This window comes from Acidimicrobiales bacterium (assembly GCA_022452035.1).
Classification (GTDB): domain Bacteria; phylum Actinomycetota; class Acidimicrobiia; order Acidimicrobiales; family MedAcidi-G1; genus UBA9410.
The window spans coordinates 57,672-102,839 of the sequence record JAKURV010000005.1; the positions used below are offsets into that span (position 1 = coordinate 57,672).

Genomic DNA, 45,168 nt, shown 5'->3' on the forward strand with positions numbered 1-45,168 from the left:
CCCGTGACGGTGGCCGGCGTTGCGGCACAGACCCTGGCCGAGGCCCTGGCGGGCATGACGTTCGTCCAGTTGGTGAACCCCGGGGCGCCGATGGTGTTCGGTTCGTTCGCAAGCTCGATGTCGATGCAGACCGGTGCCCCTACGTTCGGAACGCCGGAACCGGCCCTGGTCCTGTACACGGTCGCAGCCCTGGCCCGGCGCCTCGGTGTGCCGTTCCGTTCGGGGGGCAACCTCTGCGCCTCCAAGATCCCCGACGCCCAGGCCGCCGCGGAGTCCATGGCCACCTTCCTCCCCTCCCTGCTTGCCGGGGTGAACTTCATGCTCCACTCAGCGGGCTGGCTGGAGGGCGGCTTGGCCATGGGCTACGAGAAGTTCATCATTGACGCAGACCAGTGCAACCTGGCCGCCACCTTCGTCAACGGTGTTGACCTCTCGGAGAACGGGCAGGCCATGAGTGCCATCGGCGAGGTGAGCCCCGGGGGGCACTTCCTGGGCACGGCCCACACGCTGGCCAACTTCGAGACGGCCTTCGCCCGATCCGAGGTGGCCAACAACGACTCCTTCGAACAGTGGGAGGAAGACGGGAGCCTCGACGCCGCCCAACGGGCCAACGGCATCTGGAAGAAGATGCTGGACGACTATGAGGCTCCGCCACTTGACGAGTCGGCCGACGAGGCGATGCTGGACTTCATCGCCCGCCGCAAGGAGGTCATCCCCGACGAGTTCGGGTGAGCCCGTAAGTCCCGATACCTCAGCGGATGAGGTTTCCTACCATTGGTGGTTCTTTCCACTCAGTAGAACCCGACGCCTCACCTGAGTACACTCACGCCGTCCCGGGCACATCAGCCTGCCCGCGTCGCGCTCTCCGGTCCGCACCCGCGGGTACCGGACCGGAACCCGGAAGATATAGAGACAGAGAAGAGAACAATGTCGTTCCCCTCCGACCTAGAAATTGCCCGAGGCGCCGAACTGCGCCCCCTCACCGACATCGCGTCGGAAGCCGGAATCCCAACCGACTGCCTAGAGCCCTACGGCGAGGGCGCGGCCAAGATCAAGTTGGACGCCATCGGACGGATGGCCGACCGCCCGAAGGCCCGGTACGTGGTCGTCTCAGCCATCACCCCCACACCCCTGGGCGAGGGCAAGACCACGACGACCGTCGGCCTCGGCCAAGGCTTCAGTCACATCGGGAAAAAGGCCACCATCGCCATCCGCCAGCCCTCGATGGGCCCGACCTTTGGGATCAAGGGTGGGGCGGCCGGCGGCGGCTACAGCCAGGTCGTACCCATGGAGCTGTTCAACCTCCACCTAACCGGAGACATGCACGCCGTCACGGCGGCCCACAACATGTGCTCGGCCATGCTCGACGCCCACCTGTTCCACGGCAACGAGCTGGGACTGGACCTCCACAACATCACGTGGCGGCGGGTCATGGACATCAACGAGCGGGCGCTGCGCAACATCGTCGTCGGCCTGGGCGGCCGGCTAGATGGCGTGCCCCGCGAAACCGGCTTTGACATCACCGCCGCCTCCGAGGTCATGGCGGCCCTCGCCCTGTGCACCTCGCTGGCCGACCTGCGCCAACGAATGGGCCGAATCGTCGTCGGCTACGACAAGGCGGGCACTCCGGTCACCGCCGAGGACCTCGGCGTAGCCGGCTCGATGACGGTCATCCTCAAGGAAGCCATCAAGCCCAACCTGATGCAGACCCTGGAGGGCACTCCCGCCCTGGTCCACTGCGGCCCGTTCGGCAACATCGCCACCGGCAACTCGTCGATCGTGGCCGACCAGATCGGCATCCACACCGGTGACTTCCTGCTCACCGAGGCGGGTTTCGGCGCCGACATGGGCGCCGAGCGGTTCTTCAACATCAAGTGCCGCTATTCGGGCATCGCCCCCGACGCCGCTGTTCTGGTAGCCACCGTCCGCGGCCTGAAAGCCCACTCCGGCAACCACAAGATCGTGGCCGGTAAGCCGCTTCCCGAGGCCCTCCTGGCCGAAAATCCCGACGAGGTGCACCAGGGAGGCGACAACCTCCGCAAGCAGCTGGAGAACATGCAGGTCCATGGGGTGTCTCCGGTAGTGGCCATCAACGTGTTCCCTGGCGACCACGACGTCGACATCAACGCCATCAAGGAGATCGCCGACGAGTTCAACGCCCGGTCGGCGATCACCACCCACTTCGCCGACGGCGGGTCGGGAGCCGCCGAGCTGGCCGAGGCGGTCGCCGAGGCGGCCGACGAGCCCAGCGACTTCCAGGTCCTGTATCCGGACGAGATGTCGCTCCGGGACAAGATCCGCACCGTGGCCGAGAAGGTCTACGGTGCCGACGGCGTAGATTTCTCGCCGCAGGCCAACAAGCAGATCGACACGTACGAGGCCAACGGCTTCGGCAACCTACCGGTGTGCATCGCCAAGACGCACTTATCGATCAGTTCGAACGCCGCCCTCAAGGGCGCCCCAACTGGGTGGACGCTCCCCGTCCGCGAAGTCCGGGCCTCAGTGGGCGCCGGCTTCGTGTACCCGATCTGCGGTGACATGCGTACGATGCCCGGGCTGGGCGCCCGGCCGGGCGCCATGGGTATTGACATCGACGAGAACGGTGAGATTGTCGGCCTGAGTTGACCCTCCGCCGTCAACCGGGTCGCCGGTAACCGCCGGAGACCAACCCCACGGACCCACCGGTCGGCCCACGCCGAGCCGGCTCACATGCGAAAGGGGGGCTCTGCGTGGTCAACCGGAACCAGGCCGACAAGGCCGTCCAGAAGCGTCTGCTCGAGGGCATGACCTACGAGCTGATCCCACTCAAGAACCTGGCCGACCAGTCACAGCACTTGCCGGCAGGCGCCACCGTCTCGGTGACCTGCTCTCCGGCTAAAACGGTCGACGACACCCTGGATCTGTGCGCCGGCTACGCCGAAAGGGGTTTCACGGTGATCCCCCACATCGCGGCCCGCATGGTGGAGGACGAGGGACACGTGGACCGAATCGTCCAACGGGTGAACGTCCTTGGTATCCGGACTGTGTTCTGCATCGGTGGCGACGCCGACCCCCTGGGCCCGTTCACTGACGCCGCTGGCTTCCTGCGTTCCTTCCTGGACCGCCGTCCCAACGTTGACGTAGTGGGTATCGGTTCCTATCCCGACGGCCACGCCACCATCCCCGACCGGGCTCTGGTGGACGCCCTGGTCGAGAAGCAGGAGCTGATCCGGGAGGCCGGTCTCGAGGGCTACATGGCCACCCAGATGTGCTTCGACGCCGACACCATCGGTGACTGGCTGGAAGGTCGTCGGGCCGCCGGTTTGGACCTGCCATGTCACCTCGGGGTGCCGGGGGCCGTCGACCGGGCGAGGTTGCTGGCCATCTCAATCCGGCTGGGCATAGGCCACTCGGTCCGCTACCTCAAAAAGAACAGGGCATCAGTGATCCGCCTACTGTCGCCCGGCGGCTATGACCCGAACAAGCTCATCGCCCCGCTCTCCTGTCGGGCTGACGAGTTGGGAATCTCCGGGATCCACTGCTTCACGTTCAACGCCGTGGACACCACCGAGAGCTGGCGCCAGAAGTCCCTGAGGAAGCTCGGGTCCTGACCCTCACGGGGCCACGTAGCCCCGGTGGCCCGTCGTCAGGCAGGATTCCCGACATGCCATCTGGCTCCTCTCATCCGCTCCTGCTCTCCCCCGTCCGGGTGGGCCCCCTGGAGTTACGGAACCGGATCGTCCTACCGGCCATGGACCAGAACGTCTGTAACGACGGGCTGGTCACTGATCGCCTGGTGGTCCACTACGAGGAACGGTCCCGGGGAGGAGCCGGCCTGCTTGTGCTGGAGACCTCAGCCGTTTCCTACCCCCACGGAGCCACAGCCCGTCACCAGCCCGCCCTGTCTCATGACGGTGTGATCCCCGGGCTGCGGCGCCTAGGCGAGGCCGTCCACGCCCACGGTTCGAAGCTCGTCGTCCAGGCCAACCACCACGGCCGCATCTCTGGGGTGGACACGGCCGAGGACCGGCCCTGCCTGGTGCCCAGCCTCCCGCTTCCTGACACCGACCCGATGTCGATCATGGCCGATACGACCATGGACGAGCTGGTGGCCATGTCAACCCTCACCGGCGGCAAGATGCCCACCTACGCCGAGGCCACGGTTGAGGACCTGTCTGACGTGGTGGAAAAGTTCGCCGACGCTGCGGTCCGCGTCCAAGCTGCTGGCCTCGACGGCCTGGAAATCCACGCCGGCCACGGCTACCTCCTGGACACCTTCCTCTCACCGGCCTGGAATAAACGGACCGACCGGTACGGCGGCTCCGAGGAGAACCGGGCCCGCCTACTGGTCGAGGTCGTGGAGGCCGTCCGCGCGCGTTGTGGTCCCGGCTTCGCCATCCTGGTCCGCCTCAACGGTCGGGATGACGCCCTCGAGGGCGGGATCACGCCCGACCTCGCTGCCCGGTACGCCGCTGTGGCCGCCAACGCCGGTGCCGACGCCATCCACGTCACCGCCTACTCGTCGGTCACTGGCGGCCCCGGATTTACCGAAGGGCCACTGCCGTGGCGTCCGTGCCAGTACGAGGAGTTGGCCCGGACGGTGAAAGCCGCCGTGGACGTCCCGGTCATCGCCGTCGGGCGCATCCGGCCCGACGACGGCGAGCGGATCCTGGCCGACGGGGGCGCCGATCTGATCGCCATGGGCCGCCAGTTGTTGGCCGACCCGCACCTACCGAACCGGCTGGCCGAGGGTCGCCCCGACCTGGTCCGCCCGTGCATCAACTGCTTTGTTTGCGTAGCCCAGAACTTCTGGTCGGCGGCTCCGGTGTGCGCGGTGAACGCCCAGTTGGGCCACCAGGATTGGCCCAAGCCGACGCCCGCTGCCCCACCCCGCCACGTAGTGGTAGTGGGGGGCGGACCAGGGGGCATGGAGGCGGCCCGGGTGGCCGCCGAACGGGGCCACAGAGTGACCCTGCTGGAGAGGGCCAACCACCTCGGCGGCACGGCCCGCTTCTCGTCACTGACCACACCACTGAACGGCGACCTGGTCCGGTGGATGGCAGCCGCCCTGGCCGAGGCCGACGTAGAGGTACGCACCGCCACAACGGCCACGCCGACAATGGTCGCCGCGTTGCGCCCGGATGCCGTGGTGGTGGCCACCGGTGCCGTCCGGGACCGCCCAAACGTGCCCGGAGTTGACCTGCCGCATGTGCTTTCCGGCGACGACCTGCGCAGCCTTCTGACCGGTGAGGGAGGGGCCACCGACCAGCGGTCAGGGCCGCTTGTGCGCCTCGCGCTGACCGTCGCGCGGGCCCTGGGCATGACCACCGACATGGACCGGGTCCGCGCCCTGTCCCGCCGGTGGATGCCCATCGGGCGACGCGTCGTAGTAGTGGGTGGCGGGCTTGTGGGTACCGAGCTGGCCGAGTTCCTAGTCGAGCGAGGACGATCGGTGACCGTCCTAGAGGAGGGCGACGACCTGGCCACCGAGATGGCACACCCCCGACGCTGGCGGGCCCTCCACGAAGCCCGAGCCCACGGCGTGGACTTCCGCACTGGGACCCGCCTGGTGGCCGTCACCGCCGATGAGGTAATCGCCCACACCGCGGCAACCGACGAAAAGGATGGCGACGAGGTGCGCTTCGGCGCCGACAGCGTGCTGCTGGCCGGCAGCGTTCAGCCGGACTCTTCGCTGGCTGGGGCCATCCGGACCGGCATCGGCGGCGACGTCGAGGTCCACGTGGTGGGTGATGCCGGAACGGTCGGCTACATCGAGGGGGCCATCCGCTCCGGATACGAGGTGGGTGTCGGCCTGTAGACCGGAGACGGGACCGACGCCCGCTTAGAGCCGGCCAGACGGCCATCGGTAGCGTCCGTCATGTGACCAATTCCATCGACGCCCCGTCCTGGAACCCATTCGATCCAGACTTCCTGCTCGACCCGTACCCGCATTACGCCCGCCTGCGGGACGAAGACCCCGTGCACCGGACCCCGCTCGGCGTCTTGGTCGTATCGCGCTACGACGATGCCCACCAGGTGCTCCGCGACCCCCAGACGTCGGTCCGGCGGTTCGAGACGAGTGAGACAACCCCGGAACACATGCTGCCCCTCCGGGACCGCCAGGACGAGCGGGTGCCGTCCATCCTCGGACTGGACCCCCCGGACCACACCAGGCTCCGGAAACTGGTGCAGCGCACCTTCACTCCGCGGGCCATCGGCCGTATGCGCGACCAGACCACCGCCATCGTGGACGACCTGCTGGACGAGCTCTCCGACCGGGACGAGATCGACCTCATTGCCGACTACGCCTTCGTTATCCCGTTTGCGGTGATCCACGCCATGCTCGGCCTCCCCGAGGCAGACGTGGCCCAGGTCCGCGCCTGGTCCCACGCCCTCACCCAGACCCTTGAGCCGTTTCTAACCCCCGAACAGGTTGACGCGGCCATGGACGCCGCAGTGCACATGGACCGGTACCTCACTGAGGCCATCGCCGCGAAGCGCCAAAATCCAGCCGCCGACCTCCTGACCGACCTGGTGCAGGTCGAGGAGGAGGGTGACCGAATGACCGAGGCGGAGTTGCTCTCCATGACTTCGCTCCTGTTCGTGGCCGGGCACGAGACCACGGTCAACCTGATCGGCAACGGCACCCACGCTCTGTTGCAGCACCCTGACCAGATGGACCTAGTGCGAACTGACGAGTCGGTGGACGCCACGGTGGCCGACGAACTGCTGCGCTACGACAGCCCAGTTCAGACCTCGGGGCGCCGGGTCATGCACGACGTGGAGGTGTCGGGTATCAAGGTGGCAGCCGGAGAAATGGTGCTGACTGCCCTGGGCAGCGCCAACCGTGATCCGCGCTTCTGGGGAGCGACGGCCGACGACCTGGACGTAACTCGGCCAGAAGCCAACCGCCACCTGTCCTTCGGCAGCGGGGTCCACCACTGCTTAGGCGCCGCGCTGGCCCGCATGGAGGGCGAGATCGCCATCACCCGACTGGTCCGGCGGTTCCCCGACCTAGCCCTGGCCGGCCAGCCCACCTATAACGCCCGGATCATCCTCCGGGGTCGAGATGTGCTCCCGGTCCGGTTGGGACGGGCTGCCTGACCCGTAGTGCCGGTGGTGCCCCGGCCGGCTTGCCCGGACAGGCCACGGCGCAAAAAACAGCGCCAACCATGAAGGTGCACGTCAACATCGCCCAGACGCGGCCGAATGCCGCTAGGCGCCCGAGGTGGAGCGAGGCGGTGAGCACTGCCACGGCAACCGCAACACCGACAGCGAATCCCAACGTGCTGAGGGTCCGCAGCATGGCGCTGGCCACCCCAAAGCGGGCCGGCGGCACATCCCGGAGGCCGAGGGAGGCGAAGGTGGCAAAGGAACACGACACCCCGATCCCTAGGCAGAGTTGGGCCGGCAGCATCGTGGTCGTCCACGACGACTCCACGGTGACACCCCACCACAGCCACGCGGGACAACAGGCAGCGGCTACCGAACCGATGACCAGGAGGGTCCGGTGCCCAACCCGGTCGGCAACCGAACCCACCGGCCCTCCCAGCAGGGCGGCGAAGGCCGGGCCGGGAACAACACCGAAGCCGGCGGCCAGCACCGACCATCCCCAGAGTTCCTGGAGCAACAACGTGTTGAACAAGATGGTGGCGATGAATGCGCTAGTGAAGAACACCTGGCCCAGGCCGGCCGACCAAAACGACCGAATCCGGACCAGGGAGAGGTCGATCAGCGGACTGGGATGGCGGGACGAGCGGACGAATAGAACCACGACCAGCATCAGGCCGACCCCCACCGTCGCCAGGGTTCGACCCGAGCCGTAGCCCCACCGTTCACCTTCCACCACACCGAGAAGCAGCAGGGCTATGCCGAGGGTCCCTGCTGGCACTCCCATCAGGTCGTAGCCACCCCGGGCATCGGGATCCCTGGTCTCTCGTACGAACCTCGGGGTGATGGCCAACAGCACCAGCCCAATGGGCACGTTGACCAGAAATATCCACCGCCAGGACGCCAGGTCGATGAGGATCGCCCCGAGCGATGGACCCACCGCCGCCCCAAGGGCCGCCGAGGCTCCCCAGATGCCGATCACCATGGAGCGTCGCTCCGGGGGGAACTCGGGCAGCACCATTGACATGGACGAGGGCCCCAGGATGGAACCCCCCACCCCCTGTAGAACCCGGGCCGAGACCAGCCACGTCACGCTCTCGGCCATCCCCGACAGGAAGGACCCGACAACGAACACCCCCACACCAATCATGAATAGGAGGCGACGGCCCTTCTGGTCGGCCAGGCGTCCAGCCAGCAGAAGGAAAGCCCCCACCGAGATGGAGTAGCCGGATAGCACCCAGGAAAGGCCGGCCTCCGAGGCCCCGAGGTCCCGCCGGATCGACGGGAAGGCCACGTTGACGATCGAGACGTCGATGACGGTCAGCAGAGCGGCCAGGGTGGAGACCCCTAGGGCAATCCACGCCCGCCGCTCCACCGGCGGCAACCCCTGGCTGGACGGCACCCGGACCTCCCATCGGGACCCGCCCCAGTGGCCGGCCCGGTGACCCCGCCGGACGCTAGGTCGTGTCACTATCCCCCAACGATGCGGGACCACAACCCCGGACCTGATCCAGACGCACCTCAATGAGTGCGTTGGTCACCTCCCGTAGGCGGTCGTCGACCGTCTCAAGGTGACCAACAACGTCAGCCAGCGAAATCCGGGTGACTACCCCGACCCTGACCATGGCATCACGTTGGCCTCGCGGACGGAACTGACGACCCGGAGACCCATCATCTTCGGCGGCGACGGTAGACCCAACCTGCTGGCTCGGGGTACCCGGCCCAGACACGGTGCCGGAATACCTGGAGCAGGGGACCGACCAGCAGGGCGAAGGCCAGCGTGCCGACCCCGTAGGACCCTCCGAGCGCTCCACCGACCACCAGGACAGTGATCTCGAGGGAAGTACGGGCGGCCCGGATGCTGAGGCCGGTGTCGACAAGTGCCGTCATCAGGCCGTCTCGTACACCAGTTCCCAGGCCTGCCCCCAGGTAGAGCATGGAACCAAACGCAACGGCCAGCGGGGCCAAGACGACCAAAGCCCCCCTGACCGGCCACGCGCTCGGCGGTTCGACGACAGCCAACACAATGTTGACAGTGACCCCGATGATCACCACATTGGCCACCGTTGCCGGCCCGATGGGTTGGCGGAGCATGGCCACCAGACCCAGCAGAACAATCCCAAGGGTGATGATCACCGTCCCCGGCTGCCGACTAGCCAGGCCGGCCAGGGCGTCGTGTAGGACGTCCCATGGACCGACACCTAGGTCGGCCAGGAACAGGGCGCCAATCCCAGCGCCAAACAGGACCAGGCCCACGAGGATTACCGCAGCCCGGATGGCCATCTCTCTCATCAGGTCATTCTGATGTCCGCGTCACGAGACGAGCCTGATGGGGTGGGGTATGACGTCCGGAGCCGGGCGACCAGACCGAATGATGTCGGTCCGGCCGCCCAGAGCACCCGGAAGTTGGGGCAAGCGGAACAGAGGCACCGCCGCCCCTCTGAACAGTTACTCGCCGCCCGCGTTGAGGGTCACTTCCACTCGACGCCAGTTCTTACCGGTGGTGTCCACGCCGCGGTTCTTCAACATCTCCACGGCCGCCTCGGCGTACTCCGTTGTGTACGCACCGGAGTCGGGCGCTGCGGCGAGGATGCCCTGGCTAGTCGCCACGTTGATGGTCTGGGCCCACAGGTCCTCGTCCATCACGCCGGCCCCGTCGGGCGACGGCCAGATCAGGCCGTTGATTTCGTTCATCTGCCACGCCTGATGTGATGCACCAAGCGACGAGCCGTTGTTGAGCACGATTTCAACACACTCCGCTGAGTTGTCGCGGCAGTGCATCCAACCCTCAAGAGAGGCAGCCACAAAGCGAGTGGTGATGTCGGCGTAGTCCGCGTTACCGAGTCGGGCGCCGTCGGCCCAGAGGGCGTCCTGGAGCATGGCCGTCCCTTCGTCGTTCCAGTCGATGACCGACAGGTCGTCCGCGGTGACACGCAGACCGGTGGCCGGGTTGGTTGACTCAAGCATCTGGGCGTACTCGTTGTAGATCATTGCCTGGGCGGCGTCGATCTCCCCGTTGAGCAGGGCCAGCATGTCAAAGCTCTGCTGGACCAGTTCGTAGTCGCTGGACGGATCCAGACCCGCTTTGCGCGAGCCGGCTAGGAGCTCGAACTCGTTGCCCCAGCCCCAGTTGCCTACGACCTTGCCAGCCAGGTCCGCGGGACTGTTGATGCCGGCGTCGGCCCACGAGACCTGCAGGGTTCCCGAGCGCTGGAATACCTGGGCCACGTTTACGATGTCCATGCCCTCCTCGCGCGGCACTAGAGCCTTGGGCACCCACGACACGGCGAAATCCACAGCTCCTGAAGCCAACTGCTGATGGGGAGCGATGTCGACACCGCCTTCGCGGATCTCCACGTCGAGGCAGTACTTCTCGTATATCCCCTCGTCGGCCGCGGCGTAATAACCAGCGAACTGGGCCTGGGTAAGCCACTGCAGCTGCAGCGAAACAGAGTCAACTGAGTCGCAGTCGCCAACGCCGACCGCAGCTTCGTCATCGCCACAAGCAGTAGCAAACAACGTAAGGACTGCTAGCACCGCCAGCAGTCTCGTCGTCAATCGCTTCTTCATCATTCCCTCCCGGGTGTAGTTGTGTACTCGCCGTCCCCCATCGCCGCTCGCCAAGGCATGCTTGCGCGCTCAACTAGTAGGGCTATAGCGAACAAAGTTAGGCCAAGAGCCGACGCGACTGCGATGGCGGCCCAAGCGACGTCGTATCTCACGAATGCGACGTTGGACGTGATCACGTTGCCGATGCGGTCCTGGGGGCCGCCGAAGTACTCGGCCACGATCGCGGCGATTACCGACAGGGGCGCCACTAACCGGAGGGAGTTGGCGAAAAACGGAAGAGCGTTGGGAATTCGAACCTCCCGAAGGATCGTCCACTCGCTAGCCGCGTAGGAATGCATGAGCTCAATCTCATCGGGATGTACTTCGGTGAGGCCTCGAGACGTGTTGATGAAAACCGGAAAGAAGACCACGGCAATTACTACGGCCTGGTTACTGAGCGTTCCGGTGATCCCGAACCAGGCATTGAAGATGGGAGCAAGGGCCACTATGGGCGTGGCGTTGACGACCACGGCAAGTGGTGTAAGCCCCTCTTCGAGGGTACGAAAGCGTGTGGTCACGAAAGCCAGCGCTACGCCGGTCATGATGCCGATCAGCAGGCCACTTACCGCGATCCATCCTGTCTCCCATATGGCATGTCGCAGAACGGGCCAATTGTCGACAAGCTCTTCCATGATCGACGTGGGCCTTGGCAGCAGGAACTCCCGAATTCCGAATCCCCTTACGAACGCTTCCCAGAGCAGGAGACCGACAACACCCACCGTGATCGGCGGCCCTAGGACAGAAATCCGGCCGCGAAGTTGCCGAACCATCATCCACCGCCCTCCACAGCCCGGAGCGCTTCGCGGATTTCAGTGGCCTTCGCGAAGAAGGCTGGATCTTGCCGCGTATCGTCGCTGCGCTCACCTAGGTCAACGTCAACTACAGAGTGGATACGGCCGGGCCGTGGTGACAAGACCACTACTCGGTTGGAGAGAAAAGCCGATTCGGGTACCGAGTGGGTGACGAATACCACGGTGGTGTGGGTTTCTCGCCATATCCGAAGTAGTTCAAGTTGCATGTGCTCACGGGTCATCTCATCGAGCGCCCCGAAAGGCTCGTCCATCAGTAACAACTTCGGCTGGAACGAGAGAGCCCTGGCGATAGACACCCGTTGTTGCATGCCGCCGCTGAGTTGGCGGGGGTAGTGCCCACCGAAGTCTTCAAGCCTGACCAACTCGAGCATTTCTGCCGATCGGGCTGACCTGTCAGCCTTCGACCAGCCACGAAGTTCGAGTGGCAGCTCGATGTTGGCCAGCACCCGACGCCAATCGAATAGACCGGAATGCTGGAACACCATGCCGTAGTCCTGATCCAGGCGAGCCTCGTGGGCTGATTTGCCGAATACCGTCAACGCTCCCGTGGTTGGGGCGAGCAAGTCGCCAATCAGGCGCAAGAGAGTCGACTTGCCGCAACCCGAGGGGCCAATCAGCGATATGAACTCTCCGGCCTCAACGGTCAGGTTGATGTCAGACAACGCTGCTACCTCGGAATCGCTCCCGACGTTAAAGACCTTGTCGACCCCATCTACGACAACCGCTTTTTCTGCCAGAACTGGATTACTCATGACGTGACCTCACCTGTGCGCCGAACCACGATCCATTCGGCCAGGGAGATCAGTCCAAAAACCAAGAGGCCAAGCACCGCTGCACCAATCACGGACGCGTAGAGCCGCTCAGGCGAGACGGCGTAGCGCTGCGCGTATTCAAGGATCGCCCGTCCCAGGCCGGTCTTTGTGCCGATGGAGATCTCACCAACGATTGCCCCAACAACGCTGAGTGTTGCTGCAATTTTCAATGCAGGGAATAGGTAGGCACGTGCGGCAGGAAGCCTCAGCTTGACCAGGGTGGTCCGCCAGGGAGCTGCGTAGGAACGCATGAGCTCCACGTGGGCAGAATCGGGGGACTGCAAGCCCCGAAGCGCGCTGACGGCGACTGGGAAGAAAGTTAGGTAGGCAGCGATCAGTGAGATTGAAAGCATGTCGGGTAGGTCCTGCTGGCGCCCCCAGGTCACGATGATCGGTGCTAGAGCGATCAGTGGAATCGTCTGGGACACGTTGATCCACGGCAGCAGCCCGCGTTCGGCAACCCGCCAACGGAGCATAAGGATGGCCAGACTGAGGCCGACTGTGAGACCGAGGGTGAACCCGATGGCCGCCTCCTGAAGGGTGAACCAACCCTTCTTCAGCAGGAATAGGAACAGCGGTAAACGGGCCCGGCCATCTCGGACCTCTTCGAACAGTTCGTCGGCGATGTCCATTGCGTGGGGCATGGTGAGGTCATCGGTTGACGCTGGGAGCTCGATTGAAGTTCCGGGCCAGTAGTCACCGGTCTGTTGACCAATCCACTTGTAGCCCTCCCACATGCCGAAGAGGAGGACGACCGCGGCAAGCACGGTCATGGCTACACGAAGCCACTTTCCGCCGTGCGCCATTAGGCACCGGGGCCAGGGCTCAGGGGACTCTCATTTCGAAAGGCCCTGTAGTCACTGCGCCCACGATGTTCTTGGACGTCTTGACGCATCGTTCAACGGCCATCTGCGTTGTTCGGTGGCAGATTCGCGGGGGCGAATCGCCGTTGTCTCTCCATCAAACTGCACCAGTCCCAAGTGGTTCCCCCCATGGCGTCGACATCTGCCAGGAACTGGCCCACCAATGCCGTGACCGGAAGTGAAACACCCATGGAAGAGGCCTCCTCGAGAACAAGCCCTATGTCCTTTCGCATCAGCGCGGTGGAGAAGCCGAAGTCGTATTCACCGGCCAGCATCTTGTCGGCCCGATTTTCCATCTGCCAGGAAGTTGAGGAACCTTGCAACATCGCATCGACCACATTCTCGACCTCAAGTCCAGCCCGAGAGGCAAAGTCCAGACCTTCGGCAAGTGCCTGACATAGCCCGACCACACAGATCTGATTGGTCATCTTGGTCAGTTGGCCTGCGCCCACCGGACCCATGTGTCGCACTCGTGAGGCGTAGATCTCTACTAAGGGCGTAACTCTGGCAAATGCGCTTTCATCACCGCCAACCATTACCGAGAGCTCACCCCGGCGCGCTCCATCGACACCGCCGGAGACAGGCCCGTCAAGAAAGTGGCCACCAACCGCGGATATGCCGCTTCCTAACTCGCAAGCGATCCGCGCAGAGGTTGTGGAGTGGTCAATCCAGATTGCCTCTTCAGCGATGGCGGGCAGAACGTGTTTCGCGACTTCTGCCAACTCCTGATCTGAGGGCAGCGAGGTGATGATGAACTGCGCGTCAGTGACCGCCGACTCCACTGAGGCGGCCTCCGTGCCGTTGTGCTCTTCGACCCACCGACCTGTGAGGCCATCGACGACATCGAAAACCGCTAAATCATGGGCATCACTGTGGTCGGCCAAATGTCCAGCGATGTGCCAGCCCATGCGCCCAAGGCCAAGGCACGCGACCCTCATGCCGGCACGCCGGGTTGACCCCGATCATCCAGGGTGAAACCTCCGGCAAGGCGCGCATTTATCCGTCCGCCAATTGCCATGGCAAGGATCAGTACCAACTCATCCGGTCGTGGTGCGTCTGGAACTCCTACCTCGATTGCGTCGTAATGGCTTCCGACGTAAGACCACTCGAGGTGGGTAAGGGGGATGTCTAGCCTTGCTCCGAGCGGTCCTACTTTCTTGGTGGACGGGACGATGGCCTCTCCCTTTCCGAGGGCAGCCCTCATCCCGCCGCCACCAGGGATGTGCCACATGGCGCCGTGTTCGATCTCTCCCTCTGCCCCGACGATCGCTCCTTTGCCATAGCTGTCAATAGCGTGAGGATCGCCACCTAGGTGCCCAACAAGCAACTCACCCAGTTGATGGCCCAGGTCGCGTAGTTCCTCCGCAGCAGGGCTCAGATCGGCCACGTAGTCACCAACGAATGGATTGCTCACAACAGCCGCGACGGCCCCTTTCAATGGGGGCCGACTTGGCAACGGGCCGAAGTCGTGGTGGGTTTCTTCGACCACGACGTAGGTCTTTCTTTGCCTAAATAACAAGGTGGTCACGCTCTCTCAGTTGTTGCGTCCAGGTCAGGTCGGAAGTGATTCGACCTAGAGGTGGTGCTGAATCTGTTAACGGGCTAGAGCCGGGATAATTTTCCGGCCGTATGCGTCAAGGGTCTCGTCCTTCTGGTCGTGCATTAGGTAGATGGCGAACTGGTCCACACCGAGGCTCTCGAGTTCGCGGAGCCGAGCGATGTGGGCATCCTCTTCGCCGAGGATGCAGAACCGGTCGATGACCTCGTCGGGTACGAAGTCGGTGTGCTCGTTGCCGGCCCGACCGTGTTCCGTGTAGTCGTAGCCCTTCCGACCCTCGATGTATTCGGTTAGGGCTTGGGGCACCGCCGACCCGTCGGCGCCATACCGGCCGACGAGGTCGGCCACGTGGTTGCCGACCATCCCGCCGAACCAACGCACCTGGTCGCGCTGGTGGGCGAGGTCATCGCCGACGTAGGCCGGAGCCACCACGGTGATAGTCAGAGACTCGGGGTCTCGCCCGGCGTCAGCCGCAGCCCGCTTCACCGCGGCAATGGTCCACTCGGCGATCTGCGGGTCGGCCAACTGGAGTACAAACCCGTCGGCCTTGCGCCCGCACAGGTCCAGGGCCTTCGGCCCGTAGGCGGCCATCCACACGGGCAATGACCCATCGTGGCGCCATGGAAGGGTCTGGGTGGTGCCGTTGTACTCGACGACGTCACCCTCAGCTAGGCCCTTGATGACCCCCATCGACTCCTCGAGGGTGGCCAGGTTGCATGGCTTGTGGCCGATGACGCGCATGGCCGAGTCGCCGCGGCCAATGGCACATACCGTGCGCTCGCCGTACATGTCGTTGAGGGTGGCGAACAGCGATCCGATGACCGTCCAGTCCCGAGTTCCGGGGTTGGTCACCATCGGACCGACAACCATCTCCGAGGTCGCGGCCAGCATGGCGCTGTAGATCACGAAGGGTTCCTGCCAAAGCACATGGCTGTCGAACGTGTAGCCGTGAGTAAACCCGAGGGCCTCGGCCTGACGGGCCAGGTCAACCACGCGCCAAGCTGGGGGGTCGGTCTGTAGCACCACCCCAAAGTCCATCCGACTTTCCCCTTTCGTGTCTTTCCTCGCCGAACAGGCCGCCCAGCTCTCCGGTCAGTCGTTGCGTGGGAACCCCAAATCGACGCTGCTGGTCGACGGATCGGGCCACCGGCTGGTCAGCACCTTGGGCCGTGTGTAGAACCTGAGGCCCTCCGGTCCGTACATGGTCGTGTCGCCGAATGCCGAGTCGTTCCACCCACCGAACGAGTGGTAGCCGACCGGTACCGGAATGGGCACGTTGATGCCGACCATGCCGGCGTCGGCGTCCCGCTGGAACTGCCGGGCCGCTCCGCCGTCACGGGTAAATATGGCCGCCCCGTTTCCGAACGGGTTGTCGCGGATCATCTGCACGCCATCGGCGTAGCTGTCGGCGCGAACCACGGAGAGGACCGGTCCGAAGATCTCGTCGGTGTAGACGCTCATGTCGGTAGTCACGTGGTCAAGCAATGTCACGCCGAGGAAGAAGCCGTCGCTGTCGAAGGCCTGGTCTCGACCGTCGACGACCACCTCGCATCCGGCATCGGCACCGGCCTGAACATAGCCAGCAACCCGGTCTCGGGCCTCCCTGGTGATCAGCGGCCCCATCTCGGACCCAGGGTCGGTGCCCGGACCGACGACCAGTTTCTCCATACGGACCTTGATGGCGTTCACCAGTTGGTCGCCAACGTCGCCGACGGCCACGACGACCGAGATGGCCATGCACCGTTCTCCCGCTGATCCGTAGGCGGCCGAGACGGCAGCGTCGGCCGCCATCTCCACGTCGGCATCGGGCAGGACAACCATGTGGTTCTTGGCTCCGCCGAGGGCCTGGGCCCGCTTGCCATGGGCTGTGGCCGAGGCGTACACGTACTTCGCGATCGGCGTGGAGCCGACGAAGCTCAGTGCCTTCACGTCAGGATGCTCGAGGAGGCGATCGACGGCCACCTTGTCGCCGTTGACCACGTTTAGGACACCGGGAGGGAAACCGGCCTCCTGGAATAGTTCGGCGACGAACATCGGCGCTGACGGATCGCGTTCCGACGGCTTCAGCACGAATGTGTTTCCGCAAGCCACCGCGTTGGGGAACATCCACATCGGCACCATGGCCGGGAAGTTGAACGGGGTGATGCCAGCCACCACGCCGAGGGGCTGACGGACCGTGTAGACGTCGACTCCGCTGCTGGCTTGTTCACTGTGGGTGCCCTTCAGGGCATCGGCCACGCCGCAGGAGAACTCGATGTTCTCGATTCCCCGGGCTACCTCGCCCCGTGCGTCGTCCAGGACCTTGCCGTGCTCGGCGGTGAGCCTCTGCGCGATCTCGTCGGAGTTGTCGACAACCAGGTTGCGGAAGGCCAGCAGCAGCTTGGTCCGCCGAGCCAGGGAGACGCCTCCCCACTCGTCGAACGCCGCCTTCGCCGAGGCCACCGCGGCATCTACCTCGGCTGCCGAAGCCAGGGCCACCTTTGCGGTCTGCTCGCCGGTGGCCGGGTCGAACACCGGCCCGGTGTCCCCCGACGACCCGGTCACGGTATGACCGTCAATCAGGTGCTGGATCTCGTACATGGTCTGGTGTCCGTTCGTGGTCGCCGTCCGACCGGTCAGACGGGCGTGGTGGGTCCTACAAGACGGGGTGGATGCCCGTCCGGGATTGTGTCCTACTGCAAGTACGTCGATAGACCCCGGCGGAGGTAGGCCCCGTGGCCCTTCTGGCCGTGATAGGCGCCGTCCTCGATGAGGATCCGCCCCTTGGACATCACGGTGTCGACCTTGCCGTCGATCGTGGTGCCCTCGTAGGCGGAGTAGTCCATGCTCATGTGGTGAGTGTCGACCGAGATTTCTGTCCTCGCTGACGGGTCGTAGAGCACGATGTCAGCGTCCGAGCCCGGTGCGATCACGCCCTTCTGCGGGTACATGCCGAACATCCGGGCCGGCGTGGTGGAACACGTCTCCACCCACCGCTCCAGGCTCAGCTCACCCATGACCACGCCCTGGTAGATGAGGTCCATGCGGTGCTCGACGCCGCCGATCCCGTTGGGGATGGCCCGGAAGTCGTCCTTTCCGAGCTCTTTCTGGTCCTTCATGCAGAAGGGGCAGTGGTCGGTGGCCACGATGGCCAGGTCGTTGGTGCGCAGGCCCCGCCACAGGTCCTTGTGGTGGGTGTGTTCCTTCGTCCGAAGGGGTGGTGAGCAGACGTAGCCCGCGCCGGCGAACCCGGGCAGCCCGAGGTGGTCTTCGAGGTTCAGGTACAGGTACTGGGGACAGGTCTCCGCGAACACGTTGTACCCGGCGTCGCGGGCCTCGGCCACCCGCTCAAGGGCCTCGCTGGCCGACAGGTGCACAAAGTAGACCGGCGCCCCGGCCACCAGGGCCAGTTGGATGGCCCGGTTGGTGGCCTCACCCTCCATCCGGGAGGGGCGGGTAATCCCGTGGTAGACGGGATCGGTCTGGCCGCGGGCTGCGGCCTGTTCGGACAGCACGTCGATAGCGATGCCGTTTTCGGCGTGCATGGTGATCAGGGCGCCGTTGTCGGCCGCCTTCTGCATAGCCCGGAGGATCTGGCCGTCGTCGCTGTAGAAGACGCCCGGGTAGGCCATGAAGAGCTTGAAGCTTGTGATGCCCTCGCCTACCAGGGCGTCCATCTCCTTAAGCGCCGCTTCGTCGACGCCGCCCAGGATCATGTGAAAGGCGTAGTCGACGGCACACTGGCCCTCGGCCTTCGCCTGCCATGTCTCGAGGCTGTCCCGGACGTTCTCTCCGGTTTTCTGCACGGCGAAGTCGACAATGGTGGTCGTACCCCCCCAGGCGGCGGCCCGGGTGCCGATCTCAAAGGTGTCTGAGGCAAAGGTTCCGCCGAACGGCAACTCCATGTGGGTATGGCAGTCGATCCCACCGGGTACCACGTACCTGCCGGTTGCGTCGATGACCCGCTCAGCGCCCGACTCGGCCGATGTGGCCGCCGCCGAGCCCGGCTGGAGCACCGCAGAGATGGTCGTCCCGTCGACCAGAACCTCGGCGGTGTGGCGTCCGGTGGCGCTAACCACCGTCCCGTTCTTAATCAGCGTCGTCATGTGTTCCCCCTTAGGAGCCACGCCCCGCGGCCCTCTCTCGATCCAGGCACTATCCCAGCCCCTCGATGATTCTGACCAGCACGGTCCCCGCCTCGTCGATTTCCTCCTCGGTGACTGTCATCGGCGGGGCGATGCGCAACACGTTGCCGTAAAGCCCTCCCTTGCCGATCAGCAGTCCTGCCGCCCGGGCCTCCTCCATGATTCGGCCAGCGGCGTCAGCGTTCGGATCGATGGTCCCTGGCTGGACGGCCTCGATAGCCAGCATCAGGCCCCGACCCCGCAGCTCGGCAACCGCCGTGGAGGCATCCACGGCAGGTCGTAGGTGGCCGGCCAGGCGTTCGCCCATGCGCAGCGCGTGGCCCTGGATGTCGTGCTCCAGCATGTACCGGATCGTCGCCAGAGCCCCGATGCTGCTCATGGGGTTCCCACCGAACGTTGAGAGGGAGTTTCCGGGCAGCGAGTCCATGAGCTCGGCACTGGCCACCACCCCGCCAAGGGAGAGGCCGTTGCCAACTCCCTTGGCGAAGGTCAGGACGTCGGGCGTGATCCCGTGGGCCTGGTAGCCCCAGAAGTGTTCACCGGTCCGGCCCCAGCCTGTCTGGACCTCGTCGGAGATGAACAGGACGCCCCGATTGTCGAGTTCCTTTTTCATGGCGCCGAAGAACCCGTCGGGGGGCGTGGCGAAACCGCCCACACCCTGGATGGGCTCGGCAATCATGGCGGCCACGTCGCCCGACGTCATCATGTCGAATACCTGGGTGAGGTCGTCTACGCAGGCTGCCGTATAGGCATCGTCGTCGAGGTCACGGAAGGGGCTGCGTAGCCGGTAGCCGCCGTGTACGTAGTTGACCGACAGGCCACTGACGCTGGTCGGCGACCACGACCGTTGGGCGGTGATGGCGATGGTGGTGAAAGACCGCCCGTGGTAGCTGTTCCTCAAGGCCAGGATCTGGTTGGACTTCCGGGCCGTGGTAGCCAGCATCAGGGCGGCGTCGTTGGCTTCGGTACCGGAGGTGGTGAAGAACACCTTGGCGTCGGGGATGCCGGATAGTCCGGCGATCAGCTCGGCCAGCTCGATCATGCATTCGGACAGGTAGAGGGTGGACGTGTGGAACATCCTGGAGGCCTGATCCTGGACGGCCTTGGTGATCTCCGGGATGTCGTAGCCGAGGCTCGTGGTGAGGATCCCACCGAAGAAGTCGAGGTAGCGGTTGCCCTCGACGTCGTAGACGTGGCGCCCCTGGCCCCGGTCGAACGAGATCGGGGGGTCGTAGTAGAGGGCCAGCCAGTTCGGGAGGACGGCGCGGTGTCGTTCCAACAGCTCGGCGTTGGTGGTCATCGTCGACTCCCGTGTGGGATTGGTCTCTGGAGGGCGGTCGGCACTCAGGCCTGGGTCAGTGGGTCGTACATGTCGGGACGACGGTCCCGGTAGAAGGCCCACTGGTTGCGGACCTCGTCGATTAGGTCCAGGTCGAGGTCGCGCACGATGAGCTCCTCGTCCTGGTCTGAGCAGACGTCGCCTACGAACTGACCGCGGGGGTCCACGAAGTACGTCATTCCGTAGAAGTCGTTGTCGCCCAGGTCCTCGGTCCCAACGCGGTTGATAGCACCCACGTAGTACATGTTGGCCGCTGCTGAGGCTGGCTGCTCGAGTTGCCAGAGGTAGGAAGAAAGGCCCCGGCTGGTGGCCGAAGGGTTGAACACCATCTGGGCACCGTTTAGACCGAGGGCCCGCCAGCCTTCGGGAAAGTGGCGGTCGTAGCAGATGTAGACACCGACCCGGCCGACCGCGGTGTCGAATACCGGGTACCCGAGGTTGCCGGGCCGGAAGTAGAACTTCTCCCAGAAGCCCTTGACCTGGGGGATGTGGGTCTTGCGGTACTTGCCGAGGTAGGTGCCGTCCGCGTCGATCACCGCTGCGGTGTTGTAAAGCAGGCCCTCCTGCTCCTTCTCGTACATCGGCAGAACGAGCACCATGCCGTGCTTCGCCGCCAACTCCTGAAAGCGCCGGGTGGTGGGACCGTCCGGGATGGCCTCGGCATAGTCGTAGAACGCGGTGTCCTGGACCTGACAGAAGTAGGGGCCGTAGAAGAGTTCCTGGAAGCACATGACGCGGGCCCCTGCAGCGGCCGCCTCAGCCAGGTACTTCTCATGGAGCTCGATCATCGACTCCTTGTCGCCGGTCCAGCTCGTCTGGACCATGGCTGCCCGCACCTCGCTCATGACCGGCACCTCCCGAGTTCCTGTATTCCCGATTCGTCGCCCGACCAGGCCTCTGTGGGGCCCCATACTTGGTGATTGCGACGGACAGATGGACAGTAGGTGTTGCCGGATGGCGACACATAATTGCGTCACCGTCGTCACGGGCCGAGAACGAGAGAGGTGGTGTCGGGGTAGCGGGCAACCCGCCAACGGCCGCCTCGGTCTTCCTACCGGAACGCGTGGGATCCTGACCGGGTGGATACGACCCCGGTGGACGAGACCCTGGACGATGGCGACGGCCTGCTGTTCTGGCCGGCCCTCCAGGCCTGGATCGCCGACCGGGATGTTCCCGGCGAGGGTCCGGTGGTGTCCAGCCGACAGATGGCCGGTGGCACCCAGAACAACCTGTTCCTGCTGACCCGTGCCGACGGGACCACGATGGTGTTGCGACGACCGCCCCGCTACCCGCGACCTAATAGCGACGAGACGATGCTGCGCGAGGCGAGAGTGCTGACCGCCATCGCCGGACGCGGTGTCCCGCAGCCCGTCTGCCACGCGGCCTGCGACGACCCGTCGGTCATCGGCACCTGCTTCTTCCTGATGTCAGCCGTAGACGGCTTCGCCCCGGTGGGCCCGCTGCCGGGCCGGTACGCCACAGACCCCGACTGGCGGCACTGCCTTGGCCTGTCGATGGTCGACGCCATCTCCGCCCTGGCCTTGATTCCTCCGGAGGAAGTGGGGCTGGCCGACTTCGGACACCCGGACGGCTGGCTGGAGCGGCAGGTCGGACGGTGGCGGAGCCAGTTGAAGTCCTACGCGGCGTTTGACGGCTATCGCGGCCCGGACCTTCCCGGGGTGGACCGGGTGGGTACTTGGCTGGACGACCACCGGCCCACCGACTTCCACTGCGGGATCATCCACGGTGACTACCACCTGGCCAACGTGCTCGCTGCCCACGACCGTCCCGAGCTGGCCGCTGTCCTGGACTGGGAGCTGACGACCCTCGGCGACCCCCGTCTGGACCTGGCGTGGCTCCTGATCACGTCGGGGGGCGTGGGATCGTTCGAGACAGCAACCGACGGGTTCCCGACCACCGACGAGCTGGTGGTTCGGTACGGCGAGAAGACCGGCCTCCCCCTAGATGACCTGACCTGGTGGCAGACCCTGGCGTGCTACAAGCTGGGCATCATCCTGGAGGGTACAAACGCCCGGGCGGCCGCCGGCCGAGCCCCCGTCGAGACGGGACAAGACCTCCACCAGAGGGCCGTCCTGCTGTTCGAGCAGGCGGGGTATCTCATAGAGGGTGTGGACCGTTGACTTCACGACCGGCCGGCTTTTTCCGCGGATGTTCCTGATTCCTTGGGTGAAGAGCGGATCTTGACCACCCCGCTGGACGCCCTTGGTCGGCTCGGCTGGTGAGCGGGCATGCTGGGGGGATGAACACCCAGTCGACCGACCGACCGCTGGAGGGCTGGAGGATCGGGGTGACAGCCGACCGGCGGGTCGACCAGCAAGTCGAGGCGCTGTGGCGCCGGGGAGCCGACGTGGTGCGCGGTTGCACCATGCGCACGGTTGACCTCTCCGATGATCCGCGGCTGCGGGAGGTGTCGCGGTCACTGGTCAACGAGCCCCCAGACGCCGTGGTGCTCCAGACCGGGATGGGGCTGAACATGTGGCTGGAGGCCATGGACGGGACCGACGTGGGCGCTGACCTCCGTTCCACGCTCCAGACCACCGAGGTCCTGGCCCGGGGGCCCAAGGCGGTGAGCGCTGCCCGACGAGCCGACCTCGAAGTCTCCTGGTCGGCCCCCGACGAGCTGTTCTCCCAGATCGTGGACCACGTGGCAACCACCGGGGGTCGGCGACGGATAGCCCTTCAGGTAGACGGCACCGACGAGGAGTCGCTCGCCGCTCCCCTGGCCGCCTCGTGTGGCGAGGTTGTGGTCGTGCCGGTCTACCGCTGGGCCCTGCCCCACGACACGAGACCGGCCGAGGCGTTGGTAGACCTGGTTTGCGACGGTGGGGTCGACGCCGTGACGTTCACCACCCGGCAGGCCGCCGTGCACCTCGTGGACGTAGCCGAGGCCCAGGGCCGTCGCCGGGACCTGGTCGACGCCCTGGACGGGACACGGGTGGTCCCGGTGTCAGTGGGGCCAGTTTGCTCGGAGGCCATGCGCACGTTGGGAATGACCGGCGTGGTCGAGCCGGACCGTGCACGGCTAGTAGCCATGTTGGACGCCCTGGCCGAAGTGGCAACGACCCGGTCGGGATCCTGAGAACCACCAGTCTCGCGGTCAGGTACCGGCTTGGCTCAGGTGGCCCAGTGGGCCGGGTCCACGGCGCAAGCGAACCCCTCCAATGACCCACCGGCACGACGCCGAGCCGCGTTGGCCCGAGCTACCTCAATAAGTCGCCCGACCGCCTCACCGCCACCGAGGTTCGAGGAGTCAAACCCAGCCTGCTCGTCAATCTGTCGGACTCGAAACGTTCGGGCCACACCGGGGTCCCAGAACGAGACGTTCATCTCGGTATCGCCCTGGAACGAAGAAAAGATCAGGTTGGTGGATCCGATTGTCCCCCAGGCGTCGTCCACCACGGCCGTCTTAGCGTGGACGTATATCTCCTCGTATCCCCAGTCCCGCCGGACGCATGGCGCCGACAGGCAGAACCCTTCGTAACCACCGAGGGTTGCGAGGACTTCATACCCGGCGTTGATTCCCGGGTGGGACCGGGCGGCCGCCAGCTCGGACATCGGGTTCCCCGGCACCGACGCCACCACCAGCACGCCTCGTTCCAGGGCGACCCGAAGTTCCTGCAGCACGACCCGGCTCAGAAAGATCTGGTTCTCGATGTACACGTAGTCACGGGCCCCGGCGACAGCCGACAGGTACTGCTCCCGTACCGAGTTCTCGCCGTCAGGTAGGTCGTCGTAGAGGCCGGGCAGAACGCTGCGCTGGATCTGGGCGGTGGTCGGACCTGCTACGGCTGGCACTGTGTCCGGATCCCGCTCCGTGATGTCTCCGGTTCTGCCATCCGGCCACGATCCATAGGGCCGTTGGCACTCTGACGCCCCGTTCCACCGCATGGTGAAGTTGTCGTGCACGTCTGCCACGCACGGTCCCCGCAGTCGGCTGTAAACATCGTGGACTACGGCGTACCGGTCGCCCCGCCGGTAGCCCAGTGACGGGTCGGCCTCATTGTGGCGACGGTCGGCCATAGAGCCCTTGGTGATGTTGATGCCGCCGACAAAAGCCACCTCGTCGGGGGTCCCGGCGTCCACCAACCATGCTTTCTGGTGCTGACACTGTCGGCCTGCGGCGTCCCAGCGGGCCTGCCAACGGGTGGACCGGGTGGCTAGCACCCGGGCCGAGGCCTCATCCCCGGGGAACGTGTCGTCGGCTCCAGTTCGACCACGCCGGTCGTTCCCAACCCAATCACCCTCCGGGTGCCAGAACAACACTCGCACGTCGACCTCTCGGTCGGCCGCCGTGTCCAGGAGGTCCAGGAACGTGCCCCGACCGCCGGGAAACCTGGCATCCAGTTCCAGGAAGGCCACGCAGACCCAGACCGAGGTCGTGGCTGCCTCGACGGCTCCGGCGATCTGATCGAAGGCCACCGCTCCGTCGACCAGCGACTCGATCAGGTTTCCCGACCGCGCCGGGAAGGCCGCCGAGGTGGGCGGCGGGAAGCGGTCCAGTAGGTCTGCTGCAATCAATTCGGGGGAGTCCGGCACGGGAGCAACCTAGGACAGTGTTAAACGGCGGCCCCCGCTGGGACCCTAGGGTGCGGCCCGTGAAGAGTGCCCTGGTCATCGAACACGACGAGTACGGCCCTGCCGGGCAGGTAGGCGAACGTCTCGTCGAGCGGGGCTACCGACTTGACGTTTTCCGGGTATTGGACGACCCATCCGACCCGGTGTGCACGAAAAGGTACCCGGACGCCACCTCCTACGACGCCCTGTTGGTGACCGGTTCACCGTGGTCGGTCACCGACACCGACACCATCGGTTCCTGGATAGGCCAGGAGATCGAGATGGTCCGTACAGCCCACGAGGCAGGAGTCGGCGTGCTCGGCATGTGCTTTGGAGGCCAGGTGCTTTCGGCCGCCCTCGGGGGGGAGGTGTCGCGCAGTAACCAGCCGGAGTTCGGATGGACCGAGGTCGAAACCGACCTGCCGGATGCCGTAGCCAGCGGACCCTGGTTCCAATGGCACTACGACCGGTTCACAGTCCCTCACGGAGCTACCGAGGTGGCCCGCAACGCCGTCGGTCCACAGGTCTTCCGGATCGGTCGGAGCGTCGGCACCCAATTCCACCCCGAGATCACGCCCCGGCTGGCCCGGCTGTGGATTGGGATGGACCGGGCCGAACTGGAGGCCCACGATGTCGACCCCGACCGTATGGCTGCTGAATCCGAAGGGCGGGCAGCCGACAACCGGGGCGACTCCTACGCGTTGGTCGACTGGTTCCTGGACGGCTCCTGACCGACGATCCGACCATCGGGGGGAAGATCCTCCCACCCTCCGGATGCACCGGAGTAAACCGGTCAGCCGACCCGTCGATAGATTCCCCCTGAGAGACGCCCTCTCCCGGAGGTACTCCGTGAGCGAACACCACCTGATGATCATCGGCGCCGACCGGGTCGACGCCCCCGAGGCCACCGAGGTCCGATCGCCCTACGACGGCCGGGTACTCGGCACGGTACCCACCGGGACCACCAAGCACCTGGACGCCGCTGTCGCTGTTGCCGTCACCACGCTGGACGCCGGAACACTCCCCACTCACGAGCGGGCGGCCATCCTGGACCGCCTGGCCGAGGCGCTGACCGCCCGTCAGGAGGAGTTCGCCCAGAGCATCTCTGCTGAGGCTGCCAAGCCCATCAGCACCGCCCGCGTCGAGGCCTCCCGAGCCGTCGACACCGCCCGCTTTTCGGCCGCCGTGTCCCGCACCATGGTCAGCGAGGCCCTCACGCTGGATGCCAGCTCGGCCGGCACGGGGAAGACCGGCTTCGTCAAGCGGGTCCCCATCGGGGTGGTCGGCGCCATCTCGCCTTTCAACTTCCCACTCAACCTGGTCTGCCACAAGGTCGCCCCTGCCATCGCTGCCGGCTGCCCGGTAATCCTCAAGCCCGCCTCTGCAACCCCGCTGACCGCAATCCGCCTGGCCGAGGTACTTCTCGAGGAGTGCGGCCTGCCACCAGGCTGGCTCAACGTCGTCACTTGCCCCGGTCGCACGGCAGCCCACCTGGTCGAGCACGACGACGTGGCCATGATTACCTTCACCGGATCGCCCCCGGTGGGCTGGAACATCCGGACCACTGCACCCCGTAAGAAGGTGTCGCTGGAGCTGGGTAACAACTCACCGATCATCGTCGAACCTGACGTCGACGTCGCCCAGGTGGCAGACAGGCTCAGGATGGCGGCCTTCGGCTACGCCGGACAGACCTGTATCTCCACCCAGCGGATCTACGTCCACGAGGACATCGCCTCCGAGTTCACTGAGGCCATGGCGGCTGAAGCCCAGAGCCTGACGGTGGGTGACCCCGCCGACCCGACCACCGATGTGTCGTCGCTGATCGACCCCGGCGAAACCGAGCGGGTCACCGACTGGGTCGCCGAGGCCACGGCCGCCGGTGCCAGGATCGTTTGTGGTGGCACCATGGTCGACGGCGTACTGGCCCCCACCGTGCTGGCCGACGTAACCGATGACATGAAGGTCAGCTGCGTCGAGGTGTTCGGACCGGTGGTCGGGATCGCCACCTACACCGACTACGAGGATGCCCTGGCCCGGGCCAACGCCAGCGACTACGGGCTACAGGCCGCCGTGTTCACCAATGATGTGGGTCGAGCCCTACGGGCCGCCGAGGTCCTGGAGTACGGCGGCGTGATGGTCAACGAGTCGCCGTCGTGGCGAGCCGACCACATGCCGTACGGCGGCATCCGCGACTCGGGTAACACCCGGGAGGGTCCGGCTTACACGGTTCGCGAGATGACCGAGGAGCGCCTGATCGTCATCCAGGCCTGACACCGGCCCGCCCCGTCGCTTGGAGGCCGGTCAGGCCGCCTCGACCCGGGCTACCAAGGCGCAGATCGGATCCAGGAAAAGTGGCCAGACGGCCTCTGGCATCTCGTGACCCAGGCCGTCGATCCACACCAGTTCGGCGTCGGGGACCGCGTCGGCTGTCTCCTGCCCGCCCTCGGGCAGGATCAGGGGGTCGGCGGTGCCATGGAGCACCAGCGTCGGTACCCGCACGTTCCGAAGACCGGGTGTCCGGTCGTCGTCGGCCAACGCGGCTACGGCCTGGCGGATCCCGCCCTCCGGGTGCCAAGCCCGGTCGATGGCGTCCTCGATCTCCCGGCGGGCGTCGTCCTCGTCGAACGGCAACAGGGTCCCTGCGCAGATCCGGGCCGCTTCCACGCCTGCGGCGACCAGCGTGTCCAGATCGTCGGGATCGGCTTCCGGGGGGACAAGAGTCAGGGCCACCTCGGTGGGCATGGGGATGAACCGGGGCATGGACTGGCTGGAGGTGAGCGACCGGACCCTCTGTGGGTGCCGGATAGCCACATGCTGGGCGACCATCCCCCCGAGTGACCATCCGTAGACGTGGGCCGAATCGATTCCGAGGGCGTCAAGCACCCCTACGGCATCGTCGGCCATGTCACCCAGGGAGTACGCCGACTCGACCTGGTCCCCTTCCAGGACAGTGAAAAGGGCGGCGATCAGGTCTCCGGCCGGCTGGTCGTCGAACCAGGTGGAAAGGCCGACGTCTCGGTTGTCGAAGCGGATCACCCGGTGGCCCCGATCGGCCAACCGACGACAGAAGTCGTCTCGCCAGACCGTCATCTGGGCCCCGAGGCCGGCGATCAGCAGGACAGGTGGGTCGCCCGGATCGCCGAACTCCTCCACCTCGATACTGATCTCGTTGGCCTGGACCTGGACCATCCCTACTCCTCGTCATCTGACCGGCGCTCGGCAGGTTGCCACGATGGCCGACTTGCTCTGGCAACGGACCAGCACTGATTTGGCCTCACGGGAGGCCAAGGGCAAAGTGTCCAGCCGTCAGGTGGTCGACTCCCACCTGGACCGCATCGGCGAGGTGAGTGGTTGGGCCGGATGTTCAGGCGGGCTTCGTCGCCCTCACCACCTTGGCTGGAACCCCGGCCACCTCCTCGTGGCGACCGGCGGCTTCCAGGCCGAGGGCCCGCAGTGCCGCCGAGATGACGTCCACGTCCACCGGTGTCAGGTGGGTCTCGTGGCCGGCGTGGGCCGCGTGGTCGGGGTGTTCCGGGTCGTCGTAGTCCTCGTCGACCAGAACCAGGCGCCCGCCGGGGGACAGCACCCTGGCGAACTCGGCGAACGCCAGCCCGTGGTCCACCCAGTGGTGAATGGCGTTGGCCGCCCACAGCACCTCGGTCGATCCGCCGGCCACCGGCAGGTCCTCGGCCACCCCGCACTCCACGGTGATTCGTCGCCGGGCCCACTGGAACAACCGCCGTAGCCGGCACACGGCTCGCATTACGGCCGACGGCTCAACGGCCACCACGTGGGCGCCCCGCTTTGCTGCGAGCATGGTGGCAGGACCCATGCCCGCCCCTACGTCCAAGCCGCGCTCCCCGGGCTTTGGATCAGCCAAGTCCACCAGGGCCCGATTGAGGTCCGACGACCAGAATTTTCGAATCTTCCACAGCCAGTGAAGTTCGGCTAGCAGACCTTTGTCGTGATCGTGTCGGTGCTGCTCGTGGGCCACGTCGACGAGCCTGCCACGATCCGACGAGGTCGATCGGGCCCGGCCATGGAAGAATCCGCCGGTGACGGAGAACCCACAGCCTCTGGGGGGTAACGAGATGCCCCGGTTTGGTGGGATCTCCACGTTCATGCGCCTCCCCGGTACCTCCGATCCGGCAGACCTGGACGTGGCTGTCGTCGGTGTCCCTCTGGACACCGGAACTTCCAACCGTCCGGGGGCACGGTTCGGGCCCCGCGGGATTCGCGCCGAGTCGGTACTGATCCGGCCGTACAACATGGCCACCCGAGCCGCACCGTTCGACAGCCTCCGCATCGACGACACCGGCGACGTGGCGGCCAGCCCCTACGACCTTCAGGCAGCCGTAGATGCCATCGAGACGCACTACGACAGCCTGCTAGCCCACGACCTGGTCACTGCGTCGATAGGAGGCGACCACACCGTCGTGCTCCCGATCCTTCGATCCATGGCAAAGAAGCACGGCCCCGTAGGCCTCGTGCACGTAGACGCCCACACCGACATTAACGACACCATGTTCGGCTCCAAGATCGCGCACGGCACCCCGTTTCGACGGGCCGTTGAAGACGGGCTTCTGGATACCAGCCGGGTGGTTCAGATCGGCGTGCGGGGAACCGGCTACGCCGCCGACGACTTCGACTGGTCTAGGGAGCAGGGCTTTCGCGTGGTCCAGGCGGAGGAGTGCTGGCACCGCAGCCTGGAGCCACTCATGGCCGAGGTCCGTGACCAGGTGGGTGGAGGGCCCGTCTACCTCAGCTTCGACATTGACGGTCTTGACCCTGCCTTCGCTCCGGGCACGGGTACCCCTGAGGTCGGCGGACTGACTATGCCTCAGGCCCTCGAGGTGATTAGGGGCTGCCGCGGCCTCGACCTCGTGGGCTGCGACCTCGTCGAGGTGGCTCCCATCTACGACACCAGCGGGATGACAAGCCTGGTCGGCGCCAACTTGGTCTACGAGATGCTCTGCGTCCTGCCAGGTGTCGAGTCCCGGGCCTAAACCACCGGCTGGTGGAAGCGCTGGATCTGGACCGCACCGCGGTCCGAACCTGCTGCCGTACTTCCTGATCCTTTTTGGGTGCTCAGCTGGCCTGGCCTCCATCATTGTCCTGTTGGCCGAACTCCGTGACCAGCTTGGATTCTCAGAAGCTGGCATCGGCCTTGCTATCGCCTCGGGCTTTGGCGCGGCGTTTGTAGCCAGCCTCGTCATGGCTCCTCATGCCGACAGAGGACGGGCGCCCCTGATGTTGCGGTCCGGTCTAGTTCTTGCCGTGGTAGCGATGGTTCTTCTCGCAATTGGTGATGACCTCTGGCATTACGTGTTGGGTCGGGCGGTATTCGGCTTTGCTCTCGGAACCGCGGGGCCAGCAGCACGACGCACCGTGATCGTGGCTGACCCTCTCAACCTGGGCCGAAATCTTGGTCGATTAGGTGCTTGGGACGTCGGAGGCTTTGTGGCAGGACCGGTAATCGCCGCTGGCCTCGCGGCCATCGGCGGGTTTCGCTTCACGTTCTGGGCAATGGCCTCTGCATTGGCCCTCCTGCTACCCGTGGCGTTTCGGGCTCAACCAGACGTAGCGACTCAGGATGAGAAGCGCCTCGGCCTGCGGGGGCTACTTCGGATCCGGCGCCTGATCGGCGCCTTCTTCGTGGTAGCGGCCTACTTCGTATTCATCGGAGCCTTCGAAGCCGTTTGGGTGCTGGAGTTGGACACGCGAGGTGCTTCACGGACCGTGTTGGGTGTTGCCCTCACTACCGGTGCCCTCCCTATTGCCCTTCTATCGCCTATCGGTGGCTCGCTGGCCCAGCGATATGGAGCCCGGCGGTGGGCGGTCGGGACTCTCGGGATAATCATGGTGATGGTCATCTTCTGGGGGATCGTGCCCGGAATTATCGGCCTGATCGCCCTGACCGTTGCCACCTCAGTCGTAGAAGGACTCGGGTTCCCGTCAACGCCAATGCTGGTGTCGGCCGCAGTGGCTGAGGATCGCCAAGCTTCGGCTCAGGGTCTAATGGTTGCCGTCGAGGTGGCGACGGGGGCCGTGGCCGCCTTGGTTACCTCCGCTGTCTACGCCGCCCACGGCGACACCGTGGCCTGGACAGCGACGGCCGTCACCATGGGACTCTTGCTTTCCATCGGTGCGATACTCACCCGACCCGATGACCGTCGACCCGTCCGGCCCGGTATTCCGACCGACCCGACCAGGAGGCCCTTCCGATGACCAGCGCCCTGTTCCACGCCTTTGCTCCAGCCGCCAAACCCGAAGCCGACTTCGTGAACATCGTCCGCGGCGAGGGTTCCCTCGTCTGGGACGACTCCGGGAAGGACTACGTCGATGGCCTGGGCAGCCTCTGGTACTGCCAGGTCGGGCATGGCCGGGCCGAGATCATCGACGCCGTCGCCGACCAGATGCGTCGGATTGAGGCTTACAACATCTTTGACCCGTTCACCAACGAACCGGCGGTCCGGGTGGCCGAGATGATCGTCGAGAGGTCCCCCCACCCGGATGGACGGGTGTTCCTTGGCTGTTCGGGGTCAGAGGCCGTGGACTCAGCGCTCAAGATCGCCCGCCAGTACCACCAGAAGCGGGGCGACGCTGATCGCCAGGTCGTGGTGCGCCGCACTAACGGATACCACGGCACCAACTTCGGCGGCACCAGCGCCCAGGGCATCGCCCCCAACCGGGAGGGTTGGGGCGACCTGGTCCCCCACTTCGTGGAGGTTCCCCACGACGACCTGGAGGCGGCAGCCACGCTCTTTGCCGAGCAGGGCGAGCGGATCGCCGCCGTAATTAGCGAACCGGTCCAGGGCGCCGGCGGCGTGCACCCGCCGCCCGCCGGATACCTGGAAGGCCTACGCCGCCTCTGCGATGACAACGGGGCGCTGCTCATCTTCGATGAGGTGATCTGTGGATTCGGTCGGACCGGAGAGTGGTTCGGAGCTCAGCACTACGGCGTCACACCGGACCTCATGACATTCGCCAAGGCCGTGACTTCCGGCTACCTACCGCTGTCGGGAGTGATCCTGTCGCGAGGCGTGTGCGAAGTGTTCGAAGAGCCGGGGTTCATCTTCCGGTCGGGCTACACGTACGCCGGTCACCAGGCCTCGTGCGCCGCAGGCATCGCCAACCTGCAACTCATGACCGACGAGGGCCTCGTGGAGAGGGCCAACCACGTCGGCGATCAGCTCCGCGGTGGGCTGGATGCCCTGGTTGCCGACGGCCTGATCGAGTCGTGGCGGGGCACGGGCGCCGTCTACGCCGCTGAGCTGGGCCGGGACGCCATCCCGGTGCGCAACGAGATCCTGGCCAACGGGGTGATCGTTCGGCCCATCGGTACCTGCTTGGCCATCTGCCCGCCGCTGGTCATCACCGACGACGAGGTGGGCCGCATCATCGACACCATGGCCGCCGCCCTGCGCTAACTGAGGAGACCGAGCGGTCCCCAGCGTGGGTCAGCCCGTACCCCAGGAGAAGGTCAGCTTTTCCATCTTTAGGACCGGTGAAACCTCGGTGGAAGCCACGCCGTCGATCTGAAGGATCCGGTCGTTGACGAGGGTGAGAAGGGCGTCGTTGTCCTCGCAGAGAACCTCAGCCAAGACATCGAAGCGGCCGGCGGTGATCAGCACGTACTCGGCCTCGACCAGGTCGGCCACCGCGGCAGCCACGGTCCGGACGTCGCCCGACACGGTGATGCCCACCATTGCCTGGGTGGAGAGTCCCAGGCTGAGAGGGTCAGTGACGGCCACCACCTGCATAACCCCTCGATCGATCAGGCGGTTGACTCGCTGGCGCACCGCTGCCTGCGACATCCCGACCCTGGGTCCCAACTCGGCATACGACATGCGGCCGTCGATCTGCAATGCGCTGATGATGGCCCGGTCGACGGTGTCCAGTTTGAACACCTCGCTCCGTTCCGAGCCGGCGGCTCCCGTCAACTTGTTCACATCCCCATCTCCGCCATGGCTTCGGTGAGCGCCTGCCGGAGCTTGGCGTTGATCTCCTCAAACTCGGCGGGTCCGGCGACCAGCGGTGGCGAAAGCTGAATCACCGGCTCACCACGGTCGTCGGCCCGGCAGATCAGGCCGATCTCCAGCAGGCGGTTGGACAGGAAGCCCCGCAATAGGCGCTCCCGTTCATCGTCGGTGAACGAGACCCGGCCATCGCGTTCTCGGACCAGTTCGATGCCGTAGAAGTACCCCGCCCCGCGGACATCGCCGACGATGGGCAGGTCAGCCAGGTCATCTATGGCGGACCGGAAGGCCGCCTCGTTGGCCTGGACGTGGTCCAGAATTCTCTCGTCAGCGAACACCTGCAGGTTGGCCAAGGCCACGGCGCAACTCACCGGATGTCCGGCGAACGTGATGCCGTGCAGGAAGGAGTCGCCGGTACCCACGAAGGGTTCGGCCACCCGGTCGCTGACCAGCATGGCCCCCAACGGCGAGTAACCGGAGGTGAGGCCCTTGGCCGACGTGATCATGTCCGGCTGGTAGCCGTAGCGCTCACAGCCGAACATGTGCCCGAGCCGTCCGTAGGCACAGATGACCTCGTCAGATACCAGGAGCACCCCATACCGGTCGCAGATCTCGCGTACCCGGGTGAAGTAGCCGGGGGGCGGCACAAAGCAGCCGCCGGCGTTCTGCACCGGCTCTAGGAACACGGCGGCCACCGTCTCGGGGCCCTCACGAAGGATGGCCTCCTCGATGGCATCGGCGGCGTGCAGACTGCAGTGCGGGTCGTCCTGGCAGGTCGGGCACCGGTAGTGGTTGGTCTCCGGCACCTTGACAGCCCCGGGGACCAGCGGTTCGAAGACCGTCTTGATGGACTCCAGCCCGGTGATGGACAGAGCCCCCATGGTGGTGCCGTGATAGGCGAGGTTGCGGCTGATGACCTTTACCCGGTCCGGCTGGCCGAGGAGTTTGAAGTACTGCCGGGCCAGCTTCCAGGCCGACTCGACGGCCTCCGAGCCGCCGGTAGTAAAGAACACGCGGTTGAGGTCGCCTGGGGCAAGTTCAGCCAGTTTCGCCGACAGCTCGATGGCCGTCGGATGGCCATAGGTCCAAATGGGGAAGTAACCCAGCTTGGCTGCCTGGTTGCCGGCCGCCCGAGCCAGTTCCGGGCGTCCGTGGCCTAGCTGGCTGACGAACAGGCCAGCCAGACCGTCGAGGTAGCGGTTGCCCTCGGTGTCCCAGACGTGACACCCCTGGCCCCGTTCGATCACCCGTGTGCCGTCGACGTCATTTTTCAGGACAGAGAAGTGTCCCCATAGGTGCTTCTCGGCCAACTCGGCCAGCCGCTGGTGATCGCTCATGGTCTGGGTTTCCGGTTCATGGCCCCGTACCGGGGCCGGTTGGGGGCGCCGATCGGCGACCCCAGATGGCCCACCCGGACGGGGGGCTGGAGATGCGATGCACCTCCGGCCCCCCGGCTGGGAGGAAAGGGTCAGGTCAGCTGCGTGCCCTACTCAGGGCGTCGGTGTACTCGATCTCGAAGTCACCGGTGTCCTCGATGAACTCGAGCAATGACATGTCCGTCGGGTAGATGATCGGGTTTTCGAGTACCTCGGGATCGATGTACTGCTCCGAAGCGGCATTTGGGCTGGCGTACCAGTTGTAGTTCGTCAACTGGGCTCCGTTCTCCGCATCGAGCAGGAAATTCATGAAGGTGAACGCCGTGCACGGATGTGGGGCGTCTGTGAGGACGGCCATGTTGTCCACCCAGATGGTGCCACCCTCGTCGGGCACGAAGTAGGTGTACTCGCTGTCGCCCTCTTCGAAGCCCCAGAGGAAGTTGCCGCTGTAACCATGGCCGACGACAGACTCGCCAGTGACGATCAGTTCGTCGTACTGGTCGGAGTCGAAGGCAGCCACACGGCTGACGGCGTCGGCGATGACCGCTTCGGCCTCGGCCAATTCGGACTCACTCGTGGAGTTGAGCGAATAGCCGAGGTACTTCAGCGCAGCACCCATGGTCTCGCGCGGGTCGTCGAGAATGGTGATCTTGCCGGAAAGGTCGAACTGCTCCGCAAGTTCTGCATCGAACAGCAGGCCCCACGTGTGCGGCACCTCACCAGTGATACCAATATCTACACCGACACCCGTGGTTCCCCACTGGTAGGCGGCGGTGTAGACCGCTCCCGGGTCATAGGGCGGATCGGCAAACGTGTCGGCGACATTGGGTTTGTTCGGCACCGCGGCCGCTGGGACCGGCAGGATCATCGATTCCGAGATGAGGATCGAGACCATGTAGTCGGATGGGATGATCATGTCGTAGCCCGAGCCGCCAGCCTCTACTCGGCCAAACATCTCCTCGTTCGACGGGTAGAAGTCCTCAGTGACCGTGACTCCGTACTGGTCCTGGAAGGCCGTGATCAGGTCGGGGTCCATGTACTCAGACCAGTTGTAGAAGTTCAGGTCGCCGTCGACCTCGTCGAGGCCGCACGCCACCTCATCTGCACCACTCGGAGCGGGAGCCCAGATGTCGACTGTGCCTGCGCCTATCCCCTCGATCAGGCGTTCGGCTTCGTCACGAACGCCGGCTGGTAGGACGAAGGCATCGTTGAACTCGATCACCAAACCGCCGTTGGCAAGGTTGACCTCAAACGCTTGGCCTCCGACAACACCACCGTCGCGAAGTCTCAACATCTCCTCGAGCGCAACCTCCCAGTGGTACACCTGCGAAGCAACGACCAGGTCCGGGGCCAGCGAGGTCTGGTTGGCCTGTGTGCCGAACCAAGGAATGTCGTTGTCCGCAGCCACACCGACCGCTCCAACGACCATCTGAGCGGTGCCGGTCAGGACGTCAGCGTTGTTTGACAAGTGTGCCTCGGCAGCTTCGGCCGCTAGAGCCACGTCACCAAACGAACCTGTGTAGGTGATGTTCACCTCAGCAGCTCCGCCAGCGAGAGCACCGGCCTCGAAGCCATTGATGTACGCAACAGCGTCGCCAGCCTCGATAGGCCCGACCACACCAATGACTCCTGTCTCGGTGAGAGTAGAAGCGATCCAACCGTTGACATAACCGCCTTCGTCGGCTGCAGGCGCATAGGCGAAGACATTGTCAAGACCCTGCGTGTCAGAGGCGGTCCCCCACGCGAACGTCACATCCGGGAAATCCGGAGCGATTTCCATCAGGGACGCGCCGTACTGGGTGCCATGGGCGATCACCACTTCAACTCCGTCCTCGGCATAGCCGCGAATCGCAGCTGCCGCATCCTCGATGATGAAGGTGCCGTCCGTGATCGACAAGTCGATGTCACGGCCCAGGGCCTTGACCGCATCGACCATGCTCTGGCTGAACGCCAGATCGTCAGACGCACTCGGAGCAACGATCGCCACCCTCAGCGGGCCAGCGTCATCTGCACTAGGCGCCGCGGTCGTCGGAGCCGCGGTCGTCGGAGCCGCGGTCGTCGGAGCGGGCGACTCTGCGTCCGATCCGCACCCGATGGCCACCATTCCGACCGCACTTAACAGTGCAATCATCCGTATCCACTTCTTCATTGGGTCTTCCTCCCCATTTTCCGGGTGCCCGACGTCTGCCGGGTCACTTCCCCTTCTGCGAGCTGGTCGCCCGCTCAAGGACCAGCGACGCGACGACCAGGGCCATCGACGCCGCAAGGATCACGACGGACACCGCGTTGACTAGGGGGCTGACCCCCTTGCGCAGCATCCCGAACACGTACACCGATACCGGGGTGGCACCCACACCCGACACGAAACTGGACACGACCACGTCGTCCAACGAGAGCGTTATGGCCAACAGGGCACCACCGAGCACACCCGGCATGATCTGTGGAAGTGTCACCCTTCGAAAAGCCCCCCACCTGCTGGCATACAGGTCAGCAGCAGCCTCCTCCATAGAGGAGTCAAGGTTGGCAAGTCGGGCTCGTACGACGACCGAGACGAACGAGATGTTGAACGCCACGTGTGATAACACCAACTTCTCAAGTCCGTCGGTCAGGTTGACTCCCGGGATCACGTTGAACCACTGAGCAGTTTCTCCAAAGAAGACCAGCAGCATCACGGCCATCGTGACGTCGGGGATGATGATCGGCAGATAGAGAACCGCATCGAAGGTCTTCTGTCCCCACCACCGGAACCGCTCGATGGACAGTGCTGCGAGTGTGCCGAGTACCACTGAGATGAGCGTCGAAGCGACGCAAACCTTGACCGAGATCCAGATGGACTCCTGGATGTTGTCGTGGTCGAGGAAGTCGCCATACCAGGACAGCGTGAGGCCAGTCCACTTGCCAACGATTGGGCTCTTGTTGAACGAGTAGGCGGCTAGCACAACAATCGGCGCGTAGAAGAAGAGGTAGACAACTAGGGAATGCGTCCGCAACAACCACCTGCTGGCCCCCATCGGCTCAGCTGTCGACCTAGCGGCGCCCTTGCCCATCAGCAGGCCCCTTGCCGAGGTGCGGTCGTCGGGGTATTCACAGGTTCCTCCCACCTTGGCGGAAGTAGACGAGCGTGCCGATGAGCATGACGGCCAGCACGACCACCGAGAGCGACGCCCCCAGCGGACCATTGCGGGCATCCATGAACTGGTCGACGATGTAGCTGCCCATCAGCCCCTTCTTGTTGCCGCCGAGTATGGCCGGCGTGACGAAGGCACCAAACGAGGGCACGAAGACGAGGATCGAGCCGGCGATGACGCCTGGCCTCGAAAGCGGCCAGACGACCCGCCGGAAGGACTCCCAGCCACTGGCATAGAGGTCCCGCGCACCCTCGACGAGACTCCAGTCAATTCGTTCTATGGACGCGTACAGCGGAAGCACCATGAAGGGTAGGTAGCCGTATACGAGGCCGAGAATCACGGCCTTGCTCGTGAACAGAATGCGGCCGTCACCGAGGCCCATACCCGACGCCATCTGCGTAAACAGGCCATCACTGTCCAGCAGTAACCGCCAGGCATAGGTCCGGATCAAGAAATTGGACCAGAACGGGATCATGATGCCGACGAGCATCAGATTCCGGGTGGTCGGACGACGTGTCGAGATGAAGTAGGCCAGCGGGTACGCCAGCGCCAGGCAGATAACCGTGGTGATGATGGCGAACCAGAGGGATCGGAACGCCACGGCGCGAACGACCTCCTCGCTGAGGCGCCGGTAGGCCTCCAGATTCCAGTTGTTGAGTTCCGTTCGGCCGGTCCTGGTGCGGGTGGCGAAGGAATAGGCAATGACGACCCCAAGCGGGATAACGAAGAAGACCAGTAGGTAGATGATTGACGGCAGCCCAAGCAGGAAGCCTCGGCGGGACTCCGCTCGTTCGGCCTGGCGTTCGAGGCCCGGAGTCGTCACCGCAGCCATCACCCAATCACCACCGAGGTGTGGTCGGGGTCGAACGAGACCGTTACATCGTCGCCGGGGCTTCTCCGGTCACCAGCCAGGCTCGCCGGGCACCGGATCTCGAGGTGCATCCAATCGACGGAGACCGAATAGGTGACAGCATTACCTAGGTACACAGCCGAGTCGACGACGCCGTCGAGCCGATGGCTGCCCTCCGGGGCCTGGCCTCGACCGTGCACGGTGAGGCGCTCGGGCCGCACCGTGACCGCAATGGCTGTTCCCTCAGGGTGGCTGGTCGGCACGCGGAGTCGGTCACCGTTGGTAAGCACTACCTCGTCGCCGCTAGCCACCGTGGCCTCGAGAAAGTTGGTGCGGCCGATGAAGTCCGCGACAAAGCGCGTGATGGGTCGCTCGTAGATGGCCTCCGGCGTGTCGATCTGAAGGAGTCGGCCCTCGTGCATGACCCCGATACGGTCGCTCATGGTGACCGCCTCCTCCTGGTCATGTGTGACGTAGATGAAGGTGATACCAACCTCGCGCTGCAAGTTCTTCAGCTCGGTCTGCATCTGCTGGCGGAGTTTGAGGTCGAGGGCGCCGAGCGGTTCGTCGAGGAGGAGCACCTCGGGTCGGTTGACCAGCGCTCGGGCAAGGGCAACCCGCTGTTGCTGCCCGCCGGAGAGTTGGTTGGGTTTGCGCTGTTCCATCCCGTCCATCTCGACGAGGCTGACCGCCCAGTCGATCAGGTCGGATCGTTCGTCCTTGTCGACCTTGCGCATCTCGAGGCCGAATCCGATGTTTGTCCGAACATCCATGTGTGGGAAGAGGGCGTAACTCTGAAACACGGTGTTGACGGGACGCTTGTTGGGCGGACGTAAACCCATCTCCTCGCCGTGGATGCTCAGGGAGCCCTGACTGGGCAGTTCGAGGCCGGCGATCATGCGCAGGGTGGTCGTCTTGCCGCAGCCCGAGGGACCGAGGAGGGAGAAGAACTCTCCGTCCGCGACGGTTAGGTCAATGTCATCAACGGCGACGACATCGCCGAAGCGCTTGGTGACGCCCTGGAGTTCAACCGCGATGGTCGTTTCCCTCATGATGGAGAGGTCCCCTCCCTTGCTGATACCTCGCCTGCCTACTGGCTTCCGGCACCGTAGAGATTCCGTTGTCGAAGCACAAGATTTCAACGAAATCCGTCTTGTGGCACATCGCGGCCAACCAATCCTGTGGTCGCCAGACACCCCTTTGACCGGAATCCCCCCAACACATCCAGATCCGGTGCTCTCAAGGCCTTGGTGGTTAACTCAGGCACGCTTCAACAAATGTTGTAGACATTGGCAGCCCAGTCGAACCGTAGCCAGAGGAGAGTAGGCGCGGGTGCTTAAGAGTCTCATTGGCGCGCTGGTTCCACTCCTGGCTGCGGTAGTCGCCTTGGCCTTTGGGGCGACCATGCTCCTAGCGCTCGGAGCCAGTCCAGTTGAGGGTTTCAGCGCGATGTTTGACGGGGCATTCGGAAGCGGCTCTCGTATCGCTGCAACGGCAGTCAAGGCCACCCCGCTGATTCTGGTGGGCGCAGGTATCACGATCGCCTTCCGGGCAAATGTGATCAACATCGGTGGAGAGAGTCAGATCATCGCCGGGGCGCTTCTCTCCACCGTCGTCGCGCTGAGCTTTCCGGATTTGCCCACCATTCTCCTTGTGCCGGCGGTTCTCTTGGCAGGCCTGGTCGGAGGCGGAATATTGGGGGCCATCCCCGGAGCGCTCAAGGCCTACGCCTCCGTAAACGAAATCCTGAGCACGATCATGCTCAATCTTGTGATGGTCCAGTTCATGAACTACCTCCTGCGGGGCCCACTGATTGACCCCTACGAGATGGAGGCGGGAACCCGTATTCCCCAAACCCAACGGCTTTCCGACAACGCAATGCTTCCTAATCTGATCGACGGCACGAGGCTCCACCTCGGAGTCCCCGTGGCGATCTTGGCCGCAGTAGGTGCGTACCTGCTCCTCTGGAGAACCCCGACAGGATTTCGTCTAAGAGCCGTCGGCCATTCCGCCGATGCCGCACGGGCATCCGGGATGAACGTCAAACGGAACATCACCCTCGCCCTCGCATTGTCGGGCTCGCTGGCAGGAATAGCAGGCGCCATCCTCGTCTTCGGCAGCGAGGGCCAACGAATGGTTACCGACGGATCCGCTGCCGGCTTCACCGGAAGTGCAGGTTTCAACGGGATAGTGGCTGCACTGTTCGGAGGGCTGCACCCAATCTGGACCATTCCATCCGCCATGTTGTTCGGTGCTCTCCTGACCGGCGCCACCCAACTCCAGCGCGTGCTCCAAGTGCCAGCAGCCCTCGCCGTCGCACTCAACGGAATCATCGTGATCTTCGTTGTCAGCAGCACCCCCGTACGCGGTTGGATCCAGAGGTCACTCTCTGAAGCCGGGCTGTTCAACAGGCGCAACGACACCGAGACAGAGAACCCCAGGCACTCGCGTTCGGAGCCAGGTGGGCTATCAGACATGCCTGACCCATCCGAGGAGAGTGGAAATGTCTGACTTCTTCACCCTCAGTGTCCTCGTAGCCACTGCCGCCTCGGGGATCCGCTTGGCTACGCCGTATCTACTCGCTTCGCTCGGTGAAACGGTGGGCCAACGAAGCGGAGTCCTCAACCTGGGGGTGGACGGCGTGATGCTCCTAAGCGCCTTCTTCTCGTACTGGGTCGTGCTCAAGACAGGAAACCTGTGGCTGGCAGTTCTGGTAGGCGTGGCCGTTGGGCTAGTGATGGGGCTCCTCTACGGCTTCATCACCGTGGTCTTGAACGCGACACAAGGCATTAGCGGCATCGGCATCTACATCTTCGGTTTGGGACTCAGCGACCTGCTCTTCCGGCGTCAGGTCGGTACGCCAAAGCCGGTCCGGCGCCTACCGGATGTCGACATTCCTGTGTTGTCTGACATACCCCACCTGGGACCCGCTCTGTTCCAAAGAAACCTCTTGACCTATCTGGCATTCCTGCTGATACCCACCACCGTGTTCCTGCTGGGAAGGACCACGTTCGGCCTAAACATCCGGTCGGTCGGTGAGAACCCCAGTGCGGCAGACAGCCTCGGTGTTTCCGTCAGGCGAACCCGTTTCGTAGCAATACTCATAGCCAATTCGATGGCTGGACTCGCGGGTGCGGCCCTGGTACTCCAACTGGGCATCTTTCAACCAAACCTCACCCAGGGAATGGGCTTCATCGCCGTGGCCCTCGTGTACTTCGGTGCCTGGCGCCCAATCGGCGTGATGTGTGGTGCTCTTCTCTACGGGTTGGTCAACGCCACGGTCCTTCAATGGAAGGCGCTCGGGATCATCCCCGTCAACGGTTCGGACCTAGCGGCCATGGCGCCTGCTGTATTGACCATCCTCGCCCTCGTTGTTCTGGCTCGTCGTGTAAGTGCGCCAGCCGCACTCACACGGCCGTTCTCAAGGCATTGATCGAAGGCTCTGAAAGGCAAACCGGCACCATGAGATCAGAGCAGAGACTCCTGGAGATGAACGGAATCACGAAGGCGTTTCCGGGGGTCGTAGCCAACGACAGCATTGATTTCGATGTCCGCTACGGGGAAGTCCACACGCTGCTCGGAGAGAACGGTGCCGGGAAGAGCACTCTGGTCAAGATTCTGTTCGGCCTATACCAGAGCGACGAGGGAAGTATCCGACTTCGCAACGACCCAATGGAGATCACGGCTCCCGCGGAAGCAATCTCAGCACGGATCGGCATGATCCATCAGCACTTCATGTTGGTGCCCACCTTGACGGTTGCAGAGAATGTTGCCCTCGGGACAGCCTCTACCCGTCGGCCCTTCACCGACCTAGATCTGGTGTCAGAACGCGTTGCCGAGATCTCCAGACAGCACGGCCTGGCTGTCGATCCATCGGTCGAGGTACGGCGATTGGCCGTTGGTGAGCGTCAGCGGGTTGAGATCGTCAAGGCCCTCTATAGGGATGTAGAACTGCTGGTCCTTGACGAGCCAACTGCGGTCTTGACCCCCGGGGAGGTCGATGATCTCTTCGTAATCCTTCGTCGGATGGCGGACAGCGGGCACGGCCTGATCTTCATCTCGCACAAACTCCGCGAGGTGATGAGCCTCAGCGACAGGATCACCGTCCTCCGGAACGGTCGAGTTGTCCAAACCATCACTCCGGCTGAGACCAGCACGGAGGAGTTGGCGCAGATGATGGTCGGCAGATCCGTGAACCTGGCTCCCGACAAACCCAAGCGGGAACCCGGTGGAGTTCGCCTGGAGGTGCAGGGCCTGACTGTCCAAGGTGACCGTGAAGAAATCTCCGTGCGCCAAGTCGATCTTCTGGTGCGATCCGGTGAGATTCTGGGAGTCGCCGGTGTATCGGGCAACGGACAGCGCGAACTCGCGGAGGCGATAGCAGGCCTGCGCAGTGTTGAAGCCGGTGGCGTCGTCCGCTTAGACGGAATCGACGTCACAGACAGGGACGTCCGTGCTCGACGGGACCAAGGCCTTGGCTACATCTCCGAGGAACGCATGAAGGACGGTGCAATAGCCGAGTTCACCGTCGGAGAAAATCTGTTACTCGTAGAACACGGATCCAAGAAGTTCACGCGACGAGGCATGCTCGCCTTCGGTGCGATCAACAAGCACTGTGAGAAGTTGGTCGAAGACTTTGGCGTTAAGACGCCAAGCGTCGAAACTCCGACATCCAGTCTCTCGGGCGGAAATATCCAGAAGGTGATTCTGGCTCGTGAACTTTCTGCGAAGCCGAAGGTCTTGCTGGCATGCCAACCGACCCGTGGGGTCGACATCGGTGCAACCGAGTACATCCACAACCTTTTGATCGAACAACGAGACCTAGGAACAGCAACGCTCCTGATTTCCGAGGACCTCGATGAGGTTCTGGGTCTAGCTGATCGAATCGCAGTGATGTACGAGGGCAGGATCGTGGGAATCGTGCCAGTTGAGGAAGCCCGTCGGAATCAAATAGGACTCATGATGGCTGGAGTTCCAGAGCAAGAGGCTCGGAACAGCCCTTGAGGAGACTGTGGTCAAAGTTGGCTCACATCTCCGTGTGGGAGAAACGGCCAGCAGGGTGACCCCCGCGCACCCCCCGATAGACGGAGCCGTGGAGGGCTCCCCATGATGACGGATCCGCTCGTCGACCGGGCCCTGGCCGAAGCCCGACCGGTGGTGTTCTGGCTAGACCAACCGGAACATCCCGAACCGGCGCCGCCTCTGTCCGCCGATCTCGAGACTGACCTCGTAGTTGTAGGTGGGGGCTTCACCGGGCTCTGGACGGCGGTGACGGCGGCTGAAGCCGACCCCGGCCGTTCGATCGTGGTGCTCGAGGCCGACACAGTCGCATTCGGCGCGTCAGGGCGCAACGGCGGCTTCTGTGATGCCTCACTCACCCATGGCCTCGAGAACGGAATCGGCCACTGGCCCGACGAGATTGACACACTCATCCGCCTCGGCAACGAGAACCTGCACGGCCTGCTAGATGTCGTGGCCCGCCACAGCATCGACTGCTCACCAGAACCGGCTGGTGCCCTGGACGTGGCTGTCGCCCCCTGGCAGACCGAGTCCCTGGCAAAGAGCGCCGTTGTCCATCAAGCACACGGCCGGCACGTGACCCTGCTGGACGCGGCAGCTACACGAGCCGAAGTCGACTCGCCGACTTACCTGGGCGGGCTCTGGCACCACGACGGCGTGGTGATGTTGGATCCAGCGAGGCTGGCCTGGGGGCTACTACGGGTCGCCAAAGCCCTAGGGGTCAGATTTTTCGAAAACACGCCAGCGCGGTCGATCGAAGCGGTCCAAGGGGCCGAAAGCACGACCGTCAGGATCCGGACCGACGGAGGATCGGTAGGCGCCAGAAATGCCGTCGTGGCAACCAACGCCTTCCGGCCCCAGGTTCGACGCATCCGGCGCTTCGTCGTACCGGTGTACGACCACGTCCTGGTGACCGAACCTCTTACTGGCAACCGACTGGCCACCATCGGCTGGTCCAACCGCCAAGGCCTCTCGGACGCGGGCAACCAGTTCCACTACTACCGACTCACACCTGACGACCGGATCCTGTGGGGCGGTTGGGACGCCCTCTACCACTTCGGCAACCGGGTCGACCCAACCGTCGAGCACAGCCCGAGCACCTCCCGGCTGCTTGCCACCCACTTCTTCGAGACGTTCCCCCAACTCGAGGGGGTGGCCTTCACACACCGGTGGAGCGGTCCCATCGGCACCACCAGCCGGTTTACCTGTGCCTGGGGAACCTCGCATCGCGGGAGGGTGGCCTGGTCGGCCGGCTACACCGGCCTCGGCGTGGGGGCCAGCCGATTCGGCGCCCGGGTTGCACTGGACCTGGTCGACGGCCAGGAAACCGAGCGGACCGGTCTCGAGATGGTACGGATGTCGCCGTTCCCGTTCCCTCCCGAACCTCTGCGCTGGCCGGCCATCCAACTCACCCGCCGGGCCATACAGCGATCCGACCGGCGGGGCGGGCGCCGTGGCCCCTGGCTGACCATGCTGGATAGGTTCGGAATCGGCTTCGACAGTTAACCGGGCCTAGGTTTCTTACCGTGGATCCGATACAGGACGGCCAAACTGCAGACAGCCAAGAGGATCCCCGATACCGCCTGGTGTCGTTCTGGCACGACTCCTACCCAGGTTCGTTCGCTCCCCGCCCGGCACTGCCCGGCGACCGAGAGGCCGACGTCGCCATCGTCGGCGCGGGCTACACCGGCCTCTGGACCGCCTACCACCTGCTCCGCTTAGATCCGTCGATACGCGTGGTGGTCCTGGAGCGGAAGGTAGCCGGCTACGGCGCCTCGGGACGCAACGGTGGATGGGCCCTCGGCGAGTACAGCATCAGCCCCATGGACTGGGCCGCCCGATCCACCCCTGAGGATGCGGTTCGCCAGATGCGGGGCCTTTACGACGCTGTCGACGACATCGGCCGGGTGGCCGACGCCGAGGGCATCGACTGTCACTACGCCCCGGGCGGCTGGATCGACCTGGCCCGCAGCCCGGTTCAGGCTGACCGGATCACCGCCGGGGTCCGAGCCCGCCATGCCGTAGGCCTCACCGA

Annotated in this window: 39 protein-coding genes (1 of these 39 cut by a window edge); 17 read left to right on the forward strand and 22 right to left on the reverse strand. The window is 64.7% G+C overall.

What is annotated here, in order from left to right:
* The 5 genes from MK181_03205 to MK181_03225 form a co-directional block, all read left to right on the forward strand.
* Positions 1–732, forward strand: the 3' portion of a protein-coding gene (locus MK181_03205) for a trimethylamine methyltransferase family protein (protein MCH2418801.1). Its footprint begins 810 nt before the window's first position; the window shows 732 of its 1,542 coding nt (coding positions 811–1,542); its start codon lies beyond the left edge, outside the window; the stop codon is at positions 730–732.
* 195 nt (positions 733–927) lie between these two features.
* On the forward strand, positions 928–2,625 hold the full coding sequence (locus MK181_03210; protein MCH2418802.1) for a formate--tetrahydrofolate ligase: 1,698 nt from the start codon (positions 928–930) through the stop codon (positions 2,623–2,625).
* A 104-nt stretch (positions 2,626–2,729) separates the two neighbouring features.
* Positions 2,730–3,590, forward strand: coding sequence for a methylenetetrahydrofolate reductase (locus tag MK181_03215; GenBank protein MCH2418803.1), 861 nt, complete (start codon positions 2,730–2,732; stop codon positions 3,588–3,590).
* A gap of 53 nt (positions 3,591–3,643) precedes the next feature.
* Positions 3,644–5,797, forward strand: a complete 2,154-nt coding sequence (locus MK181_03220; GenBank protein MCH2418804.1) for an FAD-dependent oxidoreductase — start codon at positions 3,644–3,646, stop codon at positions 5,795–5,797.
* A gap of 62 nt (positions 5,798–5,859) precedes the next feature.
* Positions 5,860–7,083 (forward strand): cytochrome P450, encoded by a 1,224-nt coding sequence (locus MK181_03225; protein MCH2418805.1) that lies wholly within the window; start codon positions 5,860–5,862, stop codon positions 7,081–7,083.
* Here the strand turns inward: MK181_03225 and MK181_03230 are convergent.
* The 13 genes from MK181_03230 to MK181_03290 all read right to left on the reverse strand — a co-directional run bounded on the left by MK181_03230 (position 7,031) and on the right by MK181_03290 (position 21,051).
* Positions 7,031–8,491 carry a DHA2 family efflux MFS transporter permease subunit gene (locus tag MK181_03230; protein ID MCH2418806.1) on the reverse strand — a complete coding sequence of 487 codons (1,461 nt, stop codon included), beginning with the start codon at positions 8,489–8,491 and terminating at the stop codon, positions 7,031–7,033. The genes MK181_03225 and MK181_03230 overlap by 53 nt on opposite strands.
* Positions 8,492–8,760: 269 nt before the next feature.
* Positions 8,761–9,381, reverse strand: a complete 621-nt coding sequence (locus MK181_03235; GenBank protein MCH2418807.1) for a hypothetical protein — start codon at positions 9,379–9,381, stop codon at positions 8,761–8,763.
* Between the two features lie 156 nt (positions 9,382–9,537).
* Complete coding sequence (locus MK181_03240; protein MCH2418808.1) at positions 9,538–10,626, reverse strand: ABC transporter substrate-binding protein; 1,089 nt, start codon at positions 10,624–10,626, stop codon at positions 9,538–9,540.
* Positions 10,627–10,658: 32 nt separating this feature from the next.
* Positions 10,659–11,216, reverse strand: a complete 558-nt coding sequence (locus MK181_03245; GenBank protein MCH2418809.1) for an ABC transporter permease subunit — start codon at positions 11,214–11,216, stop codon at positions 10,659–10,661.
* A 251-nt stretch (positions 11,217–11,467) separates the two neighbouring features.
* Entirely contained in the window at positions 11,468–12,262 is a 795-nt protein-coding gene (locus MK181_03250; protein ID MCH2418810.1) for an ABC transporter ATP-binding protein, read from the reverse strand.
* Complete coding sequence (locus MK181_03255; protein MCH2418811.1) at positions 12,259–13,095, reverse strand: ABC transporter permease subunit; 837 nt, start codon at positions 13,093–13,095, stop codon at positions 12,259–12,261. Before MK181_03255 ends, MK181_03250 begins: the two co-directional genes overlap by 4 nt.
* A 125-nt stretch (positions 13,096–13,220) precedes the next feature.
* Entirely contained in the window at positions 13,221–14,093 is an 873-nt protein-coding gene (locus MK181_03260) for an NAD(P)-dependent oxidoreductase (GenBank protein MCH2418812.1), read from the reverse strand.
* A gap of 26 nt (positions 14,094–14,119) precedes the next feature.
* On the reverse strand, positions 14,120–14,674 hold the full coding sequence (locus tag MK181_03265) for an amino acid synthesis family protein (protein ID MCH2418813.1): 555 nt from the start codon (positions 14,672–14,674) through the stop codon (positions 14,120–14,122).
* 105 nt (positions 14,675–14,779) lie between these two features.
* Positions 14,780–15,781, reverse strand: coding sequence for a TIGR03842 family LLM class F420-dependent oxidoreductase (locus tag MK181_03270; GenBank protein MCH2418814.1), 1,002 nt, complete (start codon positions 15,779–15,781; stop codon positions 14,780–14,782).
* A 54-nt stretch (positions 15,782–15,835) separates the two neighbouring features.
* Positions 15,836–17,323: a CoA-acylating methylmalonate-semialdehyde dehydrogenase gene (locus tag MK181_03275; GenBank protein MCH2418815.1), complete on the reverse strand. Its 1,488-nt coding sequence runs from the start codon at positions 17,321–17,323 to the stop codon at positions 15,836–15,838.
* 92 nt (positions 17,324–17,415) lie between these two features.
* Positions 17,416–18,828 carry a dihydropyrimidinase gene (gene hydA, locus MK181_03280; protein ID MCH2418816.1) on the reverse strand — a complete coding sequence of 471 codons (1,413 nt, stop codon included), beginning with the start codon at positions 18,826–18,828 and terminating at the stop codon, positions 17,416–17,418.
* A 49-nt stretch (positions 18,829–18,877) separates the two neighbouring features.
* Entirely contained in the window at positions 18,878–20,167 is a 1,290-nt protein-coding gene (locus tag MK181_03285; protein MCH2418817.1) for an aspartate aminotransferase family protein, read from the reverse strand.
* A 44-nt stretch (positions 20,168–20,211) separates the two neighbouring features.
* Positions 20,212–21,051, reverse strand: coding sequence for an acyltransferase (locus tag MK181_03290; GenBank protein ID MCH2418818.1), 840 nt, complete (start codon positions 21,049–21,051; stop codon positions 20,212–20,214).
* A gap of 234 nt (positions 21,052–21,285) precedes the next feature.
* On the opposite strand from MK181_03290, the gene MK181_03295 reads away from it, so the two are divergent.
* The gene (locus MK181_03295; protein MCH2418819.1) at positions 21,286–22,347 is read left to right on the forward strand and encodes a phosphotransferase family protein; all 1,062 of its coding nucleotides are present in this window, start codon (positions 21,286–21,288) and stop codon (positions 22,345–22,347) included.
* A 119-nt stretch (positions 22,348–22,466) separates the two neighbouring features.
* On the forward strand, positions 22,467–23,306 hold the full coding sequence (locus MK181_03300) for a uroporphyrinogen-III synthase (protein ID MCH2418820.1): 840 nt from the start codon (positions 22,467–22,469) through the stop codon (positions 23,304–23,306).
* 35 nt (positions 23,307–23,341) lie between these two features.
* Here the strand turns inward: MK181_03300 and MK181_03305 are convergent, their stop codons facing one another.
* Positions 23,342–24,763, reverse strand: coding sequence for a phosphatidylserine/phosphatidylglycerophosphate/cardiolipin synthase family protein (locus MK181_03305; protein ID MCH2418821.1), 1,422 nt, complete (start codon positions 24,761–24,763; stop codon positions 23,342–23,344).
* A gap of 59 nt (positions 24,764–24,822) precedes the next feature.
* Between MK181_03305 and MK181_03310 the strand changes: the two genes are divergently transcribed.
* Positions 24,823–25,512, forward strand: coding sequence for a type 1 glutamine amidotransferase (locus MK181_03310; protein MCH2418822.1), 690 nt, complete (start codon positions 24,823–24,825; stop codon positions 25,510–25,512).
* A gap of 118 nt (positions 25,513–25,630) precedes the next feature.
* Positions 25,631–27,052, forward strand: a complete 1,422-nt coding sequence (locus MK181_03315) for an aldehyde dehydrogenase family protein (protein ID MCH2418823.1) — start codon at positions 25,631–25,633, stop codon at positions 27,050–27,052.
* A 30-nt stretch (positions 27,053–27,082) separates the two neighbouring features.
* Here MK181_03315 and MK181_03320 read toward each other — a convergent pair whose 3' ends face one another.
* Together MK181_03320 and MK181_03325 are read right to left on the reverse strand one after the other, a co-directional pair.
* Entirely contained in the window at positions 27,083–27,970 is an 888-nt protein-coding gene (locus MK181_03320; GenBank protein ID MCH2418824.1) for an alpha/beta fold hydrolase, read from the reverse strand.
* A gap of 175 nt (positions 27,971–28,145) precedes the next feature.
* Positions 28,146–28,775 (reverse strand): class I SAM-dependent methyltransferase, encoded by a 630-nt coding sequence (locus MK181_03325; GenBank protein ID MCH2418825.1) that lies wholly within the window; start codon positions 28,773–28,775, stop codon positions 28,146–28,148.
* Between the two features lie 61 nt (positions 28,776–28,836).
* Here MK181_03325 and speB point away from each other — a divergent pair, with 61 nt between their 5' ends.
* The 3 genes from speB to MK181_03340 all read left to right on the forward strand — a co-directional run bounded on the left by speB (position 28,837) and on the right by MK181_03340 (position 32,211).
* Complete coding sequence (speB, locus tag MK181_03330; protein ID MCH2418826.1) at positions 28,837–29,787, forward strand: agmatinase; 951 nt, start codon at positions 28,837–28,839, stop codon at positions 29,785–29,787.
* Positions 29,788–29,899: 112 nt separating this feature from the next.
* Positions 29,900–31,009, forward strand: a complete 1,110-nt coding sequence (locus tag MK181_03335; GenBank protein MCH2418827.1) for an MFS transporter — start codon at positions 29,900–29,902, stop codon at positions 31,007–31,009.
* Entirely contained in the window at positions 31,006–32,211 is a 1,206-nt protein-coding gene (locus tag MK181_03340; protein ID MCH2418828.1) for an aminotransferase class III-fold pyridoxal phosphate-dependent enzyme, read from the forward strand. The genes MK181_03335 and MK181_03340 overlap by 4 nt, the downstream gene beginning before the upstream one ends.
* Positions 32,212–32,241: 30 nt before the next feature.
* On the opposite strand, the gene MK181_03345 is transcribed toward MK181_03340, so the two are convergent.
* From MK181_03345 to MK181_03370, 6 genes are all read right to left on the reverse strand, one after another.
* Complete coding sequence (locus MK181_03345; GenBank protein ID MCH2418829.1) at positions 32,242–32,733, reverse strand: Lrp/AsnC family transcriptional regulator; 492 nt, start codon at positions 32,731–32,733, stop codon at positions 32,242–32,244.
* The gene (locus MK181_03350) at positions 32,730–34,097 is read right to left on the reverse strand and encodes an aspartate aminotransferase family protein (protein ID MCH2418830.1); all 1,368 of its coding nucleotides are present in this window, start codon (positions 34,095–34,097) and stop codon (positions 32,730–32,732) included. The genes MK181_03345 and MK181_03350 overlap by 4 nt, the downstream gene beginning before the upstream one ends.
* Positions 34,098–34,233: 136 nt before the next feature.
* A complete protein-coding gene (locus MK181_03355) occupies positions 34,234–36,285 on the reverse strand; it encodes an extracellular solute-binding protein (GenBank protein ID MCH2418831.1) in 2,052 nt (683 codons plus the stop codon).
* 43 nt (positions 36,286–36,328) lie between these two features.
* The gene (locus tag MK181_03360; GenBank protein ID MCH2418832.1) at positions 36,329–37,237 is read right to left on the reverse strand and encodes an ABC transporter permease; all 909 of its coding nucleotides are present in this window, start codon (positions 37,235–37,237) and stop codon (positions 36,329–36,331) included.
* Complete coding sequence (locus MK181_03365; protein MCH2418833.1) at positions 37,221–38,096, reverse strand: ABC transporter permease; 876 nt, start codon at positions 38,094–38,096, stop codon at positions 37,221–37,223. The genes MK181_03360 and MK181_03365 overlap by 17 nt, the downstream gene beginning before the upstream one ends.
* Positions 38,096–39,166 (reverse strand): ABC transporter ATP-binding protein, encoded by a 1,071-nt coding sequence (locus tag MK181_03370; GenBank protein MCH2418834.1) that lies wholly within the window; start codon positions 39,164–39,166, stop codon positions 38,096–38,098. The genes MK181_03365 and MK181_03370 overlap by 1 nt, the downstream gene beginning before the upstream one ends.
* 280 nt (positions 39,167–39,446) lie before the next feature.
* Here MK181_03370 and MK181_03375 point away from each other — a divergent pair, with 280 nt between their 5' ends.
* The 5 genes from MK181_03375 to MK181_03395 all read left to right on the forward strand — a co-directional run.
* Positions 39,447–40,625, forward strand: a complete 1,179-nt coding sequence (locus tag MK181_03375) for an ABC transporter permease (GenBank protein MCH2418835.1) — start codon at positions 39,447–39,449, stop codon at positions 40,623–40,625.
* Positions 40,618–41,547 carry an ABC transporter permease gene (locus MK181_03380; protein MCH2418836.1) on the forward strand — a complete coding sequence of 310 codons (930 nt, stop codon included), beginning with the start codon at positions 40,618–40,620 and terminating at the stop codon, positions 41,545–41,547. The genes MK181_03375 and MK181_03380 overlap by 8 nt, the downstream gene beginning before the upstream one ends.
* 56 nt (positions 41,548–41,603) lie before the next feature.
* Positions 41,604–43,118 (forward strand): ABC transporter ATP-binding protein, encoded by a 1,515-nt coding sequence (locus tag MK181_03385; protein MCH2418837.1) that lies wholly within the window; start codon positions 41,604–41,606, stop codon positions 43,116–43,118.
* A gap of 105 nt (positions 43,119–43,223) precedes the next feature.
* A complete protein-coding gene (locus MK181_03390) occupies positions 43,224–44,639 on the forward strand; it encodes an FAD-binding oxidoreductase (protein MCH2418838.1) in 1,416 nt (471 codons plus the stop codon).
* Between the two features lie 20 nt (positions 44,640–44,659).
* A partial coding sequence (locus MK181_03395) for an FAD-binding oxidoreductase (GenBank protein ID MCH2418839.1) occupies positions 44,660–45,168 on the forward strand: 509 nt, incomplete at its 3' end.

What these genes read in the sequence shown, in the direction of transcription:
- MK181_03340 (MCH2418828.1), top strand. Translation starts at nt 31,006, where the DNA reads ATGACCAGCGCCCTGTTCCACGCCTTTGCTCCAGCCGCCAAACCCGAA.
- MK181_03385 (MCH2418837.1), top strand. Translation starts at nt 41,604, where the DNA reads ATGAACGGAATCACGAAGGCGTTTCCGGGGGTCGTAGCCAACGACAGC.
- MK181_03290 (MCH2418818.1), bottom strand. Translation starts at nt 21,051, where the DNA reads ATGAGCGAGGTGCGGGCAGCCATGGTCCAGACGAGCTGGACCGGCGAC.
- MK181_03220 (MCH2418804.1), top strand. Translation starts at nt 3,644, where the DNA reads ATGCCATCTGGCTCCTCTCATCCGCTCCTGCTCTCCCCCGTCCGGGTG.
- MK181_03210 (MCH2418802.1), top strand. Translation starts at nt 928, where the DNA reads ATGTCGTTCCCCTCCGACCTAGAAATTGCCCGAGGCGCCGAACTGCGC.
- MK181_03390 (MCH2418838.1), top strand. Translation starts at nt 43,224, where the DNA reads ATGACGGATCCGCTCGTCGACCGGGCCCTGGCCGAAGCCCGACCGGTG.
- MK181_03355 (MCH2418831.1), bottom strand. Translation starts at nt 36,285, where the DNA reads ATGAAGAAGTGGATACGGATGATTGCACTGTTAAGTGCGGTCGGAATG.
- MK181_03235 (MCH2418807.1), bottom strand. Translation starts at nt 9,381, where the DNA reads ATGAGAGAGATGGCCATCCGGGCTGCGGTAATCCTCGTGGGCCTGGTC.
- MK181_03365 (MCH2418833.1), bottom strand. Translation starts at nt 38,096, where the DNA reads ATGGCTGCGGTGACGACTCCGGGCCTCGAACGCCAGGCCGAACGAGCG.
- MK181_03380 (MCH2418836.1), top strand. Translation starts at nt 40,618, where the DNA reads ATGTCTGACTTCTTCACCCTCAGTGTCCTCGTAGCCACTGCCGCCTCG.
- MK181_03300 (MCH2418820.1), top strand. Translation starts at nt 22,467, where the DNA reads ATGAACACCCAGTCGACCGACCGACCGCTGGAGGGCTGGAGGATCGGG.
- MK181_03270 (MCH2418814.1), bottom strand. Translation starts at nt 15,781, where the DNA reads ATGGACTTTGGGGTGGTGCTACAGACCGACCCCCCAGCTTGGCGCGTG.
- MK181_03250 (MCH2418810.1), bottom strand. Translation starts at nt 12,262, where the DNA reads ATGAGTAATCCAGTTCTGGCAGAAAAAGCGGTTGTCGTAGATGGGGTC.
- MK181_03255 (MCH2418811.1), bottom strand. Translation starts at nt 13,095, where the DNA reads ATGACCGTGCTTGCCGCGGTCGTCCTCCTCTTCGGCATGTGGGAGGGC.
- hydA (MCH2418816.1), bottom strand. Translation starts at nt 18,828, where the DNA reads ATGACGACGCTGATTAAGAACGGGACGGTGGTTAGCGCCACCGGACGC.
- MK181_03350 (MCH2418830.1), bottom strand. Translation starts at nt 34,097, where the DNA reads ATGAGCGATCACCAGCGGCTGGCCGAGTTGGCCGAGAAGCACCTATGG.
- MK181_03260 (MCH2418812.1), bottom strand. Translation starts at nt 14,093, where the DNA reads ATGGGCTGGCACATCGCTGGACATTTGGCCGACCACAGTGATGCCCAT.
- MK181_03370 (MCH2418834.1), bottom strand. Translation starts at nt 39,166, where the DNA reads ATGAGGGAAACGACCATCGCGGTTGAACTCCAGGGCGTCACCAAGCGC.
- MK181_03285 (MCH2418817.1), bottom strand. Translation starts at nt 20,167, where the DNA reads ATGACCACCAACGCCGAGCTGTTGGAACGACACCGCGCCGTCCTCCCG.
- MK181_03275 (MCH2418815.1), bottom strand. Translation starts at nt 17,323, where the DNA reads ATGTACGAGATCCAGCACCTGATTGACGGTCATACCGTGACCGGGTCG.
- MK181_03320 (MCH2418824.1), bottom strand. Translation starts at nt 27,970, where the DNA reads ATGGTCCAGGTCCAGGCCAACGAGATCAGTATCGAGGTGGAGGAGTTC.